Consider the following 57,671-nt stretch of genomic DNA (forward strand, 5'->3'; position numbering starts at 1 on the left):
CATTTGCTGCAACTCAAAAGTCAGCTAACCCAGTGGTCAATTTGGCCCGGAACAGGGTGGTCAACATCTCCATAATATACACCTAAGCTAACGGATAGCTCTGTGTACCGGCAGCGGGCATCGAGCCCGATAATTCATTTCTGCCGGTATATATTTTCGGGATTACTAACGTCGTATCCTACGATACGGGCCTTCGCCTGCCAATGCGTTTTCGGAGTATTGCGGTTTTACGCTCACCTTCGCAAAATTTCCTGTTTTTGCAGGATAATGTTTGGTCCCCTCATGTCAAATAACGTTCGTTTTGCAGCTATTGGCTGGCGGATCAATAGTTTAAGTGTTATCTCAATCGTTGATCATGGCACAAAACAAAAAGTTATCGCTATAGTAAAACAGGGAACAGGGGTGAACGAAACCTTTCACCCACCTTAAAAAGGACATTCGATTTTTGTAGAATTGGGTATGTTGAAGGCATTTTATTGAGCATATTTCAAAAAATTACCAAAACCAATTGGATAAGATTTTGCGATAAATTTGTGATAATGGAGCTGTTAAAAGGTTCGTGGCTATTAGAAATTACACGGTTATAATCGCGGCAATTAATAATTTTAAGCGGGATAATCACAATTAAGCTTTTCAAAAACCGCAATTTGTATTTAGGTTTGCGTGAGGGCGCCAATTTTAATATATTAAGCGTGAAATTCAGTTCCGAAAATGGTAGAGATCTCTAAACTAGATTGCCCCTTTTCTATGTTGGGAATGGGTGCGAAATTTATCCGGGAAGCCGAAAGCTTGGGCCTGCACAAGCTTGGGGACTTGTTGGATGTGAACTTGACACATTTAAAAAAGCATAAAAATTTTAATTTTTTATGGTATGCAGATATGCTGGACCTTTTAAAAAGCCAGGGACTGCTCAGGCAATTTCAGGAAAAACAATTAGACCTAACCTGAATTAAAGTTTGAGAGATTATAATTAGTGTTTAGCCAGTTAAGCATCCCAATCAGGTGGGCTTTCATTTTCTGAGCTGTTGAAAATTCTACATCGGTTGATTTTTTTTGCAAACTGTCCGCAGAAATATGTGCTGTATTTTGCGTATAGAAATGGCTAGCAAAAAATGAAAAGAGTTCTCCTATGTGTTCTTTTGATAAAAAACCCTTTTCGACTTGCATCCTGATGAACAATCCAAATTGAGGTACGGGTAGATTTATTAAAATTTTTGTCGCTCTCGCCTTTTCTACATCAATTTGGACTTCTCTTCTTATTTTAATGAGCTGCCTGATATAGCTTTTCTTCTCGGTCAGGTAATCATTTAGATCACAAAATAAACTACGATCTGTCATTGTTATTTTTAGTCCTTCTTCAATATGAAGGTTATACAGACGATCTTTCTCTCTTATGATCTCTACGAGCTGATCATGTAAGCCATCTAATTTATTTAAGTTGTCGCGAAAAGTATTGATCTGATAATGAAAAAATTCCGGAAGATTAAAATCATTAATAATCAACAAATCGTTCAGACTCCGCTCTGATTTCTTAGAGAGTAGTAACAGTAATTGATTCAAATATTCTTTTTTGGAATAGGTTAATCCTTTTTGATTGATCATTTGCTTTACTCCGGCTGAAAAAATTTCTACAAGCTCCGCAGCTGATTGCTGCACATGGAGACTTTCAAATACAGCATTCAGCGCATTTTTCAATTCCATTTTTACTTGCGGAAGCTGATAATTAGTAATTAAAACGGAACTCCGCGCATTTGGGAAGATTATCATTATTTCATCCATTAACCATTCAAGACGATTGCAAGTATGTATATATTGCTCCCTGATCTGTTTCGACTGAACGTGATCGCTCCATAAATGAACGTTTTTGATTAAATAAGTATTCACTGTATTGCTTAATGATACAAGCCTATTTATATACGCGGTTATTTGATCCTTATCCTTTCTGCGGTTTATTAAAGTGTATTTACGCGCCTCTTCTATTAATGAATTCAGTTCCTTTGTGAGAAATGCGTTCCATTTATCAATTTCATCTTTCGATAAAATATGATGTTTAAAATGATTCGGGTGTATAGAATCATTTATAAAATGCTGAAGCGGTAAGGAAATTAAGTTCATTGGAAACTTCAAATTTATATTTCACCTTATTTAATAATGATCTATGGTTTATGTTGAAGTCAATTAATGTCAGTCTTAGCAACCAGATCTGACTTTATTTTTGATAACGGCCTGAAATGTTTAATTCTATATCTATTTCAGCGAAGGCAGCTAACACTTTATCCAACTGTTCAAATGTATGAGAGGCCATTACATTCATTCTTATCCTGGCATTCTTTTTAGAAACTGCGGGATACATAATCGGATTCGTATAAATACCAGCTTTTAAAAGCAGACGGCCGGCTTCCAGTGTTTTAGGTATATTACCGACTTTTACCGGAATAACTGCCGAGGCAGTTGTGCCAACGTCAAATCCCATTTCTATAAGTCCGTTTTTTAGATAATTGATGTTTTCCCATAATTTATCCCGCCATTCCGGTTCTTCATCTACCAGTTCAATGGCTTTTAAAATTCCCATGATAGCAGGAGTCGCTGTGGTTGAAAATAAGTGTTGTTTTGATTGAAATTTCAAATAGTTAATCAACTCAGTTGAGGCAACTACATAGCCACCGATATTACCAAGCGCTTTGCTAAAGGTTCCGGTAATAATATCTACCTGTTCAAAAGCATTATATAACTCAATTACTCCTCTGCCCGATTTCCCTACAACACCAATTCCATGAGCATCATCAACGACCAGATAGGCTCCGTATTGATGCGTTAGTTCTGCAATTTTGTCCAAGTGTGCCAGGTCACCGTCCTGACTATAAACACCATCGATAATGACCATCCTGGTGCGGTAAGTATTCTCAGCATTTTTCAACACCAGTTCCAGCATTTCGAGGTTGTTATGAAGAAATGTTTTTACGTTCGTCGTAATACAACCTTCATAAACACTGGCGTGTACTGCCATATCCAAAATCGCCAAGTCTTCTTTATGTAGCAGGCACTGCAATGTTGCACTATTCGCCGTGTAGCCTGTTGTGTATAAAATTGCGTCCTTTTTCTTGTAGAATCCGGCGATTTTATTCTCCAATTGCTTGTGGTAAACGAAGTGCCCCCCGATAGCAGGTGATGCACCGGAACCCGTACCAAACATCTCGATTCCTTTAACGACAGCAGATTTTACTTTAGGGTGCTGACTGAAGCCGAGGTAGTCGTTTGAAACAAGGCAAATGGCCCAGGTTGGTGAATCCTCTGCCGGAAGTTTTAACTGCATTTCCGGCCCTACAGGTGTAAGAGATTCGATCCTGTAATTTAAATGGCCTTTTGATTTTAAAAACTCCAGGTATTCATTGAACTCCTTGGATGTCTGGTAAATGTCTTGACCTTGAATGTTTTCGAAGTCCTTAAAGCTTGCTTTTTCAAATTCTATTTTCATGGCTCAGGGATTAAGTCCCTAAAGTATGTCGCAATAAAACCAAAAGCTGGGACATGCATTTTTATTTTAACGTTTTATTAACCATAAAGAAATATATTCCGATGTCCCAGATTTGAGAATTTTGTCCATTTACCTTTGCAAACCTAAATCCGGACTGTCTAAAACAGCAAAAATTCAGTCCTTTTTAGGCCATTACATTTCCCTTACAAAATAATTGGTCACACTATGAAAGCAGATATACTAATTAAAACATTAAGTGAAACTATCGATTTATCGCCGCAATTAATTGCGGCCCTGGAATCCAGCGTATATTTAGAGATTTACAAACCTCACCAGATCCTGCATGCAGCCGGGAATATCGAAAACAGGTTATATTTTATTGAACATGGAGTTGCACGAAACTATTTTTATAATCAATTCGGGCAAGAACAAACCGTAAGGTTTTGGGAGCCAGGAGACATCATGTTTTCTTATGAGGGTTATTACAAAGTCTCCTCTTATTTTTACGTGGAGATTATGGCGGAAAGCAGGTTTATTTCAATAACCTATGAAAAATTGTATGAGCTGGAAAAACTCTTTCCCGAAACAGGCATATTAATACGTCGTTTTTTATTGGTCTATCAGCAAGTAGACTTTGAGAAGCAGCAATTGATCTCCTTACCAACGGAGGAGCGTTACCGGTATTTAAGGGAACATAATAATTCAATATTTCTGAAGGTAAGTGCAAAAATAATCGCGTCTTACCTGCACATGTCGAGAGAGACTCTTAGCCGGTACATGTCCAAGCGCTTGCCCCAAAAAAGTGATAAATAGACAATTTCGAACTGAATTTGACCATCAATTATGTTTATAGCGCAAATTGCTTTGTGATTAAACCTCCGGTGTTAATAGCTACCTGCTATTAATTTTGTTCGTCCACCAAAATTGTCGCTTATGTGGTTCAAAAACATTGTCTCATTTCTGATAATCCTGTTGTTTGCCTATACCGGGACAAGCAAATTATTAGAGCATGATAAATTTGTTTACCAGATGAAAATATCACCTGTTGCGGTTATTAATCATGCTGCGCCAGTTTTAGGCTATTTAGTTCCGGCTACAGAAATTGTGCTTGTAATTTACCTGTGTTCAGGTATCATCTTTACTAAATATTTGCGTACAGCGCTCATCAGTTCCGTGATACTTATCCTGATTTTTGAAATTTATATCGTTGCTATGTTGCTATCCGGATTGGACCTACCCTGCAGCTGCGGCGGTGTCATCGCTCAATTGAGCTGGAAACAACATGTTATTTTCAATGGCTTATTTATTATCGCCGGACTGGCGGCAATCCTATACGATGATTTTACTTTGAGGCTAAAAGGCAAAAGAATTTCATCTTTAAAATCTTCACGCGCGTAAGCAGGTAGTGCCGTTGCCTGGGACTAACGGTTTAATTAAATTAAAAATAATATTATGAAAAACTTCAAAAAAGGCATGCTTGCCCTTGCATTGTTGGCAGGTATCGGGGGTGCATTTGTAACCAAAACAGCCCATGCGGCTAAACCGCAAGATCCAACCTATAACTGGACCGAATACAATCGATCCGGAGTGGTGATCGGCACATTAAACAATGCCACTGTTTCGCAGGCACAGTCAACATTTAGTTGCAGCGGTTCCGTTTCACTAAAGTGCGGAGTCGCTACTGCGGGACCGACAATTTATTACAACTAATAAAGAAAGGCCTTCGGTGAGTCGAAGGCCTTTCTTTCACTATTGTTCTTCAATAACCAAGTGTGGGTAGAGGGCTTTTCCTTTGTTTACATCGAGCCCAATTTCATTTAAATAGCTTTTTAATAACTCAAATACCAATCCATTAGGTTGATCGCCAAAGTCTTTATATATATCGATATTGAATTTTATTCCGCTATGGTCAACCCAGGGTGAATCCCTATAATTAAATTCGCTAAATTCTTTCGCTAATGCCTCAATGGATTGGTTTTTTGCAATTATTGCAGTTTTGTCAAGATGCAGAGTAGTGTTATCATTGGGTGCTGTTGTCGGTTTGATTTCCCTTCCTGGTATTTTCGTAATGATATAGCAATCACTTAATACCCGTTTAGTTGAAACCTCCACATTAAACATAAGTTTTAAATCTGAAAGCATGTGGGTATAAAAATATTCTAATGGAATTTTATTAGGCATTTGCAGTTCATAACAATATTCATTTTGCTGTGACCATTTTAAAATTTCCTTTCCATGTTTTCTTTGTGAGTCATCTAATTTAGTATAAGCCGGAAAAAAGAACCGGGTAGAATCCTTGGTTTTGATATCTACTAAATCCCAATCCCGAATATCCATTGCCCTATGAAAAACGGCATCCCAAATAAGGTCTGTAGAAGGGCGGTTCCAAGCTAAAAACCTTATCTTTGTTTTTGTGGAATCAGGAAAGAAAACACCGCCATTCCCTATATTTTTGAATGGTGTTAAGACAGAACGGTATACAATTTCCGAATCTCTAACTACCAAATTTTTGCTCCAGTCGAACGTCAAGTCTTCCGCTTTGGTCTCTAATTTTTCTTTCCCAAGCATGAATGCAGTAATTGTTTCCTGACTAATTTCTTCATCGTCAGTTATTGCACGAATGACTCCATCTTTATCAATCCAAACATTATGAGGTAATATCTTATGCGGAAAATATTTAATGAGTTTAGTATCGGCAGCCGAAAAGATCAAATTATTTAGGTCCCTATTGCGGCTTAAAAACTTTGACACATCCTCATCGCTTTGGTTGGTTACGCAGATCATATTAAATTTATCTGCATTATTCTTTTGTAAAGAATCTAAAAAAGGCATTTCTCTCACGCAGGGAACACACCAGGAAGCCCAAAAGTTGATAATCAGTAAGCCATTTTTATAAAGATCGGAGGCCTTCCTCGTCGTAACTTTTGTGTTTTTTAGATTGGAGAATATAAAATCAGGGATTTTGTCACCAATTTTTAAAGGCGCAATTTTTTTTTGCTGACTGAAGGTTGTTGTACTAAATAAACATATCATACTTAGTATCAATAAGAATTTTAATTTCATGATTTTTCAATTTTTTAATGATAGCCTGGATTTTGGATCATGTGGCTGTCGTAGGTAAGTTCATTTAATGGTATCGGTAATAATTGTCCGGACGATAACCAGGTTGTTTTTTGCACCCCGATCACCTTATCGAGGTTGCCAGTTCTTTTAAGATCAAAAAAACGGTTGCCCCATTCTCCAAAAAGCTCCACCCTTCTTTCCTGGGCAATAGCCTTTAGCATATCTGCCTTGTTATTCGCTAAAGTATTTGAAAGACCCGCCCTGGCTCTGATCGTGTTCACATCTTCTTCGGCACCTCCTGCACCTAACACCTTCCCGAGGTTCGCCCGTGCTTCAGCTCGTACCAAATAGGTGTCCGCAATTCTGAGCAACGTCAAATACTCAGGATTACTGCTATTGGCCATCCTGTTTTTGTATTTGTTGAAATAAAAGTAAGTGGAAGTCCCAGAGATACCGGAGACGGTTGATGTTCCAATCCAGTTCGTATTCCGCAAGTCGCCGGGCTCGAAACTATTGATAAGGGATGAAGTTACCGGATACAAAGGAAGGTCAGCCGGTGATTGTGGAACAGTAAAAACCGCACTTGTCGTAAAGCCATCCTGATTCCATATTTGAAGAATGGTTTCGCTGCTGTTCGCCAGGAAGGTATTGGCACAAGACGTTAACGGTGTATAAAGACCAGAGTTGATTACAGCGCTCGCCTGAATTTCGGCTTGTGTCCAGTTATTCTGAAAAAGGTAAACTTTGGCCAGCAAAGCCATTGCCGACCAGGTATTTGCGCGAACCCTTCCGCCACCGGTGTACCCATTCGGTAGTTCTTTCCCGGCGGTAATCAAATCATTGATAACCTGTTGGTATACCGCCTGGCTGTTTGCCTGCGATGCCTTGGAGTTGACATTTACATCCGTTGTGAGTAAAACGGGAACGTTGCCGTAGATGTTCGCCAATAAAAAATAAGCATAGGCACGAAGAAACCTAGCCTCCCCGGTCAGATGGCCGCTAAAATTTGCAGGAATATTCCTGGATTTCGAGAGCTGTCCAATCAGGTCATTGCATTGGTAAATTACAAAATATAGGTTTTGCCAGAGCGTAAGATCCGACGTGTTATTACTCGACACCGAACTACGGAGATATTCCAGATCCTGTTGCGTCGATCCGGTATAATTCAGGTTATCCGAATAAAGATCCAGGTTGATGGACAGATTACTTTCAACGGTTTTATCCAGTTGTGCATATATATTTCCTATCGCGGCAGTGGCCGAACTTGTATCGGCAAACACCTTGTCGGTGGTTAATTGATTTTTGGGACTTCCCACATCAATCAGCTTTTTACATCCCGATATCAAAAGGATGATCAAAAAGCAGTATAAGATACTTTTCATGAGTTTAAGATTTAAAGGGTGATCTGAATGCCAAGCGTAATCGTTCGCATTGGCTGAACATTTGCTGAAGCGCCACTCTCCGGGTCATATAATGCCGCGTTTCTATCCCAAATGGTCAGCAGATTCTCCGCCTGAGCATAAATACGAAGTGCTGTCAGCTTATTATTTTTTAACCAATCGGTTGGAAAAGTGTAGGATAAGGATACATTCTTCAAGCGGAAATAATTGGCTTTAAAAAAATTAGCAGACGACAGGGTATAATAAAAATCATTAAAACTTGTCGTTGCTTTGGGGACATTGGTTACATTTCCGGCAGCTTGCCAGCGGCTTAATGCGAGAGCAAAATCGTTTGAAAGAGATCCGGGTGGCAAAATTCCACCAGCTAACGAGTGTTTAGCGAATTGACCAGAAAAATCTAATTGGAAATTTTTATAGGTAAATGCGTTACTTATTCCTCCATAAAGACTTGGATTATTATCTCCAATTGTCTTATAGAAATTGTCAAAAGAAGGATTTGAGCTTGTTCCGCCGCCGGTAAGCTGATAAAGAGAAACGCCGGTTTGTGGATCAGCTCCGGCGTATTTAAATCCATAAGCCCTGGAAATGCTTTCTCCTACGATATAGATATTTGCATACCCCGAATTCGCTAGCCCGGGAAAATTTACCAACCTATTTTTGGTAGTAGTAATATTAAAATTTGTTGACCACCTGAAATGCTGACCGACAATATTTTTAGTCAATAACTGAATCTCCCAACCCGTATTTTTTATTACTGCAGGTATATTCGCTTCGTAGCTATTGAAACCTGTAAGGTATGGCAATGCATAGTTAACCAGTTGATTACCGCTTCTATTCTCAAAATAATCGGTCGTTAATAGTATCCTATCTTTTAATAAACCTATCTCTAGACCCGCATCCAGTTTTTTATTTGATTCCCACCGAAAATTGGCGTTTGCGATTTTGGTCGGTGCCAGTCCGTTTACATTTTGATAAACATTATTCGAGGATTGATAAGTGGAAAGATATTGGTAGTCACTGATCTGGTCATTCCCTGTTATGCCAAAGCTTCCCCGCAACTTGCCATAGCTTAACCAATTTAAATTATTCTTAATAAAATGCTCATTACTAAATAGCCAGCCAATACCGACAGCGCCAAAATTTCCAAACTGATTACCCGGACCGAACCTTGATGAACCGTCTCTCCGCACACTTGCATTAATAATATATCGGTCATCAAAGTTGTAGGTGATCCTTCCGAATACCGACACGTATTTATAGTCAATATCAGCATTGGATGGGTGCAATGTAGCAGCCGAAGCTAAATTTTCAAGGAGGCTTTCACTATTGAAATTTGTTGCAAAAATTGTTTCACTTTTTGTTTGTGTCTCCTGCCAGGTTCCTCCAAACAGCAAATCAAATTTTGATTTATTCATCTGAAGGTTATAGACTAGTTGCGGTTCCAGTAAGAATGATTTATTACTATTGCTGCCGAATATCGTATAACTCACAGGCTGATATTGCGGGTCTACAGCGGCCTTTGGATTGACCATCACTTGCTTCATAGAAAGGTTGTTCAATCCAGTGCTTAATTTGATCTGGAGTCCCGGAAGTATTTTGTAACCGATTAGCGCATTGGTAATAATATTTTCAGTTTCAATATGGGATGTGTTTTTTACAGAAGCCAAAGGATTGTTTCCGTTTAAAAAATTGAGCGTTCCATCCGGATTGTAGATAGGGAAATCGGGGGGCAATAAAATATCACTGGATAAGGCAATCGCCGGATTTACCAAGTTGTTATTGTCTTGTGTATAGGAGGTAGACATGGAAATATTGAACTTACCATCCTGAGAAGTATGTTGTAAAGACATATGCACACCTCCTCGCTGGTATTGATTAGTCCCTGGCAATACACTGGACTCCGTTCTGTAATTGGCACCAATATCAAAATTAGACTGTGCATCGCCGCCTGAGATACTCGTCTGCACATTTGTTATATGCCCTGTACCCCCAAGAATATATTTTGCCCAATCGGTTGATTTCTGGGTATCCCAAATCGTAAGATCTGGGGCATATGATGGAGACAATGGGTTTGAAGAAGGTATTAAGCCATCATTTATGAAGGCTTCCTTCCTAATTGCCAGGTAATCTGTCAAATTCAATAATTTCGGAAAATTTGCGACTTTAGCTACCCCTTCATATAAGTTGAAATCTGTTTTGATTTTGCCATTAGCCCCTTTTTTTGTAGTGATCAATACGACACCATTAGCGCCCCGGCTGCCGTAAATTGCCGTCGCATCGGCATCCTTTAAAATCGATATACTTTCAATATCGCCCGGATTTATAGAATTTAATGGGCTGATAGCGCCATTGATACCAGAGCCAAGAGCAGAGTTGGCGACCAATGAAGAGGATAAATATGGTACGCCATCAATGATATAAAGTGGATTCGTGCCAGCGGTCAGTGATCCTGGTCCCCTTATCTGAATAGCAATATCACCTCCGGGCAATCCATTATTTGTCTGAACGTAAACGCCGGGAGCTTTACCTGAAAGGGCAGATAGGACATTCGTTACGGGCTGTTGCTCAATATCCTTGGACGTAATCGTGGAAACGCTTCCTGTGTTCAGTCGTTTAGTCGTTGTCCCGTACCCTATGATCTGGACTTCATTTAACGATCCGGTCTCCGCCTTTAAGTGAATGGTCAAGGGCAACGGGATAGTGCCATTTATTGGAAGTTTAGTAGTTTGATAGCCGATAAAACTGACAATCAACGTATCTGTCGTGTTTTCTGCGATGTTTAAAATAAATTTACCATCAACGCCGGTAAGGCTAACGGTGTTCGAGGAATGTATTTTAATTGTAGCCATGGGTAACGGCTTTTCTAACTCGTCAACGACTATCCCGTTGATTATGGAACTGTATCCTGCTGTTGGCGTTTGTGCCGTTACGACAAAAATTGGGCAAAGCAAAGCCAGGACACTATACAGTATCTTTTTTTTCATGAATGAATGGATTAAATGTTAGTGAAAAAAACTCACGTCGAATAATGGCGTCCGAAAAGTTTAACTATTAACTGATCCCGGACGCCATTATTCCAAAGTCATTCAGGAGGACAAATGACTACCAGCCAAATTTTTGATTTACTTGCTCTCATCTGATTTTTTAATTTGAGTTTCAGATAGGGTTTTAAGCAATTCGGCATGATGATAAATTTTCCCGATTAAATCGGGCAGGGAAGACAAGTTAGATTTCCCATGATCCTGAATTTTTTGCAGATCTAATCCTTTTTCCAAAAGAGCTTTGGTAAACCAATCATCTAATTCCTGCTGGAATTGCTCAAAAGGAACCTGGTAAAACCGTTCCATAATTTCGGTCATTGAACCGAAATCAAGCTGTTTTTTCTTTGGCTGTGATTTTTCCATTTTTAATGCTTTTAAGAGCCATTAATATGGAGTCTGCTCGGAAGGATTTGCACTATAATACTACAGGCATGGGTCCCAACTTATTGTTCCCGGTGGGTTGACACGCCCAGAGCACTAATAAGAAGGGATACCCATACCTGTAGCATGGGCATTCCAGCTTCTCATCTTGTGCTCATTTGAAAGTGTCAATTTCCGGGAGCAAGACTCAAAGCGAATGCTTCAGTATTTTTGAAGATTCGCAAATTTAATATTTACGCTCTGATTTACTTTATTTCAATCAAATATAAGTAAAAATTACGTCGCACAAGACGTAATATATTAAATTTTATCGTCCTCTATTTGGTTTATGGCAAAACCATACCGTAATCAGGAATTTATAGATCAGATTGTAAAAAAAATCGCTGAAATAAGAGACGGTAAAGGAATTGTACAAGAAGATATTGTAGATAGAACTGGTTTTACACAGAAGCAAGTTTGGACTTTACTTAACGGAAAAAGTAATCCCACAATATCAAGTTTAGAAGCCATCTGTAAGGCTTTAGAGATACATCCAAGGGACCTTTTAGATTTTGATTTCGAAATCCCCAAAAATCCTCCACTTCGCAAAGACAGAAAAAGTAAAAGCTAACTCATTTTTTTCAACTCCGCTGCATTAAATGCCCACGAAACAATCTGAGCTATTGCTTTAAGAATTTCTTCTTTACCCTCTTTTGTGGTAATGTTCATTCCTGTGAAGTTTTCTCCATTATAAATTGTATGTAGAATGGTATAATAGATCCCTCCGACTAACAGTGCAGCTACTGCCCGAAAATTAACATTTCCACCTTCGAAATGCAGGTCGGTTAATTCTAAAAACTGTTGCCCCATTGATTCTCTTGTATTGTGTATGCTCCTCATCAACGGACTATTCATTGAAAGTTCCCATAGTATGAGTCGCTGCATCTCTTTTTGAGATTCAAAGAATTTAAATTGATTTTGAAGAATTGCAATGATCAGTTTACCGCTATCAGCAAACTGTTCATCACCTATCATTTTTTTCATTTGATCTGCAAAGACCATCCAATAATCATTTTCTACGACATAGGCCTCTATCAAATAATTAAGATTGCCAAAATATCGATATATCAATTTTCTATCAACTTGAGCGACTTTCGCTATTCTACTGATACTTAAACTCGAAAAACCATTTTTGTTGATTATCTCCCCCACAGCAAGAATCAATTTTCTCTTAGTCAATTCTCTATCCTTCATATTAATACTATAAAGTATAAATATATTAATTAAACTACTTTATGGTATAATATTTGACTTAATTTGATTAATTATTCAAAAATTATTATAATGGAAATTTCAGAAGGTGTTTTTCAAATTGGCCTGGGACCGGTCAACGCGTTTATTATTGAGGATAACGGTCTCATTTTAGTGGACACTGGTTTACCTGGCAAAAAAGAGCAACTTTTTAATGAAGTTCGCAGGTTGGGCTTCCATCCAAGTCATATAAAAAGTATAATAATCACACACCTTCATACGGATCATACTGGTAATGCGTCGGAAATTAAAAACCAATTAGACATACCTATCTTTGCTCACGTAGCTGACGCGGAGTTAATTGAAAGAGGAATCAGCGCGCGTGCTACAAATTTGACTCCTGGCTTTATTAATTGGATGATATATCATTTGGTTATAAAGAAAAATCCCCAAATTATTGAACCGGTTGTTGTCGATGAAAAATTAATTGATAATGACCTGCTTCCCTTTGCCGGAGGTATCAGAATCATTCATAGTCCGGGTCATAGCGCGGGACATATTGCTTTACTGTTAGAAAATAGAGGGATATTGATCGGTGGGGATATTTGTTCAAATGTTTTTAATAAATTAGACTATACCCCATTGTATGAGGATATAGAAACTGGTCGCCAGAGCATCTTAAAAGCAGCTTCATTTTCTTTTGATAAGGCCGTATTCGGACATGGTTCACCGCTTACAAAAAATGCTAACAAAGCATTACTTGAACGTTTTAAAGAAAAGGAGTATTAACCATTTGTGTTAATACTCCTTGAAAAGTATTTAACCAGTTTTGTGCGGAACAATGAACCGATTTTCGAATTCTTTTTTATGATCTTTATAACTGCTGACAGCACCTAATAAGTACATCATTTTAATATAATACCAAGCCAAATCTACCTGATATTTTTTAAAACCGCTCCGTGCACTTTTAGGAAACAAGTGGTGATTGTTATGCCATTCACCGGCTACAAAACCCGGCCAAAGTTGGTTGATGGATTTATCTTTCCGATTGAAATCAATTCCCGGCCTATGGCTGATCTTGCCTTTCCCATGTCCATCATAATTAAAAGTTCTTACTCCTAAAGCCCAAAAACCGGCCGCACCAAACATACAGCAAGCTAATGCATGGCCACCTAAAAAATAAAATATCAGGTACCAGAAAGACCAGTTTAAAGCCCATGCTGTACAGGAGCGTAGAGGATTGGCAAACGACCCCCAGTATTTGTATTGCTTGTAATTGTTGCCTTTTAATCCAACATGTTTCATGAGCTTGACCACCCTGTTATAATCAGATTCCGATAGATCTTTGGCAATTGGCTGGTGATTGACATCTGCTAAGAAACAGTAGAAAAACCCTGCTTCCGCATTATACGGATCTCCTGGCTGATCTGACTTCGCATGATGAACGTGATGTGAGATCACATATATTTCCTCCGGGATGACGCTTACAGTAAGATTTTGAGTGACAAACCGCCAAAAGCCGTTACGAAACTTATATGCGCCGTGTGTACAATACCTGTGATGCCAAATTGTCCCATGAGTTCCCATCATAATCATGCTGTAAAAGAAAGCTGCAAAAAAGGTCCACCATGTTAAAAAGTGAAATAGGAAAATCAAAAAAAAAGGGATCAAACAGCATAGCTTCAGCCAGCTAAAAAATGGCAGCCAGTTCTTTACCGACCTGAAAATATTCAAACGGGTGAAAAACTCTCTAAAGATTTCTCTATTTGAGGGTTTTACCAGCTTACCACTATCATCTTTCCACCCATATACAGGGGGTTGCAAAACATAATCTAAAAAATGCATAATAAAAATTTAGGTAGTTGTTTTTCTATATTTTCAATTAAAGCGATATATGTTTTTTGAAGTTTAACCTGATAATCCTGTTCCAGTGATTCACTTTCGAATCACCTTAACTACAGCTGTCCCAAAGCCTTTTTATAATGTACAACATCAATCAAATAAGTGTAGATTGCATTTAAATAATTGGTCTGTGTCTGCTGTAAGGTGTAGTAGGTAGCTGCTAAATCTGTACCTCTGATAGTCCCTTTATTAAAACGGCCGCTATCCACCTTATAAAGTTCAGATGCCAGTTTCAGATTATTTTTTTGGTTCAGCAGATCCTGCTGATCATTAATCAATGCACTTTTGGCGGCGGATACATCCTGGTTATAGTCTTTTTTCAATTTTTCCGAAGTCAATTGAGCAGATTCAAGTTGCAAACGGTAACCGGCTTTCGACCGTTGTTTAAGTAAACCGTCAAATAATGGTATGCTTGCTTTGATCCCTATATAATTATAAGGGTACCAAGTATTACTGTTAAATGGTGAAAAATTATTATTCAGGTTTTGAGCCGTATAATTGCCGTAAAAACTAACGACAGGTATATATTCCTTAGTCTGTTTCAAAATTTGCTGGCGATAGATTTGCTCCTGAACTGACTGCATTTTAAGTTCAACCCTATTCAATTGAAATTCTTTATCGATTACATCATAATACTTGTTGTAAAGCGATGATAGGTCATCAGACAATATGATATATTTTGGAGAATCTGTGCCTATCCGATAGGAAAGGTCAGTTAAGGCGAGTTTGTAAGTATTGACATCTTTGACGTAGGTAGATCGGGCGTTTTCAAAATCAATTCTACTTTTATCCAACTCATAAACTGTGATCGCCCCTTTCTCCAACTGTGCCTGTCCAACACTATAGACAGCGCTTGTGTTATCCATATTAACCTTTGACAAATCCACCTTTTCCTTTGCGATCAAGCCATTAAAATAACTAACTGTAACTTCTTCTTTAATATCCTCCTGCGTTTTTAAGACATTAAGTCCGTCATATTCCGCCTGTATTTTAGCAATCTGTTTATCACTTTGATCCGCAGGAGTATATATTGGAATAACCAGATTGATAGCTGCTACAGTATTGTAATTCGTCCCGAATTTGACTTTCTTGTCTGGTGTACCAGCCTGTCCGAATACGGTGCCTGGCAAGATATTCGTTTGCAGCTGACTATTGTATCGTAGATCCAGGTCTGACGTTAACTGAGGTAATAATTTCGAATTGGCCTTGCTAACCTCATTGAAGGAGTTAGCTGCATTTACTTGTTGAATTTTTATTTCTACACGATATCTGATTGCATTTTCAATTGCAGATTGTAAGGACATCCGGGTGCTATCCTGTGCTTTACTTTGCTGAAAGGCAAAGGCGATCAAAATACATATGGTAAAGAAAATCCTTTTATTCATTTTGTTCAATTTGAAATTAACTTCTGAATACGGCACCCGGCTCCAGCCTAATAATCCGGCGAATGGCGAAAAGGCTACCGAAAAAGGCGATGACCAGGGTAATTAATAAGAATGCAAATCGCATCCATAAGGGATAACTAAATATTGTTCCCGTAGTAGCAATGCCCTTTCTGAAAATTTCGGTAACGATTGTCCCAATAACAAAACCGCTGCAGGCAATGATCATGGCCTGTGTCAGGATCAAATTACGGATGTAGCTGTTTGTGGCGCCTATTGCTTTTAATGTTCCATAATCTTTAATCCGGTCGATTACAGATGAATAAAGGGTAAGACCAATGATGACAAATCCGATGATCAAGGCGAAAACAATAATGGTTCCGAAGGAAAAAGCAATACCCGATGTGGCCAAAACCGTAAAAATAGTTTCCTTTGTTAGTTCAGGCCCGCTCCAGGCATGGACACCAAAATAATGGTTATTGATCGTCCGAATGACATCCTGTTCATTTTGTTCATTATTCAATTGTACCAGAAAAGCACTTGCCTTATCTGTATTCATATTGGCAAGATATCTGGCTCGCTCAATGGTCGTAAAGGCATAAATCCCTCCGAAAGCGTCGACGCCTTTTGTTAAGCCCGCATTAAATACCTGTTTGCCGTTGATTTCAAAATACTCGCCGGGTGCCAGATTTCCTAAAGCATTGGAATTAAAATAGTCAGTAATGATCGCACCGTCCCGAAACAGAACCTCTTTTTTTCCACTGAACATATCCCATGGCCCGCCGGCAAACTCCGGAACCTGTACACCAATCAATGTTAATCCGGCTGATGTTCCATTCCTGAATTTCGCGGAAACGCCTGCAGTTACTAAAGGAAAGACATGTGCGACCCCTTTTAGGCTTTGAAGCTCCGTTCCTATCCTGATATCAATGGAACCAAGCGCGTTTACGTTTGTTGTTTTATCATCTACTACCCAGATATAAGACTGGTTATTTTTAACCAGTGCAGCCATCGAATTCGTTAGAAACATAAAGATACCTGATTGCTGCCCGATCAGAAATACCGACATGACTGTTCCCATTAATGCGCCGAAGGATTTTGGTTTATCAAAAACGATAAACCGTAGTGCCGTTTTAATCATTTTCCGCCCTTAATATTGATCACACATTCAATACGGCTGCCGATAAGCAGATAGTTATCTCGATCCAGCAAAACCCTAACCTCTCGTACCCGGCGGTCTTCCATGTTCGCTGCATTATCAGAAAACAATGATTTCTTTTTAAGATAGGAAGACACTAAGTAAACTTTTCCCGTAGCAAGCGTATCCGATTCGCCTTGTGGCCTGATAACCGCTGTCATCCCGTTTTTAATTTTACGCGCATACAACTCATCCACCTCTATGATAGCGGTCAAATTTCCGGCCGGCGCAAAATCACCGACAGATTGATTGGCATTGATATAATTTCCAGTCCGGATATCGAGCGATAATATTACTCCGTCGTAAGGGGCACGAATCGATTTTTGTGCAACCAAAGTTTTGGCATAAGCTACGTCGGCTTCTAATTCAGCTAACCGGGCAGCAGATTGGTTTACAATAGCAGATGCTGCGCTAACATCCTTGCTACCGGACTCAGCTGCAAACCGGCTATCATCAAGTGCCTGACGGGTTACTGCTCCGGCCGTAAACAGGTCTGCATTGCGATTATAATTTAGCGTGAAATTTTCTGATTTTACAGTGATTGAAGCCAGTTGTGCTTTATTAGTTTTAATCACAGCTACTTGCGTTGCCAGCTTTGATTGCGCCTGCTTAAGTTGTGCCTCCTCAATTATGCTATTCAGGGAGGCGATAAGTTCTCCTTTTCGTACGGTATCACCCATCTCATGATAGACGTACTGAACAGAACCGGCAGTCTGCGCAAACAATGCGACGATTTTTTTCTCCGGTTGTATCTCCCCAAGCGCAATGACATGATCATTAAGTGGTGAAGATTTCTTGCCAGATGGAATAGTCTTTATAACCTCTTTATTGTTATCGCTACAACCATTCAGCAGTATGACCGAAATCAGTGAGAGAATTGAAATTATCTTTTTCATTTTTTATTGCTCAAAATCCAAGGTTTCTGTAACAACGCCATTATTTACTTCAATTATCCGGTGGGCATATTCCTTTAATCTCGGATCATGGGTTACTACAGCGACCGCTTTACCGCGTTCAGCAAGGGAACGCAATTCTGTCATTACTATACGCAAAGCATCTTTGTCCAGCGATGCAGTCGGTTCATCGCAAAGAATAAGTTTAGGATCTGTCACCAGCGCACGCGCTATGGCGATACGCTGTTGCTGGCCTCCTGAAAGTTGCTTCGGCAAATTGTTTTTTCGGTCAAGCATTCCAACAAGCGTCAACGCCTGCTCCACTTTTACTAAAGAAGATTTTTTATCATGGCCCATTAATTGTAACGGCATCAAAACATTTTGCTGCGCATTAAGCGGCGCAAGGAGGTTGAAATTCTGAAATATGAATCCGATAGTATTCAAACGGAGTGCCGAAAGCTGTTTTTGGCCCATTTCGTTTACAAAATTACCGTCCACCCAAAGTTTCCCTTCTGAAGGATAGATTACGCATCCCAGCAAGGATAATAGTGTAGTCTTGCCGGAGCCAGAGGGGCCGATGATCAGCATCAGTTCACCTTCTCGTACCTCCAAATCTGTTGGCTGAAGTGCAATCAATGTCTGATCACCTATGCTATATGCTTTAGAAACCTTTTCAAGCTTTGCAATCATCGAAATTCTGTTACTAAATCACTCTTTAAATTTTTAACAATGACTATATGTAATATCCGTTTTTACAGTGCCACAATAATTCCTAAAGAAGGCAGGATATTGCCCCCGGTATTTTTAAGGAACTTGGTTTTGAATCTCGAAGGGTCCCCGGGAAGCGGCTGAAGATTACCATTTGTATCACGATCGGGAACTAGGTTATCCTGCAACTGGTACTGATTATTACTTAAATTTTGAATATCCAGGTAAAGGTTCAGCGTATATTTTTTGAAATAGTATTTTTTATCCACTCGTATATCAGCCTGGTAAAAGCTGGTTAGTGTTTTACTATTCAACAGGTTATAATCCGGTATGGCCCGCGGCTCCAGGTTGTAATTACTGATCAACGAAGATGCCGCAAGATTATCAGGGGTATAAGGGCTGCCTCCTGTTAAGCGCAATTTTGCGCCAACCTCCCAGTTCCTTTTCAATATCTTCCCTGCGGTCATACTCAAAATATAACGGTTGTTCCAGGATGACTGCACATAATTTCCGTTTTTATCCTGAAACTCGCTTCTGAAAAGGGTTAAAGCAAAAAGTCCGTAAAATCCTTTGTTTAACCTTTGCTGGGCGAATAGTTCGACGCCGTAGCTCCTGCCGTCTCCCAATTTCACAACCGGCTGGTTACCAACCACACCGAAATCAGCGCCAAGGTTAGCCAGTGGTATCGTATCACCCAGAATTCTTTCAAGTGGGTATTTCTGGTAGTACTTGTAAAAACCTTCGAGGGTGAATCGTGTGTTTTTAAGCGTCCTGTATTCCAAACCCAATACGACTTGCTTGGATGAAATGTATTCTACTTTTTGATTAACCAATACGCCTGTACTGTCACGGTATCCAAGAACGGTATAGGAAGGAAGCTGGTAATAAATTCCTGTATTAAAATTTATACTCAGTTGGTTAGTCAAATTATAGGCTGCCGAAAATCTGGGAGAAAATGTTTTCAACGGGTCATTCATGTGGGCGGTATAGGTGTTCCCGTCTGCCCTCAAGCCGGCTGAAAGACTTAGTTTTTCATCAAAATAGGATTTGCTGAGCTGCCCGAAGAAGTTATATCGTACAAAATTAAGTTTAGATGCATATATGTTACTTCCGAAAGGAAGCAGGTTAAACGTATTGGTACTATAATTAGAAGTTTCCGCGCCCACGCCTAAGTTTAGCCGGTAACCGTTTGTGCTGGATATATTTTCAAATCGTACTTTGTTTTCTGCTTCTATCGAGGAATAATCAAGGGATCTGCCTTTAGCCGGGTCGTTATCAATATTCTTGTAAGCGTGGTTATCGAGGTAATTACGGCTTAATACGAGCAAGGAATAACCATTAGACCGGTAATGTTTATAGGTGGCACCAAAAGTATAATCATTTTGTGAATTGATAGGTATGGTCTGCAATTCGTACCGGTTTTCTTCAGTTGTACCGGCAGCATAATTAAGATTGAAACGATCCAATGCGCCTACACCAATAAAAGTCAGTTCGTTCTTCGCGTCAAATTTAGTCTTCAATTTAAATTGAAAATCCTGGTAGGAAGGTAAAACTGGAAGGCCGATCAGTTTGAAAAAGTCCTGTATATAAGAATAACGATAAGAGGATATAAAGGTCGTCTTGTTTCCTATAGGAGTTTCAAAAGTAGCGGCCAGATCGCTTGAACCGAGGGTAAAGGTTTCATGGTTTTTATCGGTTGGTCCGTCTTTCAGCTTGAATTCGAACACAGAACTCAATGCATTTCCCCGGTCAGCCGGAAAAGCGCCGGAGTAAAAATCCACCTCTTTGATGAAATCGATGTTGATCAGCCCGGCCGGTCCGCCTGATGCACCTTGTGTTGCGAAGTGGTTGATGTTAGGGATTTCAATCCCGTCAATATAAAACCTGTTTTCATTTGGCGAACCGCCCCTTATAATAATATCGTTTCTAAATCCCACAGGCGCGGATACTCCAGGTAGTGATTGGATCGCCCTTGAAATATCACGGTTACCACCAGGATTTCGTTTGATCTCCGTGGAACCTATAGTGTGAAGCGAAACTGGACTTTCAAGCGTTTTATCCCGCTGTGAGGACGCTGAAATCCTTACTTCCCCCAGTTGCTTATTATCGTCTTCCAGTGCGATATCATTAACAGCAGCTGTGGCATTGGTTACCTGTAAATCGTAAGTGATCTTCTTAACGTAGCCCACAAGGGAAAATTCTAAATTGTAAAATCCGGTTTTCAAACCTTTGATTTGATAATTACCGGTAGAATCGGTTGTTGTGCCGGTCGTTGTGCCGGAAACCAGCACCGTCACCCCACTCAAAGCTTTATTAGTTAACAAATTGGTCACTCTTCCGGTGATGACACCATTTTGGGCTTTTAAAATGAATGATATTATGCCAAAGCATAAGGTAAAGAAGATTTTTTTTGTCATGACCTAATAGTTGATTTTATATGCCCGGGCCGTTTGATATCGTTTAGAGGCCTGTTAATTGTTGCAAAGGTATAATCCTAAATCAATTTTTATACTAAATTATATAAAATTTAATTTAATTATACTTTTTAGTAGTATACTTGCGTTCATTTTTCATCTTTTAATCATTGAATGGATAACGAACCACGAATAGCTGTTATAGGTTCCGGCTTCGCCGGATTGAGTTCCGCCTGCTATCTTGCCCAGGAAGGATTTCGTGTTGATGTTTATGAAAAGAATGAGACTGGTGGCGGGCGGGCACGTAAGCTGGTGACAGATAACGGCTATACTTTTGATATGGGTCCAAGCTGGTATTGGATGCCTGATGTTTTTGAAAAATTCTTTTCTGACTTCGGTTATACCACAGCTCATTTTTTTGAACTAACACAGCTTGATCCGGGATTTTCAGTCGTTTTTGGAAAAAATGAGGTTATTGATGTACCTGCAGACTACCAACTACTTGCTGATTTATTTGAATCAATAGAACCGGGATCTGGTTCCCGCCTAGATAGTTTTATGGCCGGGGCAGAATTTAAATATAAGACAGGTATGGAAAAACTGGTTTACAAACCAGGACTTTCCCTTCTTGAATTCGCAGATGCAGATCTTATCCGCGGCTTGTTCAAACTTCAGGTATTTAGTTCCTTCAGCAAACATGTGAGAAAATATTTCTCCGATCCCCGCCTTATCAGCTTGATGGAATTTCCCGTTTTGTTCCTGGGCGCTACCCCACAGGATACGCCGGCATTGTACAGCCTGATGAATTATGCCGGATTGAAGCTTGGGACATGGTATCCGCAGGGGGGCTTTGACTCGGTAATCTCAGGGATGAAAACTGTTGCTGAACGCCTCGGTGTGAAATTTCATTACCATGAGGCTGTCGAAAAAATTGAGACAAATAATGACATCGTTTCAGGTATTATTACGAAAACCGGTTCAAAAGCTATTGACGGCCTGATTGCAGCTGCTGACTACCACCACGTCGAAAATAGGCTGCTGAAAAAATCTGAAAGAAATTACGATGATGAATATTGGGATGATCGGATAATGGCTCCCTCTTGTTTGATTTTTTACCTGGGCGTTTCAAAAAAAGTCGCCCGGCTTGGGCATCATACACTATTCTTTGATGCGGATCTAAACCAGCATGCAAACGATATCTTTAAAACCCCACGCTGGCCAGCTGATCCCTTATTCTATGTGTGCTGTCCATCCAAAACAGATGATTCTGTGGCACCTAAGGGGCATGAAAACTTGTTTATTCTAATGCCGCTCGCCCCTGACAGTGCCGACAGTGAAGTCCTACGTGAGTTGTATTTTGATATTATCATGGAGCGACTGGAAAATTATTGTGGTACTGCAATAAGAAAAGCGGTCGATTACAAAAGAAGTTATTGTGTCTCAGATTTCATATCCGATTATAACTCTTACAAAGGGAACGCCTACGGATTAGCGAATACGCTAATGCAAACGGCAAATTTAAAACCCTCTATAAAGAATCACCAGCTTAAAAATATGTTTTACTCCGGGCAGCTAACTGTACCCGGGCCAGGTGTACCACCTGGGATCATTTCCGGGAAGATTGCGGCACAACAATTAACAAAATATTTTCACCATTCTCATGAAAGAGCGATTTGATATTTTATCAGCCCTTTGTAGTAAAGCCACCACCAAACTTTACAGTACCAGTTTTTCACTGGGCATATATTACCTCGGGGTTGAACTTCGCCAACCTATTTACAATATTTATGGATTCGTCCGGTTGGCAGACGAGATCGTTGACAGTTTTCACGACTATGACAAATCCCTGCTTCTTGCCGAATTCAGGCAAGACACCTTTACAGCCATTGAGCGTGGAATCAGCGTTAATCCGATTTTGAATGCTTTTCAACGAACAGTCAATGAGTATGGGATCAAACATGAACTGATAAACCTGTTTTTAAAAAGCATGGAGATGGACCTAAAGCTTCAGGTATATACGACCGATAAATATGACGAGTATATTTTAGGTTCGGCTCAAGTCGTCGGCTTAATGTGCCTGCAGGTTTTTACAGGGGGTAATGAACAGGAGTATGATCGATTAAAAGAATCCGCCATGTTGCTAGGGTCGGCATTTCAAAAAGTAAATTTCCTGCGCGATCTGCGGGCTGACTACATGGATTTGAGCCGTTCTTACTTTCCACAGGTTGATCTGGCCAATTTCACCAACAGGGATAAATTTTTGATCGAACAGGAAATTAAAAACGAATTCAGAGGTGCACTAAAAGGGATCAGGGAACTTCCGCGTTCTTCTAAAAAGGGTGTATACCTTGCTTATGTTTACTATAATAAGCTTTTTTTAAAAATCACTTATCAATCCGCAGAAAAAGTGATGTCGGAAAGGATCAGGGTTTCCAATAGCAGAAAATTCCTGCTCATGTTCGATTCATTGATCCGTTATAAACTAAATGTATTATGAAAATATTAATGTTATTAACCATCCTTTTGAAGCCATTTATGCAGCAAAACAGGCCGGACCCAATTGAATTAAGACATGTTTATCTGCAGGCTGTTCTCCACGAGTCGAGCTCAAAAGATCTTGCAAAACTTTCTGAGCAGGTAAATGCCGGAGATGATCCGGTTCTGGTTTGTTATAAAGGTGTTTCGATGATGATTGCAGCGAAATATGGGAGCAATCCTTTCGCAAAATTAAAGAAGTTCAATGCCGGTAAAGCTTTAATGGACGGTGCGATAGCCAGGGATAATGATAATGTGGAAATGAGGTATCTACGGTATGCTATACAGAAAAGTGCGCCTGAATTCCTTGGATATCACAAAAATTTGTCAGCAGACGAGTATTTTTTAAATAGCCGGCTTTCAACCATAAAAGACAACGAATTGAAAGGCCTGATTTTACAAGTTTTATCCAAGCCTATTGCAAATAAAAAATAAGGTGAAAGAAGAACAGGTCATACTTGTAGATCAGCATGATAAAATGATAGGTATCACGGGTAAATTGGAAGCCCATGTTCTTGGCAAACTCCATAGGGCTTTTTCCATATTTATTTTTAACTCAAGGGGAGAGTTGTTGTTACAGCAACGGGCCTTTCAAAAATATCATTCCGGCGGCAAGTGGACGAATACCTGTTGCAGTCATCCGCGACCTGGAGAAAATATATTAGATGCTGCAAACCGTCGTTTGAAAGAAGAAATGGGATTTACCTGTAAAGTTGAGTCGGTGTTTACCTTTTGCTATTATGCAGATATGGATAATGACCTTATAGAAAATGAATTCGACCACGTTCTATTTGGAATTAGTGATCAGTTGCCCTTGCCATTCAGTGAGGAGGTAGCCGGATTTAAATATATTTCAATGGATGAGTTGGCCATGGAAATACAACTTCATCCACAAATATTTACAGAATGGTTAAAGGAGTGCTTTGGCCGGGTACTATCTCACCACCATAAAATATTTCAACTATGATTCACGAAATATTCAAATATCTGATTGTTCTATTAAGCTTCTTAGGTATGGAGGGCGTTGCCTGGTTTACCCATAAATATATTATGCATGGTGTTTTATGGTCATTGCATAGCGACCACCATAAAAAAGAACAACCCGGCTATCTGGAAAAAAATGATTGGTTCTTCTTAATATTTGCCATACCCGGAATATCATTTTTGGCCATTGGAACCTATGGCGGTATTACTCCATTTGCCTGGATCGGAACGGGAATCACCCTCTATGGAGCCTGCTACTTCTTCGTACACGACATCTTTATACACCAAAGGCTCAAGTTTCTAAGAAACTCTGAAAACCGATATTTAAAAGCAATCAGGCGTGCCCACAAAATGCATCATAAGCATACCGGCAAAGAATTTGGCGAATGCTTCGGGATGCTTTGGGTGCCTTTCAAATACTTTCGTGAGAATAACAAAAGTAAATCTGCATGAAATTCACCTACCTGCTCATCGATTTCTTCACGCTGATCTTTCCGCTTCTTTTCAGCTTTCATCCTAAGCTGAATTTTTTCAAAACATGGAATGCGCTATTTCCATCCATCTTTTTTTCTGCAATACCGTTTGTCGCCTTTGACATTTACTTCACGCATTTGAAAGTATGGGGGTTTAATCCCCAATATATTTCAGGATATTTTATAGCAAACTTGCCGGTTGAAGAAATTGCATTTTTCTTTTGTATTCCTTACGCCTGTCTATTTACCTATCATTGCCTTAAGCAACTCCTACCCATTAGATCGACAATCGAAAACAGCCAGGTTGTTAGCGCTTTTTTTCTCGCCGGATCATTATTAATTACTTTCTTATTCAGACAAGAATTATATACAGTTTTTACTTTTATCAGCCTGCTATTTTTGTTAATTGTTGCGCAATATATCTGCAGGGTGAATTGGTTACGTCGCTTCTACCTAACTTATTTGTTGCTGCTGCTTCCTTTTTTTATCGTAAACGGCTTACTTACCGGTACTGGTCCTGACCAACCTGTTGTTTGGTATAATAATTTACAGATCGCCGGGCCGAGGTTGCTCACTATTCCTGTTGAAGATATATTTTACGGCATGGACCTGATACTATTAAACCTTTTATTTTACCATTATTTTCAAGAGATTTACGTACGGTTAGGTCAAAACACCCGTCCTTAAAGCATATGTTCTATGAGCTTCCTGAATCGATGATATAAAAAAGGATAGTGTATATTTGTGCTTTTGAAAATGAATTCATACCAATTAATATACCAGGTTATCCAGGTTATCGAAAAAATGGAGAGCGAGAATGAGGGAAGGGATCTTTCCTTAGTTGATCTTGCCGGTTTTTTGAATAATTCCCTGTCGGTACCGCCCTCATCAGAAAGAAGCAATAGTGCACCATTTGGAAATAATGATGCACCAACTTTACAAGTTGCCGTTCAGCTTGACAATAATATTGGGAGGCTGATCACTTTCCTGAGCAGGTATGCTAAGTTTTATATTAAAAAGGCAATTGAAGGTACCCCCCTCTTGGCAGTTGAAGATTTCTCTTGCCTCGGCATCCTGATGACGCATGAATATCTCTCACAAGCCGAACTGATAACACTAAATGTGCAGGAAAACACTTCCGGGGTTCAGGTAATTCGCCGGTTAATTGATGCCGGCCTCGTCCAAAAATCAGATGATCCCCAGGATAAACGGGCCAAACGCATATCGATTACTGATAATGGAAGAAAAACCCTTCAAATGATCTTTCGTGATATGAAAGATGTTGGAAAAATTGTAACCGGTTCCTTAACCGAGCAGGAGAAAATTACCATGCTCTATTTACTACAGAAAATGGAACACTTTCATAAGCATCATTACGAAGCCAAGACCTTTGCCTCAAAATCGGATATCCATCAGAAATCCGGTGAAATTACCCTATAATATCGGATTGAATATCTTAAATTAAGATTGTACAATATTTCTGATGATCTTCTTTTTTTATAAAATTCCATTTATATAATTTGCTGTTTTATCTGTAATTCGCGCAGGTTCAACAGCTTTACAACTATATATTCAATCAGTTTCCTGCTTCTTTGTCTCCCAGTCGGGTAATCCATATTGTTCGGAAAGCCTGACCGAACTTATTTATTCAATCAGACAATGAAACCACAAAAAAAGAAAATTCTGTTGATCACAGGTTCCATGAACCAAACGACACAAATGCATGCAATATCAAAATACCTGAAGGAGTTTGATTGCTGGTTTAGTCCCATTTTCTCCGACTCCAGCTTCATCAACCTTATCATCAGGAAAACTTCATTACTCTCGGGCACAATACTATCAATTCAAAGGCAAAATGAGGCAGAATCCTACTGCACTGCAAATGGCCTGCAGATGGACTATCGGGCAATGAAAAATGACTATGATCTTATTCTTTGCTGTACTGACCTCATCTTACCAAAAAGGGTTTTAAATACCAGGACGCTTTGGGTTCAGGAGGGTATGATCGACAGATTTACCATCAAAAGTAAAATTGTACAATACTTAAAGCTGCCAGCATGGGCTTGCGGCGACACTTCTTTGAACGGCGCACAGGATAAATGCGACATTTACTGTGTAGCCTCGCAGGGTTATAAAGACTACCTATCCAGTATGGGAACAGCTGCCGACAAAATAATCGTGACAGGAATTCCCAATTTTGACCATGCTGATACCTTCCTGCATAATTCGTTTCCACATCACGACTACGTAATGGTTGCTACTTCGGATATCAGGGAAACGTTCCGGTTCGAAAACAGGATCGCGTTTATACAAAAGGCCGTACAAATTGCAAATGGCCGCCGCTTACTTTTTAAACTGCATCCTAATGAACTCTTTAGCCGGGCTGTTATTGAGATTCGTAATCATACGCCTGCAGATACGCTGATCCTTCAGGAGGGTAATACCGGGGAGATGATCGCCAATTGCCAGGAACTGATCACCCAGTACTCCTCCATCGTTTTTATTGGCATGCAACTGGGGAAAAAAGTTCATTCTTTTTTTGACTTGAATGACTTACGGGCATTAATGCCAATGCAGAATTACGGGGCATCTGCACAGGCAATTGCCAATGTTTGTCATAATTATTTAAAATTGAATACACTAAGCAGTGATACCTTTACGTCCCAAAGGGAAGCAAGAATTTCTTTTTTGAACAGAATAACGGCGAATATGATAATGACCTTTATATTCAAGCTGCAACCCCTTTTGCTGCTGATCTACAGAAATTGATCTTACTAACTTCCTTCCGATTGGCTCGCATTTTTGCGGGCTTTTTTTTTGCATAAAACGTTGATTCGCGCCGGGTTTTCTAAAAATGGTATTTCGTTTTGATCATCAATTCTGCCTTTTCATAGTGCTTTAAGTCGGCTTCGTGTTGTTTCAGGCTTGTTGGGGTGGCTTACTCGTGTATCCTTGTTAAGTCAAGCACAAAAAACGAAACTTAAAATCAATATTTATGAAAAAATCAGCAACCTTCATCGCCATTATCCTGCTGCTCATACCGGTAGCATTGATGGCACAATCGAAAAAGCGGTTCTCCTTGTCAGGAACCATCAAAGACAAGGCAACCGGAGAAACACTACCCGGCGCAACGGTAAGTTTTACAGAATTGCCGGGAACCGGTGTTTCTGCAAATTCCTATGGTTATTATTCAATTATTATTCCCGAAGGCACCTACACTGCCCTGGTGACCTATACAGGTTACAAGACAGATACAATCCGCATAGACTTAAAAGGCGATCAGCAAAACAATATTAAACTGGAAGCGTCTGCCAGTCAGCTTTCGGAAGTTACTATCAAAAGCAGTACATCGAGAAGCAACAACATCCTGACCGCACCTGCAGGTGCGCAAAAACTGACCGTTGAAGATATTAAAAACGTTCCGGTCCTTCTTGGTGAAAAGGATATTCTGAAAACGATCCAATTACTTCCCGGAATAGTCGCAGCTGGTGATGGCAAGTCGGGATTCTTTGTACGTGGTGGCGATGCAGATCAGAACTTGTTGCTTTTAGATGAAGCAACAGTATATAATGCATCACACCTACTTGGATTCTTCTCAGTATTCAATTCCGATGCGATCAAAGATATTGTCATTTACAAAAGCGGGATGCCCGCAAATTATGGCGGCAGGCTTTCATCTGTTGAGGATATCCAGATGAATGATGGTAACAATCAGAAGTTTGGTGTTAACGGCGGCATAGGATTGATCGCTTCCAGGTTAACTGTTGAAGGACCACTATTCAACCATAAAGGTTCATTCATTGTCAGCGCACGACGTACCTATGCGGATCTGTTTACCAGGCTGCTTTCGGACACAACTGTAAAAAAGACTGTATTGTACTTTTATGATTTTAACCTGAAAGGCAATTACCAGATCAACCCCAATAACCGGATATTTGTCTCGGGGTATTTTGGAAAAGATTATTTTAAGATCAAAAATGCTGATGGCATCGATTATGGGAATTCCACGGCTACATTTCGGTGGAACCATATTTATAATAACAGTCTGTTTTCTAATACTTCACTGATCTACAACAGTTTCAATTATAACACTCACTTTCAAAGCTTAACTAATAATGTAACCGTAGGTTCTGCGATTACTGACTATCATATCAAGCAGGATTTTAACTATTATATCAACGCCAGTAATAAACTCGATTTCGGGTTGGAGAGTATTTATCATTTAACTCAACCGGGGGCGGCATCGGCAACACAGGCATCTAATTATAATAACGTGGTTCTACAAAAAAGGTATTCCTTGGAAAGCGCCGCTTATGTTTCTCATGAATGGACAGCAAGCGATAGATTAAAGATCACCTATGGGGTTAGGTTGAGTGAACTGAACGTTTTAGGCCCCGGTAACTTTTACACTTATGATCCCATGGGAAATGTGAACAGCAATACCTATTATGGAAGTGGAAAGATCGTCAAAAGCTATTTTACACCGGAGCCGCGCGTAGCTGCAAGTTATAAACTTAATGACAGCAGCTCGGTAAAGTTATCCTACGACCGGACCGCACAAAACATTCACTTGCTCAATAACTCCAGCGCCGCTTCACCGACAAACGTATACCTTCCAAGCAGTAACGTAGTTAAGCCGGAGATCAGCGACCAGTTCTCGCTCGGTTATTATCGCACCTTTAACAAAGACCAGTTTGAATTCAGCACGGAGGTATACTACAAAAACCTCCAAAATCAATTTGATTATAAGGACGGCGCTAACCTTGTCGGTAACGAAAATATTGAAGCAGACTTATTGTTCGGCAACGGAAGGGCTTATGGCTGGGAAACTTATTTTAAGAAAAAAAGAGGCAGATTAACAGGCTGGATCAGTTATACTTTGTCAAAGACAGAAAGAAAGATCAACGGGATCAACAATAATAATTACTACAATGCTTCCCAGGATCAAACCAACCATCTTTCCATCGTGGGCCTATATCAGGCTAGCAAAAAATGGACTTTTTCTACCGCATTTGTCTATAGTACCGGTACCCCTGTCACTTTTCCGAACGCGAAATATGGTGTAGACGGTGCCCCCGTTTACGCTTATGGTGAAAGGAACAGCCAGCGGCTGCAGGCCTATAACCGCCTTGACCTCGGCGCAACCCTGTATGTGAAAAAAACAAGCAAAATTGAGAGCAGCTGGAATTTTTCGATCTACAATATTTATGGCCAGTCTAACCCATACACCGTTGTTTTCCAGGCAGACCCCAAGGACATGACAAAAACCCAGGTTCGTCAAACTACACTCTTTAAAATGGTTCCATCAGTTACTTATAACTTTAAATTCTAATCAAAATGAAAAATGCCATCAACACTATTATCCTATCAGCATTTATCCTGATATGCTCTTCTTGCACTAAGACGGTTACCCCAACGCTGAATAACGTTAGTCAATTGGTTATCGAAGGTGCGGTAAGCGATACAACCGGACCGTATCACGTAAACATTTCAAAAACCACCAATTTTTACAGCGACAATGTTTATCCAACTGTTTCCGGGGCAATCGTTGTGATTACCGACGTAACAGCTAACATTACTGATGTGCTATCGGAGATCAGTCCTGGAAATTATGTTACCCATACGATCATCGGCACCTATGGACACAGCTACGAAATGAAAGTGATGTTCGAAGGGAAAAGCTATACCGCAATGTCTACCATGCCCAATCTGGTTAAACTGGATTCGGTTGGTGTTGACTACGAAAAAAGTGATAACATCAGGCCCATTGCGGAGTACCAGGACCCGGCAGACCAGAAAAACTATTATAAATATTCGATGAGAAAAAATGGGGTACATGTAAATCATTTTCAGGCATTTGATGATCGCTTATCGAATGGCAGGTACTTACGTGATAACCTGGATTGCGATACAGGTACTTTTCATCGCGGTGATCTTGTTAGAGTTGACCTCGTAGGCTTAGATAAAGGGGCATTTACGTTTTTGCATGAGGCCGAAGATATCGCTTATAATAATTCTAATCTCGCATCACCGGCTACACCGACTTCCAATATTTCCGGGGGCTGTATCGGCTATTTTAGCGCGCAAACTGTAAGCAGTAAAACAACAACCATAAAGTCAGGGAGATAAAAGATATATAACTTCAAAAGCCGGTTAAAGCAAAAAATGCTTTAACCGGCTTTTTCTATTAACTTTTATTTTGGGCGCTATTTCAAAAATTGACTCAACATTGTCCAGCTATTTCCCATTTCACAACAACAAATTAAATTGTTGCAGGATTTATTTTTTTCAAATGAATATTTCTGGTTACAGTCATTAATGAAAGTGCAGTAAGGCTTTGCTATTCCCAAAAATCTGCATCTGAAGTCAATGGAGGCGCTTTTTGGTCGAAGCACAATTAGGGAGAAACTCATGGCGATTTATCTTTTTGTATCCCCGCTCGTTTCCTGGCGTGTGGCGGTATCGGGAAGTGCGTCAGGGTTTTTTGATTTATCTCCAGCATTAGGGTTGCTTTGCTTTTGATTCTGCCGAATGGCATCGTTGTTTATTGATTTTTCCTGATTAAACAAACGGTAGAAAAATATGGCAGCCAGTAATAAAAACGCAAAAATACAAATACCCCAGATCACCTTTTTGCGGGACGGAAACTTGGTGGGTATTTCTTTAGAATCCACTGCCGGCCAGGTTGCAACAGCCCGCAAAATGTAGCCCTTTTTCGGGATGGTCTCGATCATGGACTTCTCATCGTCTGCCAGTAATTTCCGCAGATAGGAAATGGCCTGAGTCAGACCTTCGTCGGCACTGCCATAGTCATTCCAGACTTCTTTCGTGATTGCTGCCCGGCTGACCAATTGACCCTGGTACTGAACAAGCATACATAGCAAGTCCATCAGCCTTGGCTCAATGCGCGTGCTTGTGCCGGCTTGTTTATCTTGCACCGACCCCAATGATGGCTCGATCACAAAGCGTTCGTTCAAGATAAAAGGGCCTAAATTCATGAGCCCTAAATTAAAAATAAATCCAGGAAATTCATCTACCCCCGCCATACAGCGCCGGAGGAAAGATCGGAACGAAATTACCGCCTGTTTCCGGCATATTGTAAATCAATACAAAACCGTCGCCACCCGTTTTTCGCAGCAGTTCCAGCTGGACGGGATAAAATCCCTTTTTTAAGGAGGCCATGTAGGAAGTAAAGATACGCCCGGTTTGGGGTCCTTTAGTGATCAGTAAACGCCCGCCCAGGGAGAACCTGGAAACATCGCCGCCGATCAGCTGAAAAGTGTAATAACCATCTTCTTTTATTTCTAGGAAACCTTTGATCAGATAAGCCGAATTGCCTTTTTCAACAGGCTTATTCCAGTCAAAGTCCTTGCCTGTGATCCCGGAAACGTTGCCTTTCAGCTTTTTGAATTCCGGGAAACCAGTCCAGTCGCCTTCAGCATAACTATATGCCGGAGCACCCAGCTTCAGATTTTTGGCATTGACACGCGCCGGCAGAAGATAACCCGTATCAAAGGAGGTACGGATAACCTGGTCGTACTCCGGTCGGTTGCAAAATGATTTGACGATTAGTTTTGCCGGCTTTTCGAGGCTCAGGGTTGTCTCCCCTAGTAGTTGGGGGGAATTTAAGGTGGGTTCGCTGCCATCGGTTGTATAGCGGACATCCTCTAGGAATTCATTGCCGCACCATATTTTAAAGGGTTTGCCCGGCAGGACAGCTCCCCGTACAGGTGTAATGCTGATGCTGTCCTTCTGGTAGCCCTGGTAGGCGAACCTTAATCCATCATATAGGGTCTTGATCTGTGTCGAGGTGTGCGTTTCATGTTCCGCAGCAAGGACATGCCAGTGTAAAGCGGAAGGTGCATTATACCGCAATACGGTATCCATGGCGCCGATACCCATGGTCACATACGGCCCTTCGCGGCGTGCCGTGATCCACAGTGTTATTTCGCCGGCTCCCCAGGCTTTCAATTTTTGTGCGGCCAATTTGACCACTTGACGGTCATCGTACCAGAGGGCGGGGTCTGCGAGTAAATAAGACCTGAAAAGTGCAGGGTCCTTCAGCAGCACATACATGCCGAACAAACCACTCATGGATTGCCCAAAAAGGATATTTTTTCCAGTTGAAGGGTAGTTATTATCGATGTAAGGCAGCAACTCATTTTTTAAAAATGCGAGAAATGCATCCCCTCCGCCTGAAACCGGGGAATCGGCAATGTGGGTCGGCGAAAAGTCCCGTTCGCGCATATTGACATTGCCTTTGTACTTATTGGGGATGCTGACAACAATGTTTGGCGGGATCAGTCCCTGATTTGCCAAGTACTGGCTCATTTGCAGTGTAATCTGGGTGTTCCACTCCCCGTCGAGCACATAGATCACATCATATTTTTCAGGCGAGCCAGCTTTATAATCTTTCGGTAAGTATACCTGGAAGGGCCTGTTGTCGTTCAGCGCTGCAGAGTTGAGCGAATCTCGGATTGCCGCAGCCTGCTGTCCGTAGGTTAGCCGGGGTGAAAACCCCATGGCTGCAATCATCGCCGTCAAAAGAAATTTAATTGAATTTTTCATTTTTTTGTCAAAGATTTCAGCACTTTTTTTCCCTTCATTGTTGGGATTGAGCACCAGTGATTTTTTATACATTCGGATGGCCTCTTCTTTTTTACCATTCTGGTTAAGGGCGTCGGCGTAACTATCATAGACATTGAAACTGGTTGGAAAAAGCAAGGTGTTGACCTTCAGTACTTCCAGGTCGCATGCTTTGCTCCCCGGAAACTTTCCAAATTACAGGAAATCGCCGCCTAACTGGCTCATCTCCTGTTCTTTTAATTCATATTGCCCTGTATCCGAGCGTAATTCGTCCATGACAACCGTCGCTGCATCAACGCCTTGCGTTTTCATAGTATGCCCATATATTCTAGTAAGAGACTCTTTGAACTTGCGCTGATATAGAGCCCGGTGATTCAGCAGGTAAATTGCCGCAGTGACCAGATTACCGAACTGACGGCCGCTTGTGTTCTGGTAGGCAATGACCGTTTGATTTTTGGCTAAATTATGCAAATAAAAAGTAGCCAGGCCACCCATAAAACCACCATGGCCGACGCTTTTACCAAAACCCGGCTGTTCAAAAATTTCGAAGCCTAAACCATAGGAGCCCCTGCCTTCACCTAACATCGTATCCATGTGCTCCGCGTACCAGATCTGGCCGCTATTTAGCCGGACAGGTGTAAATGTTTGCTGCAGGGTGGAAGCCTTCAGCAGACGGCCGCTGAATAGAGCCTGGTCAAATTTTAGTAAATCTGCGGTAGTGCTGATGATATTCTTTTCACCATATGTGCCCGCACAGTTATAAATAAAATAGCGGTATTGGCCGACGCTGTCGATCGCTGCAAAGTCTTTTTCATACCAGGCTGACTGCACGTTGAGTTTTACCAATGCCGTGTCAGGGTTATGATAAACACTGGTTTTAGTAGGTAGCCATAGGTAGATTTTAGTCATTTGAGCGGGAATAAAAATATTCCGGTGCAGATAGTCAGCGAAACTCGTTCCACTCAATTTTTCTACTAACAGCGCCAATACGCTGTAACCAGGATTTGAGTACCGGTAATTATCGCCGGGTTTAAATAACAATCCTTTATCCCATTTCCTTAAGGCTTCCATCACATTTTTGTTGGTGACTATCATGTCATTGTTTAACCCGACCAGGTACCCGTAGATTTCAATATCGGGTAAACCTGAAGTGTGCGAGAGTAGTTGGCGTATGGAAATTTCCGGATACGGGAACCTGGGCAGATATTTTACCACATGGTCATCAAGCTTCAATTTGCCTTTATCTTTAAGTTGAAGTACAGCGACGGCTGTAAATGTTTTTGAAATGGAGGCCAGGTTAAATCTGGAATTAGCATTATTTAACTTTTTCGAAGCAAAATCAGCATACCCCCCTGTAGACTGGAATACTACTTTGCCTTTTTCAGCTAAAAGCACTGCTCCGTTCAACTGATGTTGATCCTGTTTGGCTTTGAAAAAAGAATCTATGCTTTGCGATTTTGCCTGCATCCAACCAATGAGCAGGCAAAAGCTAGTTATAATTATAGCTTTCATGATTTTGCGTTCTTTACTTTGTGCCTGCGTTCTTCTAATTTTTGTTGCAGTAAGCCAATGATGCTGCTGTAATGTTCCAGGTCTTCATTACCTACCTTTTTATTATTCACAAAGAATTCCGGGATTTTATCGCCGATAACGATCATTTTATAGTGTATGCCTTCTTTGGACGTGTATACTATCATGTCTTTGTCTGCTGGTTTTCTGTTTGCCTGTCTATTGGCCAACACGGCTATCGAAGAGGCAATCAAGGAAATCAAGAATATTTTTTTCATGCTGTTATTTTTCACCAAAATTAACCCTGACTGGAGCGCACCCGTCTATAGAAAAACTTCAGAAAAGATTCAGAATAAATAATTCTCGCGATGTTCGCGCTTTTGAACATTGAGGATACATGCCTCCTCTGAATTCTGGCAGCAATCTTCGATAGACTACTTTCGTGATTATAAGTAGAGTAGCGAATCAGGTGACAACTCTTTTCCTCCATTGAGAAATTGATTGGTCAGAAAATCAAAGTTTTTCGTTTCACGTTCCAACTAATCACCTCGTACGTAGCTCTATTTTGGTCTGCCCGTAGCCGGAAAGATAAATAAGAGCCCGTAGGAGAATCGAACCTTTAACTTAAGCCACCTTTAATTCACTCAGAAATCCTAAATTGTCTAAAAAATGATTAGAATTCTGTCCAGTCTGGGAGGTAGCGGATCAGGGCTGCGCACTGGGATACATAAGTTAAAAAGACCGCGATTATAAAAGCGACCACACCTAAACCGCCCGATAAATCGATATTATCATGACTATCGTACTCCTTAAAAAAGCTGGAAAACCGAGGTATTGATAACGCCATTCTTCTTTCAGATAGACCGCTCCAATAAATGCCGCGGAACACATTAAAGTCAATAACGCATAAACACCAAAAAGCACCAACACTTTTTATTCTTGTCCATGACATAAATATTTGTTTCTGGCCATAGCCAGGCACAACTGAAGGATTGACCCTCAACTAAGCCAGGTAGCAGATCGCTGGTAAACCAGCTTTAGGCAATATCTCGTTGTGGAACGCGCTAAATTCCAAATGGTTTTTACCAAAGACTTCAATATACTGATGGTTAATCGCCGTCATTTCCGGTGTCAGATGCTCCCAGATGTAGATCAGGCAAAAGCCGATAAATGCTATAGTTAAGAGGATCAATTCATGCGTTCTCCATTTTACTTTCATGTCCTTGTATTTTACAATACAGGATTCGCGCAAATCAACAATGCTCGATTAAAAAATGTGATGAATAACTTCGAAAATGTGACGAACACCTGATCTGCCGATTTTTTATTGCAATGGAAACTATTGTGAATTACTTAAATCAACTCATTAAATGTTTTTAGGCCCGCTAATATTTAACAATTGAAATAAGAAGTAGATTTTGTTGCTATGCCTCATATAATATTTTATTTGTGATAGAAAACTTTATAATCTTTTTCCATCAGTAAATTATTGGCCTGTAAATCCACCTGAATGAGGTTTTTGTTTCGGAATGGGTGTTATGGCACGTTTACCGGGCGATCCGTTGTTGCCAACGTAGTCCGTTTGCAAATAAGTTATAATAAAAACCGCCAATGATAAAAATTATAATCACCAGCGGCCTGTTAAAGGACCAAAATTAGTCCTCAGCATTTATTGATTAACGGTAAAGCGTAAAGGTAACTATCATACCCTCATCCGGCCTTGTGAATACCAGCTGATGTTCAGAAAGACTAATAAGTGTAGCTGTGATAATAGATTTACCTTTCTTTTTAACAGTTACCTCTGTGCCCTTTTCATTTATCATCCAAGTGAAATGTTTTTTACCTATATCAAGCGAATTGCTTTTAAAAGTAAACCCGTATTTCTTAAAATCTGCTTCATCACCGTCGATGATCTTTTGATCCTTCTGTCTTTCCTTCTCCTTAATATTTGAAGGGAATTGGGCCTTTAGACTTTTCAATTTCCAGGTACCGTTAATCATCTCCGTTTTAGAAGCCTGGCCATACACAACACTAAAGTAGCAGATAGTTGCAATCAATAAGCAATTGAATTTTGTTTTCATAATTTTATTTGTTTTGATGCAATAGTAAGCCGATCACCATGAGAATTTATTCAAATACTAATGAACCGGTCAATTTGAAAGACGAAAAGGCTGTTTTTCATGCTGGAACAACCGTTTTAATCCTGTCCATTAAATGCGTTTCTTACCTGCTCAACCAGGATTTGAAGATTTGTGCCCGTTCCTTACTTACAATAATCCCTTCTGGAATCTCTGGTGAAACCATTACTTTTAATTTACCATTGAAATAGTTATGAACGACTTTAATCGACGAAAAAGCTGCAATATATTGCCGGTTTAGCCGAAAGAATACATGTGGATCGACCAGTTTTTCCAATTCATCAAGAGTATGATCCAGCATATAGCGCTTTTGAGCGCTGGTAGTCAGAAAAGTAAGTTTATCTGTAAAGCTAAAATAAGCGACCTCGGAAATGGAAACCGGGATAAATTTATCACCTGTTTTAATGAGAAACCTTTTCTTATAACCGGAAACCACTTCCTGGGATTTGTAATTGTTGGCCATAAGAGATTCTACCATTTGTTTGAGATTTCCCTGAACGCCCGCAGTCGCCTTAAATTTATCAATAGCATATGTCAATAAACCTTGTTCTACCGGCTTAAGTAAATAATCAACACTGTTCACTTTGAACGCCTTGATAGCATATTCGTCATAGGCGGTAGTGAAAATTACAGGGGCTTTTATTTCAACCTGTTCAAAAATTTCAAAAGACTGACCGTCAGCGAGCATAATATCCATAAAAATCAGATCAGGATGGGGGTAAGTGTCAAACCATTCTACAGCCTCTTCTATGCTGTCGATTACTTTGATAACCTGAATAGTTGGGTCAATTTCCAAGAGCATGTTTTGAAGCCTTTTTGCTGCGAGCGCTTCGTCTTCTATTAGTATAACTTTCATAATGCCGTATTTTCAAGAATAAGAGGAATTGATACGCTGAAATCAATATCAGTAATAACGATATCTACCTTTTTTTCAGTGAGTAGTTTATACCTATTGATGATATTATTTAATCCGGTATGGGTGGATTCAACTCCTGAAGTTTTCTTCTGTAGATTGTTCCGGATGATAATATGTTCATTTTCCTGAATCACTGTAATTGTCAATGGCTTCCGGTTGGATATAATATTGTGTTTGATCGCATTCTCAACCAGCATCTGCATGGTAAAAGGTACGATCATGATATGATCAATCACCTCCGTTAACCGATAATCAATGATGAGATTTTCCCCGAACCGCATTTGAAAAAGAAAAATATAGTCTTTCAAAAAATCCAGTTCAGCCTTCAATTCAACAATGTTTTTTTCATTGTAGGTCAAAATATGGCGGTAAACATTGGATAGCTTTTGAATAAATAAAACGGAGAGTTGCGGGTCCTCCGGCACCAGTGTGATTAATGCATTGAGGCTGTTAAACAGGAAATGCGGGCTGATCTGGTTCTTAAGTAATTCAAACTGTGAAATCAGGCTTTCTTTTTCTAGCCGTTCAGATTCATACAAACTATGTTCCCAGTTGCCAAAAAAGTAGGCAACCTCATAACAGACAGTGATAATAAACAAGAGGATGGTGCTTTTTTGCATGGTATCCTTCAGTTCATCCAGAAATGTTTCATGGTTTTCCGGCGGTTTAAGCGACTGATTTATAACTGCGACGATCAAACCCATCACAGTTATGAATACCGCAAAAATTAAAACCTGGAATAATATTTTTTTGCCGGCATCTTTCGGTCTTGGAAATTTCTTTCTCAAAAAAACAAAGATGACCCGGTTGCTTTCCCAATAAAAAAGTATGAAGAGTGTATTCTTGACAAATTTTACTATCCATACATCCCAGGAATAGGACGCCCAGGAATCATGAGCCAAAAGGATTAATAATATTCCAATTAGGGGAACACCGATTATCCTGGCCCACTTATCATTTAGTCTATGTTTTTGCATCAAAAGAAGTTTAGTTGAATTTATGGATAAGTTCAATTTATTTTTTAATTGTTTATGGCTAAAGAATAATTGGCGGCCTGAAATTCGGCATTATTTTAGGCCTATACATTAAACATTGTTTGAGACGTACTATTATAGCGTTGATCCATCTAAAATACGTTATGAAACGTGCAATTTGAGCTTTAATGATGGTGATAGTATTCCGATAATCAGTTTATTTTAACACTGTAATTTATTTAAATCAATTTTGCTTCGACGGCATTTTTAGCTGTTTTGTATCTTAAATCGGTTGCCCTGATATTAAAAAGTGCAGGACTGTTCAAGCGGGAGTTAACTTGCAACAGCATTAAATAAATAAAATGAAGAAGCTAAGTTTAACATTCTTTCTGGCATGCAGACTCATGTTAATACTGATCCTGATTTTTTGCGATGCTATAATTCTTAAAGCACAGCAGTTAAAACACGGTATAGAATTTGAAATATCGATGGACCGCCCTTCAGATCACTTTTTCCATATAGTTCTCAATTATAAAAATCCGCCAAAAGAAGTTGTTGATTTCAATATGCCTACCTGGACACCCGGATTTTATGAAATTGTGGATTTTGCAGGCGCTGTTCAAAATTTTAGTGCCATTGGGTGCAACGGTAAAAAGTTATCCTGGTCAAAAGCAAGCAGTAACACCTGGGAGGTGAAAAACCCGAAAAAGCAACCGATCAAAATCACTTATGATGTTAGGGCGATAGAACCTTTCATCGGCAATATTAACCTCGATGATCATTACGGGTATATCATACCCGGAGCCGTATGCTCATATTCAGCTGGGGAACTCAAAACGCCAGTAACTATAGAAGTCAAACCTTATTCAAAATGGCCCCCATTCGTTGCTACAAGCCTCGATACTGTTTTAGGAAAATCGAATACTTTTTATGCTGCTGATTTCGATGTGTTGTATGACAGTCCATTTTTGATGGGTGAGTTGGAAAAGTTTCCTTCATTTATGTTGAAAGGCAAGCCTGTAGGGTTTATCGGTTATAATTTAGGAAATTTTGATAGAAAAGCATTTATGACGGATCTCTCGAAGATTGTTATAAGCGGAAGTAATATCATAGGAGACATCCCGTATAGTCACTACTCTTTTTTGGCTGTTGGCATTAATGGAGGGGATTATGGCGGAATTGAGCACCTCAATTCAGTTTCCATCATTATGAATACGAATGGCTTGCTTTCCCCAAGGAGGAAAAATGCCTTTTATGCATTTCTTGCCCATGAGTATTTCCATCTATATAATGTCAAGCGAATACGGCCAATTGCATTGGGACCATTTGATTACAGCAAAGAAAATTACACCAACCTTTTATGGGTTTCAGAAGGATTCACCGATTATTATGAATACCTGATCCTGAACCGCGCAGGATTGATGAAAAAAGATGGAGTATTGGCAAATTATCAGGAGCATATCAGTAATTATGAAAATAAGCCAGGTCATCTTTTTCAAACGGCTAATCAGGCAAACCAAGGTATCTGGGCAATTAGGGGTAATCCAAATGCCAGAACTTCAGACGAAATTGATAAAACGATATCCGTATATGATAAAGGCTGCGCCATAGGCCTTATGCTAGATCTTGAGATACGCCATGACACACACAACAAGGTATCGCTCGACGATGTGATGAAGATACTTTATAAAGACTATTACAAAAGATTGAAAAGGGGGTTTACAGATCAGGAATTCCGGAGAGCCTGCGAAAAAGCTGCTGGTAAGTCGCTATCAGAAATATTCGGTTATTCATCTACCGTAAAACCCATCAATTATCCCAAATATCTTGCTTATGCCGGGCTACAAATCGACACCGTTACTAAAACGTTGCCTGGGGGCTACCTCGGCGCATTTTTAGGGATGAGGGACAGCACTTTGTTGGTTGGAAGTGTAGATAATCATTCGCCGGCGATGAATGCCGGATTACAGCCGGGGGATAAAATATTAATGGTTGACGGAGTAAAAGCAGACCTTCAGTCTTATAAAACTTATATGCTGACCAAGAAAAAAGGGGATACACTCAACCTTAAAATCGAAAGAGATAGCCTGGAAAAGAACCTCACGGCCTTGATCGAAATCAAGCGGGAAAAGAGTTTTGCCATAACGGGAGCGGAACACCCGGATGACCTCGCGAGACAAATTTACAAAAGCTGGCTATTGCCCTAATATTCGTTTGCCTTTAAAGTTAAATTTTATTACTACCAAAATGGTAAAAACTATTTTTATTACCGGTGCCTCAACCGGATTAGGTAAAGCTACGGCCATACTATTCGCCCTCCGCGGCTGGAATGTAATCGCCACAATGCGCAGTCCCGAAAAAGACATAGACCTGAGCGGCTATCCTAATATTAAAGTCATGGCACTTGATGTGACCGATCCCGAGCAAATAATTGATGTTGCTGTAAATGTTGCTACAAAAGTTGTACCTGATGTCGTATTCAATAATGCCGGATATGGTCTTTCCGGCCCGCTGGAAGGCACAACCGACGAACAGCTTACGCGACAAATCAACACCAACCTCTTAGGCGTAATGAGGGTGACAAAAGCATTCATACCACTATTCAGAGAAAGAAAATCGGGTATTTTTCTTACCACAACATCCATAGGTGGATTAGTAACCTTCCCCTTTAATTCCGTTTATCACGCTACTAAATGGGCATTAGAAGGTTGGTGTGAAAGTCTTTCCTATGAATTAGGACAGTTTGGCATTGATGTAAAAACGGTTTCCCCCGGGGGAATTAGAACCGATTTTGCAGGTCGTTCCCTCGTATTGACAAATCATCCTGAGTATACTGAACCGTTGAATAAGGTACTAGAGGTATTTGCAGATCCTTCCCGAACTGCACAGCATTCAACACCTGAACAAATTGCGAAAGTAATTTTTGAGGCAGCAACAGATGGCCAAAAGCGGTTAAGATATATTGCCGGTGAAGATGCTAAGAATATTTATATGCAGCGCCTGGAGCTTGGCGGCGAAAAATTCCGAAAAGCAATCGATATTCGTTTCTTTGGAAAATAAGCCGGGCATACCTATCCAGGAGCGGTTAAATACTTGACATGATCCCAAACTTATGTGTTGAGATTATCGTCGATATCAATGATTAAGACAGGCTTTAGCGCTTGTATATTTTGATTAAGTTAGCGATCTTAAAATTATTTCACAGGCTCCGATGAAAGACTTTGCAGATTTTATAAAATCAAGGGTGTTTATTAGGGAGGCAGACCTTCAGTTAATACTGGATAAGTTTAAAATAAAAAACGTTGAAAAGGGGCAGTTTGTTTTAAAAAGTGGTCAAATTGCCAACCAATATTTTTATATCAGTTCAGGAGCTTTACGTTTTTTTTTTGGCGAATTCGACCAGCAACTCACTGCCTGGATAGTTTTCGAAAACGAATTCTTTGCAGAAATTTCCAGCCTCAGTCCGCAGAAACCTACCCGCTTCAATATAGAAGCAATTGAAAAAACTGAGCTGCTTTATATCGATAAAGCGGATATGGAAACCCTCTATAAGCAAATTCCTGCCTGGCAGGAATTTGGCAGGAAGACCTGGGAATCTATGGCAGTAAGGATGATCGATGAGATCATTAGTTTTCAAACGAAGACCGCTGAAGAGCGATACTTAGCGTTTTTAAAAGTACCAGGTTACCTCCAAAAAGTTCCGGTGAAACAATTGGCATCCTATCTGGGCATTACCCCGAACGCTCTCAGCAGGATCAGAAAAAAGATCAGGTAAGTTCATTAACTACCATATGGTAGTTTTTAGCGCAGCTTACTGCGGTAGCTTTGTATCATAAAAAAAAATGATGACAAAGATGAACAGTACCATATTAGTAGCAGGAGCTACGGGAAATTTAGGACAGAAGATCTGCCGTGAATTATTAAAAAGAAATGCTCAAGTGAGAGCAATTGTGCGAAGCGGGAGTAACAAAGAAATTATTGAAGCGCTGGAAAAAGATGGAGTTGACGTTTTCGAGGTCGACTGGTCAAATCAACAGGAACTTATTAGCGCATGTAACGGTGTCCATTGTATCATTTCTGCCATAACTGGTTTACATCATGTGATTGTGGATGCCCAGTTAAACCTTTTAAATGCCGCTGTTGCAGCGAGCGTTCCCCGTTTCATCCCATCTGATTTTTCCTGCGATTTTACCTTAATGCCTAAAGGAGAGAACCGGAATTTTGACTTCAGGAAAGAATTCCAGCAGTACCTTGACAGCCTTCCAATAAAAGCCACTTCCATTTTTAATGGTTGCTTTGCCGATATCCTGCGGTACAATACGCCGTTGTTTAATGTGCCTGAAAAAACAATCGGCTATTATGACGATAAGACCGATTGGGAGATTGACTTTACGACGATGGATAATACAGCGGAATTCACCGCCGCTACAGCAATGGACAAAAGTTCCCCACGTTTTCTGAGGATAGCGAGTTTCCGGGTAAGCCCTGAAATGCTTGTAGATTTAAGTGAAAAGCATAAAGATCAAAAATTCCAACTGGTAAGTATGGGCTCTATGGAGGAGTTCTCTGCCTTCAACAAGATGCAGCGCGCCACTCATCCTGAAGGTGAACAACAACTATACCCAGGCTGGCAGCAGGCACAATACCTCTACAGTATGTTTTCCATACATCATCCGGCACTTGATAACTCCCGCTATACCGGTATCAACTGGGAAGCAGTTGAATCATACATTTAACCGTCACTTTTAAAAAGAAAAACATGATTAAAGAAATGGAAATGTCTCCTTACGCTGATGAGGAGCTGATAAAACAATGGCCAGGATTCGTTAACCGCTATGAGAATGTAAACGGTGTTCGGCTGCATTATGTCGAAGGCGGGGCCGGTAAGCCCTTAGTTTGCTTGCCCGGCTGGCCGCAAACCTGGTATTCATTCCATACCATCGCGCCGGAATTAGCGAAAAACCACCATTTGATAATCGTTGACATACGGGGCATGGGAAGCTCTGGAAAACCAGCCTCTGGATATGAAAAGAAAAATATGGCTAAAGATGTTTATGAACTCATCCGTCAGCTAGGGCATGAACAGATAAATATACTAGGACATGATATCGGTGGCATGGTCGCAATGAGTTTCGCTTTTAATTATCCGGAAGCAACGCAAAAACTGATCGTGATGGATGGTGCTCATCCTGGCGAGGGTATCATGCAAATGCCGTTAATACCCGCACCCGGCAGCTTTACTAAAAAAATGGATGGCAATGCATCTTATGCCTGGTGGATGGGATTTAATCAGGTTAAAGAATTACCAGAAAAAATTCTTGAAGGGAGATTTCAGTATTTGCTTGACTGGCTATTTTCCTATGTAATGATCGATGAAACCAAAATGTCAGAATTTGACCGTGCGGTTTATGCATCCGTTTATAACCGGGTAGACGACATTCGTGCGTCCAATGCCTGGTATCAAACATTTACGCAAGATATTGAAGATGCTAAAAGTTATTCTATCTTGGAGATGCCGGTACTTGCAATAGGCAGCTATATTAGCTATAATTATATGAAAATAGGGTTACCTTATGTAGCAAAAAATTGCACGGTTACCGGAATATTAGATAGCGGACATTATTTGGCGGAAGAAAAACCGGATGCTGTCTTAAAGCTTGTTACTGAGTTTCTCGAACTTATTTAAAGATTAATTTTTAAGTTTAGCCAAACCGGACCAAAATTTAGGTTCAAAGTAATTTATTGGATTTTATAAATTGATAGATTGATATGCGGTAAAATCTCGAATTATTAAAGTACTGAAAATATTTTTTATACTTTTTAGTACTAATTATTGAAATATAATACTAAAATATACAATAAGACGTTTCATCATAAATTATTAAAAAGTAAAATGAAAAAAATCTTGATCGTCGTGCTTGTATTAGCAGCTTTTGCCGCACCTAAAACCTATGCACAAAACAAAATGGTCGGAGGTGCAGAGATGTCTCCAACTAAAAACATTGTTGAAAATGCTGTGAATTCCAAAGACCATACTACATTAGTAGCAGCTGTTAAAGCAGCAGGACTAGTTGAAACATTATCATCTGCAGGACCTTTTACCGTATTTGCGCCAACCAATGAGGCCTTTAATAAATTACCAGCAGGAACAGTTGATAACCTTGTTAAACCGGAAAATAAAGAAGCTTTGACAAAGATTCTAACTTACCATGTTGTTGCCGGTAAAGTCACCGCCGCTGAGTTAATCGACTTAATAAAGAAGAATAACGGAAAAGCTGAATTGAAAACAGTCCAAGGTGGCCTATTGATAGCCTCGTTAAAAGGTAAAAAAGTGATTATCACTGATGAAAAAGGCGGGACTGCAACTGTTACGATTGCTGATGTACTGCAAAGTAACGGCGTAATACACGTTGTGGATAATGTGTTACTACCAAATTAATAAAACATTTAAATTTCTAAGAAAGCCTGGTAGTCAATTACCGGGCTTTTTTTATACAGTAATTTTGATATTCGTCACCAACGAGTCAATGATTTCGGAATGTTCTGGTTACCAGATCACCCTGCAACTAAGGGTACTTACTAAATATACAAAATGCCATTTGAGGAAATAATCATCCTATATTCTCGGATAATCTTGGCCACACCACGCAACAAGCGCATAACTGGCGAATACCTGCGCTCATACCGAAATGCCACAGTAAGCTGCGCTTAATCCGGGCATTTCTGCGCTTTCCACCAGCCATGCCCTTGCTTGTTCCCGCAAAAGATGATAAAATCTTTTAACGCCGTATATTATTCAGGCTTTAACCGCAAACTATCAAGGACAACCTAGGGTACACCTTGATGCCCTTCGGGTGCTCATTCCGAATTATTTCGGAAGGGCAGTTTGCTATTTCAAGCCTGCGAATGATTCCGGGCGGCAGAATCGTCGTTGCGTCCCATCATTGCCGCACCTTAACCTGATCGGTCCAAGAAAGTATCATTACTGACCGCACGACAAATAGTTATTGGCCAACAACCTGCCTAAAGGGCCGGATACGGCTAATAAACTATTTTGAGCAGCATCTACATTGCCTATACAACTGATTAAATAATTTTTTTCGGTTGTTTACAGAGTGATGTTAATAGCAGACCTACGCAAACTGCTATTTTATTACTTTGATAATACGCCCTTTATTATGTTTCAGCGCAATTACCTGTATTAGTCCTAAAAATAGATTATGAAATCGCTGTCAATTTAGCCCAAAACACTTTGCCAGATTTTACTTTTCTTATAACTTAAGCCATTCCAGGTACCTTTTGAGCAAAAACTCATCCCACGCTTTCTTATATTCCCCTGTTACCACGCTAAAATGGTCACCGGGATAGTAAGCAAACGTGATGCCGGCTCCGAGCTTTTTCATCTCTTCTTCCATTAACCGCACGGCGGGACACTGCTCTGTATCCTCTGTCCCCACCGAGATCCGTAATTTCCCCTGCAAGTCTTTTTTTAAGTCAGGCCAGCGCGCGATGACATATTGCGTGAGGTCGTACCGTTTCCAATAGTTAACTACAGCAGGGTTGATAAGCAACGTTTCGGGGTCAAACATACGTTCCGGCAACATGTCAGAGCCTTTGGGGCCAAAAACGGCGTCAAAAGAAACATTTTGCTGCCCGCGGTAAAAAACACCTTCAATGCTATGTGTGATATTCGGTTTGTCGTAAACAACACTGTCGAGTATCGACGGCCTGTCCATGGTCAGGCCGTCGACATAACGGTTCAGCTTTCTATCCTGGTACAGGTTGGTGGATGAAAACCGACGAAAATCCACCGGGTCAGGCGCGCTGGCATTTCCGGCTACGAAAAGCTTCGGATAATGCGTAAGCAGATACACCACTGTCCAGCCGCCGCTGCTATGTCCCCGAATCAGGCGTGCGCCGTTCGTCCGGTACTGTTTATCCAACTGCGGAATAAACTCATAAGCGAATGCATCACCGACAGGGCCATTATTATCACTGTTGGCATAGGCGCTATGCCCCAGCGAACAATCCCCATCGAGGTAAACTTTGATACAGGCAACGGTATCCAATGGAACGGAGGCCGCAGTATCACTGCTCTCCGACTTTGAATAATGGATATAGCCGCCGCCGAAACCAGCGATCATGAAATAGACCGGGAAACGCCTTTTGGTTTCGGTATAGTATTGCTTGGGCAGGATCACCGCGCCCTGAATGTACTCCTGCTTATGGCTGAATTTGGTCAACAATTTGGAGCTGACCTTAATTTGTTTTACATATTTGCTGTTAGCAAAAACCGGGGGCGGAACCACCTGATCACAAACTAAGGCAAAGGCCTCTTTGGTATCATTCAAATTTACCTTTCGGCTGCTGTTAAACATATTCCCGGTGCTTTGCCCGATAATACGTCCATCAATATTCAGATCCCATACCGCTTGTACATAATAATTGCCGCGCGGCGCCCTGGATAAAAGTGTTGGATAAGACAGGGCCGAGTCGTCAAATACGATCTGCTGATCAGGCATGATATTTTTTACCTTCATCCGGTAACAGGGCCAGCCTGTTTCATTTTTTGGATTTTCGTTTTTGTTGGAAAGATACAGGATCACGTTTCCTGTAAACGGGCCTTTATAAACAGAGGGTTTATAGCTGACATAAAATCTTTGAGCCTTTGCAAAGGTCACCAGTAGCAGGAAGAATAACAGGATATAATATTTCATTTGAGTTATTTTAAGTTGATGATTAAAGGTAGCTGAAGAAATAGCCTGAAAATAGAATGGGATTTGCCTTTTTATAATTTTTGATACTGTTTAGGTGTAAGCGAGGTATAGTTCCTGAAATTCCGGATGAAATGGCTTTGATCTGAAAAGTTACAAAGGTAAGCTATTTGCGTCAGCGGAGTGGCGGTATGCTTAATGAGGGATAAAGAACGCTCTACTTTTTGTTTCCGCAGATAATCGCCCAGCGTGCAGCCGAAAAAGGAGGAAAAATGTTTAGAAATGGTAATGGGATTAACACCAGATACTTGGGATAACTCCAGCAAAGTGATCGTTTCGTTCCACCGGTCATGAAGTATCTCCTGTACAATGGTGATCCACGCCGGGATCTTTTTTTTATGTATCGTTTGTGAAGTGCAGATGAGCTGGTAAAACAGCATATGGATCGAGTCGGTGCTATGTGCGTCATTGTGGAGCATTTCCCGATACATTTTTAAGATCAGGAATTTGGCATCAGGCGATTGATGTATGGCATTGATCAGTCGCTCTTCTCTGATATTATTTTCCGACAACGCAGTCGGCTTGATGTCAAGAGACAGATAGCGTGTAGGTATCGAGGTGAATATAGTTTCGTGCGCTTCACCTGCATGTAAATATGTAAGGTCAGCGGCTCTTCGTTCATAATTCCCACATTGTCTTTTCTCAGCGCAGCCGCCAGAAAGGATGAAAACCAGGCTAGGGTGTTCATGCTCATGTTTGCCTGGGCCGTTTCCTGCGCCAAAACGAGTAGAAACTCTGATATCGAAGCTATCGGTAGTACTGGTAATCTCTTCGACCAATAGGGGCTTGTTCATACGAATTCGTTCGTAAATTTCGTGCCAAAGTTTCAATTGTCTGATAGTTAACTACATGCATGGTATTTGATTGAAAAGCTGTCTCGTAAGCGAACACCTACCGTACGGTTATAAAAATGTTGATTTCGAACAAGTCAAACCCGAATTCTAAAATTACTGTTACGCACATCACCGGATCTTTGTAGTATGAAATCATCCAATAGATTTAATAGAATATTTTTATTAAGAAACTTTATTACAAACCTTAACCCGTTATGAACACAAAGTAATGCGTTTTGGATACAACCGTTACCTGTTTACTCATGACATTTGACTTCATAATTAAACGACAAAAATGAAGTATAAAATTTTAGGAAATACAGGTTTAAAAGTCTCCACACTTTGTTTGGGCACTATGAATTATGGCGGAAAAGGTTTCTTTGGCTATATGGGTAATCTTGACCAGGATCAGGTTGATGAACAAATTGGAACGGCTATACAGGCTGGTGTTAATTTTATTGATACCGCAAATATTTATTCTGAGGGACTGTCGGAAGTTATGATTGGTCAGGCAATTAAAAATTTGTCTATCAATCGCGATGACCTGGTTTTGGCGACAAAGGTCAGAGGTTCGATGGGTAAAAGTGAAAACGACAGGGGGCTTTCAAAAAAGCATATTATTCAGCAAGTGGAAGGGAGCCTGAAAAGGCTTGGTACCGATTATATTGATCTTTATCAGATTCACACTGCAGACCCGTTAACACCGATAGAAGAAACTATAAGGACGCTTGATGATTTAGTAAGGAGCGGTAAGATCAGGTATTTCGGCTCGAGTAATATCTCTGCATGGCAGCTGATGAAAGGTTTAGCCTATTCTCAATATAATCATTTAGACAGGTTTGCCTCCCTGCAGGTAAATTATTCACTGGATGTAAGAGATGTAGAGCGCGAGATTGTCCCGTTATTGCATGATCAGAAAGTAGGGATGATGGTGTGGAGCCCTTTAAGCGGGGGGCTGTTGACCGGCAAATATAAAAGAGACGGAAAAAAAGAAGGAGGCAGATTAAGCAGCTTCCCGTTCCCGCCATTTCATGAAGAAAGAGCCTATGACGTATTAGATGTGCTTGTACCAATGGCATCACAAAAACAAGTTTCCATTTCTCAACTGGCTATTGCATGGCTGCTGCATCAGCCTGTTGTCAGCAGTGTTATCATTGGTGCAACAAAATTACACCAGCTACAAGACAACTTAAAGTCGGTTAGTGTCGAGTTTACAGCAGATGAATTAAATCAATTAAAAGAAATCAGTAAATTACCCGTTGAATATCCGGCTAACGTATTGGAAGTAATGACTATGGACCGAGGTGCCGGCGTTGACTTTTTAAACGCCTAAATTTTCAAATTCTATGACAGGTAGTTTTTTAATTGCCTGTCATAATTATTTACTATGAATAATAAGGAAACGGATATACTGACTTTAAGAACGGTAAAAGAGTTACATTCTTTTATGGGTCTTCCCGGGCCGTTGAACCCCCTGGTCACGATCATCGATCATGCCAGTACGAATGAGCCCAGTGCGTTTTCCGGGTCTAAACTGCTGTTGAATTTTTATAATATTTCAATTAAAAGAAGTTTTAAAGGGAAACTAAAGTATGGGAAAAATCACTATGATTTTGATGATGGAATCATGTCTTTCGTAGCTCCAAACCAAATCATTAGTATTGACAGAGGCGAAGACAGAAACACTGATGGATGGTCATTGTTATTTCACCCTGACTTAATCAGGCAATATCCATTAAGCAGAGTTATAAAAAACTATGGTTTTTTCTCCTATAGCGTCAACGAAGCATTGCATCTTTCCAGCCTGGAGGAAAAAGTTATCGAAAACATCCTGCAAAACATTCAAAAGGAAATAGAGTCAAGATTAGATAATTTCAGCCAGGATGTAATTGTCTCTAACCTGGAACTTTTATTCAATTACGCTAACCGATTTTATAATCGGCAGTTTATTTCCAGGAAAATGGCTTCGAATGATTTGCTAGCCAGCTTTGATGAGGTTCTGGATAAGTATTTTTCTGCCGATTCACACTCGACCTTACCTACTGTTGAAAAAATAGCCGCTGAATTAAACGTTTCGTCTTCTTATTTAAGCGATATGCTACGCAGTTTAACAGGGCAAAATACACAGCAACATATACATCATAGACTGATCGAAAAATCAAAAGAAATTTTGGTAATGACAAATCTTACGGTCAGTGAAATTGCCTACCAATTAGGATTTGAATACCCTCAGTCCTTCAGCAAGCTTTTTAAAAGTAAAACTAATTTAACCCCGATACAATTCCGACAGAGTTATAATTAACTATCCTTTAGAGGCATTTAATACTATGGTGATTTATAATTATTACCGGGCGAAATTAAATAATTAACGTGCTGTCCATTGTCAACTTCGAATCTTTTTACTGTCTAAAATTCATCTGAGGCCTTCCTATTGGTTTAAACGTTCTGACAGTTTACTTCAATTAATAGTGAAATATTTTCTGATTTTAAATTTTTAGCTGCTTATCGGAACTTAAGTTATTTATCTATATCGAAATTGGTTAAAATATTAATCTAAAAGAGATCATCGATAAATTTAAATAAAGATGAGTTCTCGGAGTTAGTATCTATAGTTACTAATCGTTTTTTATAACTGATAGTGTGCGATAAATTAAATATCAGGACTACTATTCATATTTCCTTTATGTAACAATCCCCATTTTTTCAATTCATCCATCATCGGCATGGTAGAACTGCCTAACTCCGTGAGACTATATTCAACCGTTGGAGGTACGGTCGCGAAAATCTGGCGACTAATCAGCCCATCAGCCTCCAGCTCGCGCAACTGCGAAGTGAGCATTGTCGGCGTTATCCCGCGAACCTCCCGTTCCAGGACCTTGAACCTTTTGGGGCTTTCTTTAATCAGGGCATTGAGTATCGGTAATTTCCATTTTCCACTTAACAATGAGACCGCATATTCAACGGCACACAATATATTTTTTCGTTTTTCAATTTTATTCTCACTCATTATCAAATAGCTATAGTTTTTAATACTAATACAGTTTTTGTGTACTACTTGTAAAAGTATAGCATTGGGAATATTTTTGCAAACAAATCAATAAGAAAGTATGAAAAACTCGATGAAAGCCATATGCTCTACACCGGGCGGTGTGGAATTACAAAACGTTCCCATGCCTGTTAAAGCAGAACCCAAGCACCTGCTGATCAAAATGGGAGCTTGTGGTATCAACCCAGGCGATAAGTCATTTATCGGTCGCACCTTTCCGATCGGCCTGGTATTAAGTAAATATGAGATATATGGCGTGTCAGGGGTTGGTAACGTTGTGGAAGCTGGCGACAATGTACCGGAGGAATACATAGGAAAACACGTAGCCATTTATCGCTCACTAGTCCCAAGCAATCATATCGTGGGTACCTGGTCGCAATATGCACATGTGCATTACCTGGATTGTGTAATCCTTCCGGATTCAGTCGACATGCTTGACTATTCCGGTTCACTGGTGAATATCATTACGCCTTATGCATTTTTAAAACAAATACAGTTGGAAGGCCATAAAGCTATTATTACTACAGCAGGCACATCGGCTACAGGAATTGCTATGGCCGGCATCTGTTTGGCCTATAATATTCCACACATCGCTATAGTCCGGACAGCGGAAGCAAAAGAGGAATTATTAGACCTGGGCGCGCGGCATGTTCTGGTTCAGGGGGACGCAGATTTTAAAAACCAGCTGAAAGATCTTGCACAAGCCTTATCTGCAACGGCAGTTTTTGACGGTGTAGGCGGCACCATATTAAATGACATCATTGACGTGTTACCCAACAATACGACGATCTATGCCTATGGATTTCTTGGAGGATCAACCCCGTTAACGGTACACACCAGCGCATTGATTCGCGGGATCACCATTAAAGGATTCAGCAATTTCAGGTCGGCGACCGTGCTTGATTTGCCGGAACTAGAAAGAGCAATGCAAGCAATAAGCGAAATTATCCACATGCCCCATTTTAAGACTAAGCGAGGGCCTTCGTTTAAACTGGAGGATATTGCAGATGCACTCGCTTTTTCCACTGAAGATGGCGCAAAAGCAATTCTCCACCCATTTAAATAAATCCGGTATTAGATTATTCAAAATAACGGATGTAAAATCACAGAATTATATGATTGATTTTTAGGGAGGTAAAAGTTTTAACGGTCACCATATGGTAACTGTTAAAACTTAAATGCTCACCATAATAATGACAGCCGACTCGGGAAATTTGCGCGGAGGCTAAGACGTTCTAATAACGGTGTCTTAAAGGTTCATTTAGAATATAGTTGTGAGGAAATGGAAATAAGCTATTCACCATTGTTTTCATGTTAAATAAATTTAAATTCTTTCTTTTTTTTTATCTATTGGTCACGGCGTTTCCGTGTAAGATCTTAGCCACGCCCAGAATGTCCATCGTTTACACAGTTTCTTTCCCTTCACCGGAAACACATGAAATCCAGGTAAAAATGGCCGTAACCGGAATTCATCAATCTCATCTGTTATTAAAAATGCCGGTCTGGATCCCGGGATCTTACCTGATCAGAGAGTTCTCGAAAAGTGTTGAAATGCTCACCGCGGAGCATGAAGACCAAAATCTACAGGTGCATAAGGTTGCGAAGAATGAATGGGCAGTTTACACCCCCCACATTCATACCGTTATTATAAAATATACGGTCTATGCTTTTGAACGTTCGGTCCAGAATAGTTTTGCAGACATTTCACATGCTTTTTTGTCAAATCCCGGAATTTTTATTTATCCATCAGGAATGTTAACCACGGCTTCGATAGTTCATGTCCTGCCTTACAAGAATTGGACAACCGTTTCTACGAGTCTCGCCCCAATTAAAGGTGATTCAAATACTTTTTTCGCGCCTAATTATAACGTTTTGTTTGATTCTCCATTTGAAATTGGCAACCAGGATCTAATTAATTTTAAAGTCAAAAATACCAATTATCAAATGGTCATATACGGGTCAGGAAATTATAATAAGCAGCGGATGGTGAAGGATCTAACCAGGGTCATCGAAAAGCAGACTGAAATTTTTGGAGAGAACCCCAATCGGAATTACCTTTTTATTCTTCACAATTACCAGCAATTAACCGGCGACGGTCTGGAACATTTAAATTCTTCAGTTGTGGAACTCTCCAGAGATATGTTTACCGACAGTACGCTTTATCATATCTTTTTGAATGTGATGGCGCACGAGCATTTCCACTTGTGGAACGGTAAAAGACTGCGGCCAATTGCGTTAGGCCCGTTTAATTATGATCGTGAAAACTACACGAGCGAGCTTTGGATTGTAGAAGGGTTTACGCGTTATTACGAAAATACTACGGTTAATCGCACGAAACTATTCTCCGTCAATTACTATCTACATGAACTTTCTCAGAATATCAGTTTTGTAGTTAATCAATCAGGCCGACCATATGAGTCGCTTGCTGAAGCTAGTTTTGATGCCTGGATCAAGCTTTACCGGCACAATGAAAACTCAGCGAATAGTACGATTAACTACTATAACCAGGGGGCGCTTATAGCGATGTTGCTGGATCTGGAGATCATTCATGACTCACATGGTGCATACCGGCTGGACGACGCCATGCGCTATATGTATGATCTTTATGAGAAAAAACGGCACCGGGGCTATACCGATTTAGAGTTCCGGACCGGAACGGAAAAGTTTACAAACAGGAATCTTTCTAAATTTTATAAAAATTATATTAACGGGACCTTACCAATTGACATCGACCATTATTTGAATTTCGCCGGGTATAAACTTGTTGATGAGAATGCCGGCACCAACAATCCCTGGGTCGGAACTTATACCGAACCCATAAACGGCAACCTCAAAATTACTGAAATGGTGCGGAACAGCAGTTTTTACCAGGCCGGGCTGAATGTGAATGACATCATTACAGGTATTGATAACTCACCTGTTATTGATCTTTCAGCAGCTGTAAAAAACAAAAAGCCAGGCGATGTAATCGGAGTATCCGCATTACGTGATGGGTTACCGATGACGTTTAAAGTAAAACTGCTGCGGAGACCTTACGTCCAATACCATATCTAAAGCGAAGCGGATTTAACAGCTGAACAAACGACTACCCGAAAAAAATGGCTGGAATAGCTCTGGAAATAAAATAATCTTATTAATCATTCATGAAAGATCAACTAATCAATATTCTTAACAAATTGCCCTTAACAAGGGTAAAAAATGGCGATTTTAATTCGTTCACCTGTATATGGATAGCTATCCTGATTACCTTATGCTTTCAGATGCCGGGAAGTGCTGATGCTCAACAAAAAAATGCGTCTCGTAAATCAATCAACTTTCCCTTTGAAGCGGCCTATTGGGATACCGCATCAACGAAATCAGCATTCGTGAATTTTAAAGGCATGAAAGTTCTAAAAATGAAACCTAATACCAATCCGGTCGTCCTTAAGAATTATAAATTGTCTAACGGCACAATCGAATTCGATACGCAGCCGGTTGATGTAAAAGGATTCAGCCCGATTGGTGTTTACTTCAGAAGAAGTGGTGAGAAGGAATCGGAGTACATCTATTTCCGAACAAAAGTAGACGACCGCAAACGGGACGATGATGATATTCAGTATGTGCCAATCATCAAAGGGTCATTGCCATTTAATATGTACAGCCATTTCGACGGACCTGCCGATTTTCATGATGATCAATGGAATCATGTAAAAATTGTTCTTTCCGGCGTGCAAATGAAAGTCTACGTTAATAATATGACTGAAACCGTACTAGATGTCCCGAGGCTTGAAAGTAACAGCAGCAGTGGAACCATCGGATTTGACGGGCAGGCCTATTTCGCGAATGTGGTGATTAGCCTTGGAGATACCGACGGACTTTCACCGCTGGAAGGAATCGATCCTACCCGTCATGATGTTAACTATATCAGGAGGTGGGAAAGAAATACAGCCAGGATACTTCCCCAGGGCAAAGAACTAACTGTACAGGATTTACCGGGCGACACGGCAAAATGGGTTCCCATCCTGGCTGAGCGGCGCGGGATGGTCAACCTGACACGGACATACGGCGGCTGTGATACGAACAGGTACGTCTGGCTCAAAACCAACATCGTATCTTCTAAAGATCAGCTCATGCAATGCCAGCTGGGCTTTTGCGACGAAGTATATGTCTTTGTTAATAGAAAATTAATTGCTGCCGATAAAAATCAATTCGGACAGCCTATGAGCAAATTTCCGAACGGGTGTCTGAATATCGATAATTCTGTGATTACCCTTCCGTTAAAAAAAGGTGACAATGAACTGCTGATCGGCCTGGTCAATAATTTTTATGGCTGGGGAATCATGGCAAGGCTCAGAAGCCTTGCGGGCATAACTATTTTGTAGCGCATACAACAAACTTTTAACATGCTGAAAGAAAATCCTATGTATTCATTAACGAGAAGGGAATTGATTAAAAAAAGTGGAATTGCATTTGCGGCGCTTTCCTTACCTTTCCCTTTGAAATTATTGGCGGCCGATAAAGGAGAGCGATTCAAAATGATACCAAAAATTGACTTACAGCCATTTACCGTGCATATTTCAGAACAAGTGCTGGACGATCTGCGATCCAGGTTACGAAATACCAGGTGGCCGGATCAAATCGCCGGATCTGGCTGGAGTTACGGTACGGACCTGGCTTATCTGAAAACTTTAGCTGACTACTGGCAGCGCGATTTCAACTGGCGGAAGGTTGAAAAGGAAATCAACGCTTACCCTAACTTTTTAGCTACGGTTAATGGGCACCAGATCCATTTTATACACATCAAAGGAAAAGGAAAACGCAGTATTCCTTTGCTGATTACGCACGGATGGCCCGGATCTTTTCTCGAAATGATGAAACTGATCCCATTATTGACCGAAAGTCCTGACTTATCTTTTGATCTGGTGGTTCCGTCCATCCCCGGATTCGGATTTTCCGCCAAAGTAACGGAGCCAGGGTGCAACAGTTCCTATGTTGCAGATCTCTGGCACGGGCTGATGATTGGGCTAGGGTACGACCGATACGGCGCGCAGGGCGGAGACATCGGGTCGGGAATCAGCACCTGGTTATCGCTCAAATATCCTGAAAATATTATCGGGTTACATCTTAATTATATTTCCGGTTCCTATAAGCCGTATATGCAGGAAGGCGAGCAGCTTTCCGATGAAGTATTGGCGTTCCAGAAAAAGGGTGCTGAATGGTCGGCAATGGAAGGCGCATATGCTTATATGCATGCCACCAAGCCGCTGACCGCTGCTTACGGGCTCAATGATTCGCCGGTAGGTTTATGCGCCTGGATCATTGAAAAGTTCCATGGGTGGAGTGATAACAAGGGAAATATTGAATATGCTTTTACTAAAGATGAACTACTGGCCAATGTGACGCTTTATTGGGTAACGGGAACCATTCATTCGTCCATGCGGATATACAATGAAAACAGTAAACGACCATTAGTCTTTGGGAAAGATGATTTTGTCAGGGTTCCGGTTGGATTCGCAAGTTTTCCAAAGGAGCTGCCTACTCCGCCGCGCTCTTACATTGAGAAAGGTTTTAATATCCGGCATTGGACAGCTATGCCTTCAGGTGGACACTTTGCCGCGGTTGAACAGCCTCTTTTGCTGGCTAAGGATATTGTTGATTTTTTCAGCGGGTTGGTTTAAGATAAGGTCATTGCACTACTGTGAAGCTGTTGTTACTTAAAGAAATAATCGGTTGATAAAAGAAAGTCATCTGATTTATGCAAAGTATATGAAATTTAACGTCAGGCCCTCGAAATGTATCATCTTCAGTTTAGTTGCGATTGTTTTAAACTGTTTTTT

General features: G+C 40.4%; 54 protein-coding genes (1 of these 54 running past the window's edge). 29 read left to right on the forward strand and 25 right to left on the reverse strand.

From position 1 onward, the window contains the following. Positions 1-711: 711 nt before the first annotated feature. Positions 712-948 (forward strand): hypothetical protein, encoded by a 237-nt coding sequence (locus tag QWZ17_RS27145; RefSeq protein WP_290308487.1) that lies wholly within the window; start codon positions 712-714, stop codon positions 946-948. Here QWZ17_RS27145 and QWZ17_RS27150 read toward each other — a convergent pair. Further along, positions 940-2,115, reverse strand: coding sequence for a hypothetical protein (locus QWZ17_RS27150; protein WP_290308488.1), 1,176 nt, complete (start codon positions 2,113-2,115; stop codon positions 940-942). The two genes, QWZ17_RS27145 and QWZ17_RS27150, sit on opposite strands and share 9 nt — an antisense overlap. A 94-nt stretch (positions 2,116-2,209) precedes the next feature. Beyond that, complete coding sequence (locus QWZ17_RS27155) at positions 2,210-3,475, reverse strand: aminotransferase class I/II-fold pyridoxal phosphate-dependent enzyme (RefSeq protein WP_290308489.1); 1,266 nt, start codon at positions 3,473-3,475, stop codon at positions 2,210-2,212. A 225-nt stretch (positions 3,476-3,700) separates the two neighbouring features. On the opposite strand from QWZ17_RS27155, the gene QWZ17_RS27160 reads away from it, so the two are divergent. The 3 genes from QWZ17_RS27160 (at position 3,701) to QWZ17_RS27170 (ending at position 5,185) form a co-directional block, all read left to right on the forward strand. After that, on the forward strand, positions 3,701-4,288 hold the full coding sequence (locus QWZ17_RS27160) for a Crp/Fnr family transcriptional regulator (protein ID WP_290308490.1): 588 nt from the start codon (positions 3,701-3,703) through the stop codon (positions 4,286-4,288). A gap of 120 nt (positions 4,289-4,408) precedes the next feature. After that, entirely contained in the window at positions 4,409-4,873 is a 465-nt protein-coding gene (locus QWZ17_RS27165) for a MauE/DoxX family redox-associated membrane protein (RefSeq protein ID WP_353959536.1), read from the forward strand. Positions 4,874-4,927: 54 nt separating this feature from the next. Next, positions 4,928-5,185 carry a hypothetical protein gene (locus tag QWZ17_RS27170; protein ID WP_290308492.1) on the forward strand — a complete coding sequence of 86 codons (258 nt, stop codon included), beginning with the start codon at positions 4,928-4,930 and terminating at the stop codon, positions 5,183-5,185. Positions 5,186-5,224: 39 nt separating this feature from the next. On the opposite strand, the gene QWZ17_RS27175 is transcribed toward QWZ17_RS27170, so the two are convergent. The 4 genes from QWZ17_RS27175 to QWZ17_RS27190 all read right to left on the reverse strand — a co-directional run bounded on the left by QWZ17_RS27175 (position 5,225) and on the right by QWZ17_RS27190 (position 11,342). Continuing rightward, positions 5,225-6,538 (reverse strand): TlpA family protein disulfide reductase, encoded by a 1,314-nt coding sequence (locus tag QWZ17_RS27175; protein WP_290308493.1) that lies wholly within the window; start codon positions 6,536-6,538, stop codon positions 5,225-5,227. Between the two features lie 14 nt (positions 6,539-6,552). Further along, entirely contained in the window at positions 6,553-7,920 is a 1,368-nt protein-coding gene (locus QWZ17_RS27180) for a RagB/SusD family nutrient uptake outer membrane protein (protein WP_290308494.1), read from the reverse strand. An 11-nt stretch (positions 7,921-7,931) separates the two neighbouring features. Beyond that, entirely contained in the window at positions 7,932-10,922 is a 2,991-nt protein-coding gene (locus QWZ17_RS27185) for a SusC/RagA family TonB-linked outer membrane protein (RefSeq protein WP_290308495.1), read from the reverse strand. Between the two features lie 138 nt (positions 10,923-11,060). Beyond that, positions 11,061-11,342 (reverse strand): hypothetical protein, encoded by a 282-nt coding sequence (locus tag QWZ17_RS27190; RefSeq protein ID WP_290308496.1) that lies wholly within the window; start codon positions 11,340-11,342, stop codon positions 11,061-11,063. A gap of 346 nt (positions 11,343-11,688) precedes the next feature. Between QWZ17_RS27190 and QWZ17_RS27195 the strand changes: the two genes are divergently transcribed. Then, positions 11,689-11,970, forward strand: coding sequence for a helix-turn-helix domain-containing protein (locus QWZ17_RS27195; protein ID WP_290308497.1), 282 nt, complete (start codon positions 11,689-11,691; stop codon positions 11,968-11,970). Here QWZ17_RS27195 and QWZ17_RS27200 read toward each other — a convergent pair. After that, the gene (locus tag QWZ17_RS27200; protein ID WP_290308498.1) at positions 11,967-12,593 is read right to left on the reverse strand and encodes a TetR/AcrR family transcriptional regulator; all 627 of its coding nucleotides are present in this window, start codon (positions 12,591-12,593) and stop codon (positions 11,967-11,969) included. The genes QWZ17_RS27195 and QWZ17_RS27200 overlap by 4 nt on opposite strands. A 90-nt stretch (positions 12,594-12,683) precedes the next feature. On the opposite strand from QWZ17_RS27200, the gene QWZ17_RS27205 reads away from it, so the two are divergent. Next, positions 12,684-13,379, forward strand: a complete 696-nt coding sequence (locus QWZ17_RS27205) for an MBL fold metallo-hydrolase (protein ID WP_290308499.1) — start codon at positions 12,684-12,686, stop codon at positions 13,377-13,379. 30 nt (positions 13,380-13,409) lie between these two features. Here QWZ17_RS27205 and QWZ17_RS27210 read toward each other — a convergent pair whose 3' ends face one another. The 6 genes from QWZ17_RS27210 to QWZ17_RS27235 form a co-directional block, all read right to left on the reverse strand. Then, positions 13,410-14,435 carry a fatty acid desaturase gene (locus tag QWZ17_RS27210; RefSeq protein WP_290308500.1) on the reverse strand — a complete coding sequence of 342 codons (1,026 nt, stop codon included), beginning with the start codon at positions 14,433-14,435 and terminating at the stop codon, positions 13,410-13,412. A gap of 110 nt (positions 14,436-14,545) precedes the next feature. Beyond that, entirely contained in the window at positions 14,546-15,877 is a 1,332-nt protein-coding gene (locus QWZ17_RS27215) for a TolC family protein (RefSeq protein WP_290308501.1), read from the reverse strand. 16 nt (positions 15,878-15,893) lie between these two features. Continuing rightward, positions 15,894-17,015, reverse strand: a complete 1,122-nt coding sequence (locus QWZ17_RS27220) for an ABC transporter permease (RefSeq protein WP_290308502.1) — start codon at positions 17,013-17,015, stop codon at positions 15,894-15,896. Further along, positions 17,012-17,968 carry an efflux RND transporter periplasmic adaptor subunit gene (locus QWZ17_RS27225; protein ID WP_290308503.1) on the reverse strand — a complete coding sequence of 319 codons (957 nt, stop codon included), beginning with the start codon at positions 17,966-17,968 and terminating at the stop codon, positions 17,012-17,014. Before QWZ17_RS27225 ends, QWZ17_RS27220 begins: the two co-directional genes overlap by 4 nt. 3 nt (positions 17,969-17,971) lie before the next feature. Next, positions 17,972-18,655, reverse strand: a complete 684-nt coding sequence (locus tag QWZ17_RS27230; protein WP_290308504.1) for an ABC transporter ATP-binding protein — start codon at positions 18,653-18,655, stop codon at positions 17,972-17,974. A gap of 62 nt (positions 18,656-18,717) precedes the next feature. Then, entirely contained in the window at positions 18,718-21,090 is a 2,373-nt protein-coding gene (locus QWZ17_RS27235; RefSeq protein WP_290308505.1) for a TonB-dependent receptor, read from the reverse strand. Positions 21,091-21,261: 171 nt separating this feature from the next. On the opposite strand from QWZ17_RS27235, the gene crtID reads away from it, so the two are divergent. The 10 genes from crtID to QWZ17_RS27285 all read left to right on the forward strand — a co-directional run bounded on the left by crtID (position 21,262) and on the right by QWZ17_RS27285 (position 31,208). Beyond that, a complete protein-coding gene (gene crtID / locus QWZ17_RS27240) occupies positions 21,262-22,764 on the forward strand; it encodes a bifunctional phytoene desaturase/3,4-desaturase (RefSeq protein ID WP_290308506.1) in 1,503 nt (500 codons plus the stop codon). Further along, positions 22,748-23,584, forward strand: a complete 837-nt coding sequence (locus tag QWZ17_RS27245; RefSeq protein WP_290308507.1) for a phytoene/squalene synthase family protein — start codon at positions 22,748-22,750, stop codon at positions 23,582-23,584. Before crtID ends, QWZ17_RS27245 begins: the two co-directional genes overlap by 17 nt. After that, positions 23,581-24,057 (forward strand): hypothetical protein, encoded by a 477-nt coding sequence (locus tag QWZ17_RS27250; protein ID WP_290308508.1) that lies wholly within the window; start codon positions 23,581-23,583, stop codon positions 24,055-24,057. Before QWZ17_RS27245 ends, QWZ17_RS27250 begins: the two co-directional genes overlap by 4 nt. Before the next feature lies 1 nt (position 24,058). After that, positions 24,059-24,589, forward strand: a complete 531-nt coding sequence (gene idi / locus QWZ17_RS27255) for an isopentenyl-diphosphate Delta-isomerase (RefSeq protein ID WP_290308509.1) — start codon at positions 24,059-24,061, stop codon at positions 24,587-24,589. Then, positions 24,586-25,059 carry a sterol desaturase family protein gene (locus QWZ17_RS27260; protein WP_290308510.1) on the forward strand — a complete coding sequence of 158 codons (474 nt, stop codon included), beginning with the start codon at positions 24,586-24,588 and terminating at the stop codon, positions 25,057-25,059. The genes idi and QWZ17_RS27260 overlap by 4 nt, the downstream gene beginning before the upstream one ends. Then, a complete protein-coding gene (locus QWZ17_RS27265) occupies positions 25,056-25,766 on the forward strand; it encodes a lycopene cyclase domain-containing protein (protein ID WP_290308511.1) in 711 nt (236 codons plus the stop codon). The genes QWZ17_RS27260 and QWZ17_RS27265 overlap by 4 nt, the downstream gene beginning before the upstream one ends. 117 nt (positions 25,767-25,883) lie before the next feature. Continuing rightward, on the forward strand, positions 25,884-26,519 hold the full coding sequence (locus tag QWZ17_RS27270) for a MarR family winged helix-turn-helix transcriptional regulator (RefSeq protein ID WP_290308512.1): 636 nt from the start codon (positions 25,884-25,886) through the stop codon (positions 26,517-26,519). A 219-nt stretch (positions 26,520-26,738) separates the two neighbouring features. Next, entirely contained in the window at positions 26,739-27,848 is a 1,110-nt protein-coding gene (locus QWZ17_RS27275) for a CDP-glycerol glycerophosphotransferase family protein (protein WP_290308513.1), read from the forward strand. A 226-nt stretch (positions 27,849-28,074) separates the two neighbouring features. Continuing rightward, positions 28,075-30,411, forward strand: a complete 2,337-nt coding sequence (locus QWZ17_RS27280) for a TonB-dependent receptor (protein WP_290308514.1) — start codon at positions 28,075-28,077, stop codon at positions 30,409-30,411. A 5-nt stretch (positions 30,412-30,416) separates the two neighbouring features. Continuing rightward, positions 30,417-31,208 carry a DUF4249 family protein gene (locus QWZ17_RS27285; RefSeq protein ID WP_290308515.1) on the forward strand — a complete coding sequence of 264 codons (792 nt, stop codon included), beginning with the start codon at positions 30,417-30,419 and terminating at the stop codon, positions 31,206-31,208. Between the two features lie 290 nt (positions 31,209-31,498). Here QWZ17_RS27285 and QWZ17_RS27290 read toward each other — a convergent pair whose 3' ends face one another. The 9 genes from QWZ17_RS27290 to QWZ17_RS27330 all read right to left on the reverse strand — a co-directional run bounded on the left by QWZ17_RS27290 (position 31,499) and on the right by QWZ17_RS27330 (position 39,205). Further along, complete coding sequence (locus QWZ17_RS27290) at positions 31,499-32,125, reverse strand: winged helix-turn-helix domain-containing protein (protein WP_290308516.1); 627 nt, start codon at positions 32,123-32,125, stop codon at positions 31,499-31,501. Further along, positions 32,109-33,803 (reverse strand): alpha/beta hydrolase-fold protein, encoded by a 1,695-nt coding sequence (locus tag QWZ17_RS27295; RefSeq protein ID WP_290308517.1) that lies wholly within the window; start codon positions 33,801-33,803, stop codon positions 32,109-32,111. Before QWZ17_RS27295 ends, QWZ17_RS27290 begins: the two co-directional genes overlap by 17 nt. Before the next feature lie 57 nt (positions 33,804-33,860). Further along, positions 33,861-35,177, reverse strand: a complete 1,317-nt coding sequence (locus QWZ17_RS27300) for a serine hydrolase domain-containing protein (RefSeq protein ID WP_290308518.1) — start codon at positions 35,175-35,177, stop codon at positions 33,861-33,863. Then, a complete protein-coding gene (locus QWZ17_RS27305; protein WP_290308519.1) occupies positions 35,174-35,452 on the reverse strand; it encodes a hypothetical protein in 279 nt (92 codons plus the stop codon). Before QWZ17_RS27305 ends, QWZ17_RS27300 begins: the two co-directional genes overlap by 4 nt. Before the next feature lie 395 nt (positions 35,453-35,847). Next, positions 35,848-36,126, reverse strand: a complete 279-nt coding sequence (locus QWZ17_RS27310; protein ID WP_290308520.1) for a hypothetical protein — start codon at positions 36,124-36,126, stop codon at positions 35,848-35,850. 51 nt (positions 36,127-36,177) lie between these two features. Continuing rightward, positions 36,178-36,426: a hypothetical protein gene (locus QWZ17_RS27315; protein WP_290308521.1), complete on the reverse strand. Its 249-nt coding sequence runs from the start codon at positions 36,424-36,426 to the stop codon at positions 36,178-36,180. 424 nt (positions 36,427-36,850) lie between these two features. Then, positions 36,851-37,255: a lipocalin family protein gene (locus QWZ17_RS27320; protein ID WP_290308522.1), complete on the reverse strand. Its 405-nt coding sequence runs from the start codon at positions 37,253-37,255 to the stop codon at positions 36,851-36,853. Positions 37,256-37,397: 142 nt separating this feature from the next. After that, positions 37,398-38,168 carry a LytR/AlgR family response regulator transcription factor gene (locus tag QWZ17_RS27325; RefSeq protein WP_290308523.1) on the reverse strand — a complete coding sequence of 257 codons (771 nt, stop codon included), beginning with the start codon at positions 38,166-38,168 and terminating at the stop codon, positions 37,398-37,400. Beyond that, the gene (locus QWZ17_RS27330) at positions 38,165-39,205 is read right to left on the reverse strand and encodes a sensor histidine kinase (protein ID WP_290308524.1); all 1,041 of its coding nucleotides are present in this window, start codon (positions 39,203-39,205) and stop codon (positions 38,165-38,167) included. The genes QWZ17_RS27325 and QWZ17_RS27330 overlap by 4 nt, the downstream gene beginning before the upstream one ends. Positions 39,206-39,564: 359 nt before the next feature. Here QWZ17_RS27330 and QWZ17_RS27335 point away from each other — a divergent pair, with 359 nt between their 5' ends. The 6 genes from QWZ17_RS27335 to QWZ17_RS27360 all read left to right on the forward strand — a co-directional run bounded on the left by QWZ17_RS27335 (position 39,565) and on the right by QWZ17_RS27360 (position 45,641). Then, complete coding sequence (locus tag QWZ17_RS27335; RefSeq protein ID WP_290308525.1) at positions 39,565-41,409, forward strand: M61 family metallopeptidase; 1,845 nt, start codon at positions 39,565-39,567, stop codon at positions 41,407-41,409. 40 nt (positions 41,410-41,449) lie between these two features. After that, positions 41,450-42,262, forward strand: coding sequence for an SDR family oxidoreductase (locus QWZ17_RS27340; RefSeq protein ID WP_290308526.1), 813 nt, complete (start codon positions 41,450-41,452; stop codon positions 42,260-42,262). Between the two features lie 151 nt (positions 42,263-42,413). Then, the gene (locus QWZ17_RS27345) at positions 42,414-42,977 is read left to right on the forward strand and encodes a Crp/Fnr family transcriptional regulator (RefSeq protein ID WP_290308527.1); all 564 of its coding nucleotides are present in this window, start codon (positions 42,414-42,416) and stop codon (positions 42,975-42,977) included. Positions 42,978-43,056: 79 nt separating this feature from the next. Then, on the forward strand, positions 43,057-43,938 hold the full coding sequence (locus QWZ17_RS27350; protein ID WP_290308528.1) for an NmrA family NAD(P)-binding protein: 882 nt from the start codon (positions 43,057-43,059) through the stop codon (positions 43,936-43,938). A 23-nt stretch (positions 43,939-43,961) separates the two neighbouring features. Beyond that, entirely contained in the window at positions 43,962-44,888 is a 927-nt protein-coding gene (locus QWZ17_RS27355; RefSeq protein WP_290308530.1) for an alpha/beta fold hydrolase, read from the forward strand. Positions 44,889-45,095: 207 nt separating this feature from the next. Next, complete coding sequence (locus QWZ17_RS27360; RefSeq protein ID WP_290308531.1) at positions 45,096-45,641, forward strand: fasciclin domain-containing protein; 546 nt, start codon at positions 45,096-45,098, stop codon at positions 45,639-45,641. Positions 45,642-46,473: 832 nt separating this feature from the next. Here QWZ17_RS27360 and QWZ17_RS27365 read toward each other — a convergent pair. Next, entirely contained in the window at positions 46,474-47,919 is a 1,446-nt protein-coding gene (locus tag QWZ17_RS27365; RefSeq protein ID WP_290308532.1) for an alpha/beta hydrolase-fold protein, read from the reverse strand. A gap of 71 nt (positions 47,920-47,990) precedes the next feature. Then, the gene (locus tag QWZ17_RS27370) at positions 47,991-48,770 is read right to left on the reverse strand and encodes a helix-turn-helix transcriptional regulator (protein WP_290308533.1); all 780 of its coding nucleotides are present in this window, start codon (positions 48,768-48,770) and stop codon (positions 47,991-47,993) included. A gap of 334 nt (positions 48,771-49,104) precedes the next feature. Between QWZ17_RS27370 and QWZ17_RS27375 the strand changes: the two genes are divergently transcribed. Both QWZ17_RS27375 and QWZ17_RS27380 read left to right on the forward strand, forming a co-directional pair. After that, positions 49,105-50,142 (forward strand): aldo/keto reductase, encoded by a 1,038-nt coding sequence (locus tag QWZ17_RS27375; RefSeq protein ID WP_290308534.1) that lies wholly within the window; start codon positions 49,105-49,107, stop codon positions 50,140-50,142. Positions 50,143-50,196: 54 nt separating this feature from the next. Next, positions 50,197-51,111 (forward strand): helix-turn-helix domain-containing protein, encoded by a 915-nt coding sequence (locus QWZ17_RS27380; RefSeq protein WP_290308535.1) that lies wholly within the window; start codon positions 50,197-50,199, stop codon positions 51,109-51,111. Positions 51,112-51,459: 348 nt separating this feature from the next. Here QWZ17_RS27380 and QWZ17_RS27385 read toward each other — a convergent pair whose 3' ends face one another. Next, entirely contained in the window at positions 51,460-51,816 is a 357-nt protein-coding gene (locus QWZ17_RS27385; RefSeq protein ID WP_290308536.1) for a winged helix-turn-helix transcriptional regulator, read from the reverse strand. 100 nt (positions 51,817-51,916) lie between these two features. Between QWZ17_RS27385 and QWZ17_RS27390 the strand changes: the two genes are divergently transcribed. From QWZ17_RS27390 to QWZ17_RS27410, 5 genes are all read left to right on the forward strand, one after another. Beyond that, positions 51,917-52,921: a zinc-binding dehydrogenase gene (locus tag QWZ17_RS27390; protein ID WP_290308537.1), complete on the forward strand. Its 1,005-nt coding sequence runs from the start codon at positions 51,917-51,919 to the stop codon at positions 52,919-52,921. Positions 52,922-53,247: 326 nt separating this feature from the next. Further along, positions 53,248-54,909 (forward strand): M61 family metallopeptidase, encoded by a 1,662-nt coding sequence (locus QWZ17_RS27395; protein WP_290308538.1) that lies wholly within the window; start codon positions 53,248-53,250, stop codon positions 54,907-54,909. Between the two features lie 89 nt (positions 54,910-54,998). After that, positions 54,999-56,216 (forward strand): LamG-like jellyroll fold domain-containing protein, encoded by a 1,218-nt coding sequence (locus QWZ17_RS27400; RefSeq protein WP_290308539.1) that lies wholly within the window; start codon positions 54,999-55,001, stop codon positions 56,214-56,216. A 21-nt stretch (positions 56,217-56,237) separates the two neighbouring features. After that, complete coding sequence (locus QWZ17_RS27405; RefSeq protein ID WP_290308540.1) at positions 56,238-57,512, forward strand: epoxide hydrolase family protein; 1,275 nt, start codon at positions 56,238-56,240, stop codon at positions 57,510-57,512. Between the two features lie 88 nt (positions 57,513-57,600). After that, positions 57,601-57,671, forward strand: the 5' end (the start) of a protein-coding gene (locus QWZ17_RS27410) for a M61 family metallopeptidase (RefSeq protein WP_290308541.1). It continues 1,807 nt past the right edge of the window; only the first 71 of its 1,878 coding nucleotides appear in the window; it begins with the start codon at positions 57,601-57,603; the stop codon falls past the right edge of the window.

Source organism: Mucilaginibacter flavus, assembly GCF_030409315.1.
In the GTDB taxonomy this organism is placed as follows: Bacteria; Bacteroidota; Bacteroidia; order Sphingobacteriales; family Sphingobacteriaceae; genus Mucilaginibacter; species Mucilaginibacter flavus.

What these genes read in the sequence shown, in the direction of transcription:
- QWZ17_RS27145 (WP_290308487.1), top strand. Translation starts at nt 712, where the DNA reads ATGGTAGAGATCTCTAAACTAGATTGCCCCTTTTCTATGTTGGGAATG.
- QWZ17_RS27150 (WP_290308488.1), bottom strand. Translation starts at nt 2,115, where the DNA reads ATGAACTTAATTTCCTTACCGCTTCAGCATTTTATAAATGATTCTATA.
- QWZ17_RS27155 (WP_290308489.1), bottom strand. Translation starts at nt 3,475, where the DNA reads ATGAAAATAGAATTTGAAAAAGCAAGCTTTAAGGACTTCGAAAACATT.
- QWZ17_RS27160 (WP_290308490.1), top strand. Translation starts at nt 3,701, where the DNA reads ATGAAAGCAGATATACTAATTAAAACATTAAGTGAAACTATCGATTTA.
- QWZ17_RS27165 (WP_353959536.1), top strand. Translation starts at nt 4,409, where the DNA reads ATGTGGTTCAAAAACATTGTCTCATTTCTGATAATCCTGTTGTTTGCC.
- QWZ17_RS27170 (WP_290308492.1), top strand. Translation starts at nt 4,928, where the DNA reads ATGAAAAACTTCAAAAAAGGCATGCTTGCCCTTGCATTGTTGGCAGGT.
- QWZ17_RS27175 (WP_290308493.1), bottom strand. Translation starts at nt 6,538, where the DNA reads ATGAAATTAAAATTCTTATTGATACTAAGTATGATATGTTTATTTAGT.
- QWZ17_RS27180 (WP_290308494.1), bottom strand. Translation starts at nt 7,920, where the DNA reads ATGAAAAGTATCTTATACTGCTTTTTGATCATCCTTTTGATATCGGGA.
- QWZ17_RS27185 (WP_290308495.1), bottom strand. Translation starts at nt 10,922, where the DNA reads ATGAAAAAAAAGATACTGTATAGTGTCCTGGCTTTGCTTTGCCCAATT.
- QWZ17_RS27190 (WP_290308496.1), bottom strand. Translation starts at nt 11,342, where the DNA reads ATGGAAAAATCACAGCCAAAGAAAAAACAGCTTGATTTCGGTTCAATG.
- QWZ17_RS27195 (WP_290308497.1), top strand. Translation starts at nt 11,689, where the DNA reads ATGGCAAAACCATACCGTAATCAGGAATTTATAGATCAGATTGTAAAA.
- QWZ17_RS27200 (WP_290308498.1), bottom strand. Translation starts at nt 12,593, where the DNA reads ATGAAGGATAGAGAATTGACTAAGAGAAAATTGATTCTTGCTGTGGGG.
- QWZ17_RS27205 (WP_290308499.1), top strand. Translation starts at nt 12,684, where the DNA reads ATGGAAATTTCAGAAGGTGTTTTTCAAATTGGCCTGGGACCGGTCAAC.
- QWZ17_RS27210 (WP_290308500.1), bottom strand. Translation starts at nt 14,435, where the DNA reads ATGCATTTTTTAGATTATGTTTTGCAACCCCCTGTATATGGGTGGAAA.
- QWZ17_RS27215 (WP_290308501.1), bottom strand. Translation starts at nt 15,877, where the DNA reads ATGAATAAAAGGATTTTCTTTACCATATGTATTTTGATCGCCTTTGCC.
- QWZ17_RS27220 (WP_290308502.1), bottom strand. Translation starts at nt 17,015, where the DNA reads ATGATTAAAACGGCACTACGGTTTATCGTTTTTGATAAACCAAAATCC.
- QWZ17_RS27225 (WP_290308503.1), bottom strand. Translation starts at nt 17,968, where the DNA reads ATGAAAAAGATAATTTCAATTCTCTCACTGATTTCGGTCATACTGCTG.
- QWZ17_RS27230 (WP_290308504.1), bottom strand. Translation starts at nt 18,655, where the DNA reads ATGATTGCAAAGCTTGAAAAGGTTTCTAAAGCATATAGCATAGGTGAT.
- QWZ17_RS27235 (WP_290308505.1), bottom strand. Translation starts at nt 21,090, where the DNA reads ATGACAAAAAAAATCTTCTTTACCTTATGCTTTGGCATAATATCATTC.
- crtID (WP_290308506.1), top strand. Translation starts at nt 21,262, where the DNA reads ATGGATAACGAACCACGAATAGCTGTTATAGGTTCCGGCTTCGCCGGA.
- QWZ17_RS27245 (WP_290308507.1), top strand. Translation starts at nt 22,748, where the DNA reads ATGAAAGAGCGATTTGATATTTTATCAGCCCTTTGTAGTAAAGCCACC.
- QWZ17_RS27250 (WP_290308508.1), top strand. Translation starts at nt 23,581, where the DNA reads ATGAAAATATTAATGTTATTAACCATCCTTTTGAAGCCATTTATGCAG.
- QWZ17_RS27260 (WP_290308510.1), top strand. Translation starts at nt 24,586, where the DNA reads ATGATTCACGAAATATTCAAATATCTGATTGTTCTATTAAGCTTCTTA.
- QWZ17_RS27265 (WP_290308511.1), top strand. Translation starts at nt 25,056, where the DNA reads ATGAAATTCACCTACCTGCTCATCGATTTCTTCACGCTGATCTTTCCG.
- QWZ17_RS27270 (WP_290308512.1), top strand. Translation starts at nt 25,884, where the DNA reads ATGGAGAGCGAGAATGAGGGAAGGGATCTTTCCTTAGTTGATCTTGCC.
- QWZ17_RS27275 (WP_290308513.1), top strand. Translation starts at nt 26,739, where the DNA reads ATGAAACCACAAAAAAAGAAAATTCTGTTGATCACAGGTTCCATGAAC.
- QWZ17_RS27280 (WP_290308514.1), top strand. Translation starts at nt 28,075, where the DNA reads ATGAAAAAATCAGCAACCTTCATCGCCATTATCCTGCTGCTCATACCG.
- QWZ17_RS27285 (WP_290308515.1), top strand. Translation starts at nt 30,417, where the DNA reads ATGAAAAATGCCATCAACACTATTATCCTATCAGCATTTATCCTGATA.
- QWZ17_RS27290 (WP_290308516.1), bottom strand. Translation starts at nt 32,125, where the DNA reads ATGGCGGGGGTAGATGAATTTCCTGGATTTATTTTTAATTTAGGGCTC.
- QWZ17_RS27300 (WP_290308518.1), bottom strand. Translation starts at nt 35,177, where the DNA reads ATGAAAGCTATAATTATAACTAGCTTTTGCCTGCTCATTGGTTGGATG.
- QWZ17_RS27305 (WP_290308519.1), bottom strand. Translation starts at nt 35,452, where the DNA reads ATGAAAAAAATATTCTTGATTTCCTTGATTGCCTCTTCGATAGCCGTG.
- QWZ17_RS27310 (WP_290308520.1), bottom strand. Translation starts at nt 36,126, where the DNA reads ATGTCATGGACAAGAATAAAAAGTGTTGGTGCTTTTTGGTGTTTATGC.
- QWZ17_RS27320 (WP_290308522.1), bottom strand. Translation starts at nt 37,255, where the DNA reads ATGAAAACAAAATTCAATTGCTTATTGATTGCAACTATCTGCTACTTT.
- QWZ17_RS27325 (WP_290308523.1), bottom strand. Translation starts at nt 38,168, where the DNA reads ATGAAAGTTATACTAATAGAAGACGAAGCGCTCGCAGCAAAAAGGCTT.
- QWZ17_RS27330 (WP_290308524.1), bottom strand. Translation starts at nt 39,205, where the DNA reads ATGCAAAAACATAGACTAAATGATAAGTGGGCCAGGATAATCGGTGTT.
- QWZ17_RS27335 (WP_290308525.1), top strand. Translation starts at nt 39,565, where the DNA reads ATGAAGAAGCTAAGTTTAACATTCTTTCTGGCATGCAGACTCATGTTA.
- QWZ17_RS27340 (WP_290308526.1), top strand. Translation starts at nt 41,450, where the DNA reads ATGGTAAAAACTATTTTTATTACCGGTGCCTCAACCGGATTAGGTAAA.
- QWZ17_RS27345 (WP_290308527.1), top strand. Translation starts at nt 42,414, where the DNA reads ATGAAAGACTTTGCAGATTTTATAAAATCAAGGGTGTTTATTAGGGAG.
- QWZ17_RS27350 (WP_290308528.1), top strand. Translation starts at nt 43,057, where the DNA reads ATGAACAGTACCATATTAGTAGCAGGAGCTACGGGAAATTTAGGACAG.
- QWZ17_RS27355 (WP_290308530.1), top strand. Translation starts at nt 43,962, where the DNA reads ATGATTAAAGAAATGGAAATGTCTCCTTACGCTGATGAGGAGCTGATA.
- QWZ17_RS27360 (WP_290308531.1), top strand. Translation starts at nt 45,096, where the DNA reads ATGAAAAAAATCTTGATCGTCGTGCTTGTATTAGCAGCTTTTGCCGCA.
- QWZ17_RS27365 (WP_290308532.1), bottom strand. Translation starts at nt 47,919, where the DNA reads ATGAAATATTATATCCTGTTATTCTTCCTGCTACTGGTGACCTTTGCA.
- QWZ17_RS27370 (WP_290308533.1), bottom strand. Translation starts at nt 48,770, where the DNA reads ATGAACAAGCCCCTATTGGTCGAAGAGATTACCAGTACTACCGATAGC.
- QWZ17_RS27375 (WP_290308534.1), top strand. Translation starts at nt 49,105, where the DNA reads ATGAAGTATAAAATTTTAGGAAATACAGGTTTAAAAGTCTCCACACTT.
- QWZ17_RS27380 (WP_290308535.1), top strand. Translation starts at nt 50,197, where the DNA reads ATGAATAATAAGGAAACGGATATACTGACTTTAAGAACGGTAAAAGAG.
- QWZ17_RS27385 (WP_290308536.1), bottom strand. Translation starts at nt 51,816, where the DNA reads ATGAGTGAGAATAAAATTGAAAAACGAAAAAATATATTGTGTGCCGTT.
- QWZ17_RS27390 (WP_290308537.1), top strand. Translation starts at nt 51,917, where the DNA reads ATGAAAAACTCGATGAAAGCCATATGCTCTACACCGGGCGGTGTGGAA.
- QWZ17_RS27395 (WP_290308538.1), top strand. Translation starts at nt 53,248, where the DNA reads ATGTCCATCGTTTACACAGTTTCTTTCCCTTCACCGGAAACACATGAA.
- QWZ17_RS27400 (WP_290308539.1), top strand. Translation starts at nt 54,999, where the DNA reads ATGAAAGATCAACTAATCAATATTCTTAACAAATTGCCCTTAACAAGG.
- QWZ17_RS27405 (WP_290308540.1), top strand. Translation starts at nt 56,238, where the DNA reads ATGCTGAAAGAAAATCCTATGTATTCATTAACGAGAAGGGAATTGATT.